At 35.1% G+C, this 48,518-nt stretch carries 59 protein-coding genes, 2 tRNA genes and 1 pseudogene; 40 read left to right on the plus strand and 22 right to left on the minus strand.

The window, feature by feature from the left end; all coding sequences use genetic code 11:
- From FWJ34_RS02145 to FWJ34_RS02155, 3 genes are all read left to right on the plus strand, one after another.
- On the plus strand, positions 1–853 hold an 853-nt coding region (locus FWJ34_RS02145; RefSeq protein WP_308253688.1), incomplete at its 5' end, for a glycosyltransferase family 2 protein.
- Between the two features lie 12 nt (positions 854–865).
- Positions 866–1,219 carry a hypothetical protein gene (locus FWJ34_RS02150; protein ID WP_308253689.1) on the plus strand — a complete coding sequence of 118 codons (354 nt, stop codon included), beginning with the start codon at positions 866–868 and terminating at the stop codon, positions 1,217–1,219.
- 57 nt (positions 1,220–1,276) lie between these two features.
- Entirely contained in the window at positions 1,277–2,068 is a 792-nt protein-coding gene (locus tag FWJ34_RS02155) for a glycosyltransferase family 4 protein (protein ID WP_308253690.1), read from the plus strand.
- Positions 2,069–2,372: 304 nt separating this feature from the next.
- On the opposite strand, the gene FWJ34_RS02160 is transcribed toward FWJ34_RS02155, so the two are convergent.
- Positions 2,373–2,446: transfer RNA gene (locus FWJ34_RS02160), tRNA-Arg, on the minus strand.
- A 487-nt stretch (positions 2,447–2,933) separates the two neighbouring features.
- On the opposite strand from FWJ34_RS02160, the gene rplC reads away from it, so the two are divergent.
- From rplC to rpmE, 30 genes are all read left to right on the plus strand, one after another.
- Positions 2,934–3,617 carry a 50S ribosomal protein L3 gene (gene rplC / locus FWJ34_RS02165; RefSeq protein WP_308253691.1) on the plus strand — a complete coding sequence of 228 codons (684 nt, stop codon included), beginning with the start codon at positions 2,934–2,936 and terminating at the stop codon, positions 3,615–3,617.
- Positions 3,618–3,661: 44 nt separating this feature from the next.
- Positions 3,662–4,300, plus strand: a complete 639-nt coding sequence (gene rplD / locus FWJ34_RS02170) for a 50S ribosomal protein L4 (protein WP_308253692.1) — start codon at positions 3,662–3,664, stop codon at positions 4,298–4,300.
- The gene (locus tag FWJ34_RS02175; RefSeq protein WP_308253693.1) at positions 4,290–4,628 is read left to right on the plus strand and encodes a 50S ribosomal protein L23; all 339 of its coding nucleotides are present in this window, start codon (positions 4,290–4,292) and stop codon (positions 4,626–4,628) included. The genes rplD and FWJ34_RS02175 overlap by 11 nt, the downstream gene beginning before the upstream one ends.
- A 56-nt stretch (positions 4,629–4,684) precedes the next feature.
- Positions 4,685–5,527 (plus strand): 50S ribosomal protein L2, encoded by an 843-nt coding sequence (gene rplB / locus FWJ34_RS02180; RefSeq protein WP_308253694.1) that lies wholly within the window; start codon positions 4,685–4,687, stop codon positions 5,525–5,527.
- A gap of 37 nt (positions 5,528–5,564) precedes the next feature.
- Positions 5,565–5,843: a 30S ribosomal protein S19 gene (rpsS, locus tag FWJ34_RS02185; protein WP_066344209.1), complete on the plus strand. Its 279-nt coding sequence runs from the start codon at positions 5,565–5,567 to the stop codon at positions 5,841–5,843.
- Positions 5,844–5,964: 121 nt separating this feature from the next.
- Positions 5,965–6,339, plus strand: coding sequence for a 50S ribosomal protein L22 (rplV, locus tag FWJ34_RS02190; RefSeq protein WP_308253695.1), 375 nt, complete (start codon positions 5,965–5,967; stop codon positions 6,337–6,339).
- Between the two features lie 31 nt (positions 6,340–6,370).
- Positions 6,371–7,090, plus strand: coding sequence for a 30S ribosomal protein S3 (gene rpsC / locus FWJ34_RS02195; RefSeq protein ID WP_308253696.1), 720 nt, complete (start codon positions 6,371–6,373; stop codon positions 7,088–7,090).
- Between the two features lie 147 nt (positions 7,091–7,237).
- Entirely contained in the window at positions 7,238–7,654 is a 417-nt protein-coding gene (gene rplP / locus FWJ34_RS02200; RefSeq protein ID WP_308253697.1) for a 50S ribosomal protein L16, read from the plus strand.
- Between the two features lie 6 nt (positions 7,655–7,660).
- On the plus strand, positions 7,661–7,879 hold the full coding sequence (gene rpmC / locus FWJ34_RS02205; protein WP_308253698.1) for a 50S ribosomal protein L29: 219 nt from the start codon (positions 7,661–7,663) through the stop codon (positions 7,877–7,879).
- A 13-nt stretch (positions 7,880–7,892) separates the two neighbouring features.
- Positions 7,893–8,147 carry a 30S ribosomal protein S17 gene (gene rpsQ, locus FWJ34_RS02210; protein ID WP_308253699.1) on the plus strand — a complete coding sequence of 85 codons (255 nt, stop codon included), beginning with the start codon at positions 7,893–7,895 and terminating at the stop codon, positions 8,145–8,147.
- A 57-nt stretch (positions 8,148–8,204) separates the two neighbouring features.
- Positions 8,205–8,573: a 50S ribosomal protein L14 gene (rplN, locus tag FWJ34_RS02215; protein ID WP_308253700.1), complete on the plus strand. Its 369-nt coding sequence runs from the start codon at positions 8,205–8,207 to the stop codon at positions 8,571–8,573.
- A gap of 3 nt (positions 8,574–8,576) precedes the next feature.
- Positions 8,577–8,933 carry a 50S ribosomal protein L24 gene (rplX, locus tag FWJ34_RS02220; RefSeq protein ID WP_308253701.1) on the plus strand — a complete coding sequence of 119 codons (357 nt, stop codon included), beginning with the start codon at positions 8,577–8,579 and terminating at the stop codon, positions 8,931–8,933.
- Between the two features lie 61 nt (positions 8,934–8,994).
- On the plus strand, positions 8,995–9,537 hold the full coding sequence (gene rplE / locus FWJ34_RS02225) for a 50S ribosomal protein L5 (RefSeq protein ID WP_308253702.1): 543 nt from the start codon (positions 8,995–8,997) through the stop codon (positions 9,535–9,537).
- Between the two features lie 29 nt (positions 9,538–9,566).
- On the plus strand, positions 9,567–9,968 hold the full coding sequence (gene rpsH / locus FWJ34_RS02230) for a 30S ribosomal protein S8 (protein ID WP_308253703.1): 402 nt from the start codon (positions 9,567–9,569) through the stop codon (positions 9,966–9,968).
- Positions 9,969–10,062: 94 nt separating this feature from the next.
- Positions 10,063–10,602: a 50S ribosomal protein L6 gene (gene rplF, locus FWJ34_RS02235; RefSeq protein WP_308253704.1), complete on the plus strand. Its 540-nt coding sequence runs from the start codon at positions 10,063–10,065 to the stop codon at positions 10,600–10,602.
- Positions 10,603–10,604: 2 nt separating this feature from the next.
- On the plus strand, positions 10,605–10,967 hold the full coding sequence (rplR, locus tag FWJ34_RS02240) for a 50S ribosomal protein L18 (RefSeq protein ID WP_308253705.1): 363 nt from the start codon (positions 10,605–10,607) through the stop codon (positions 10,965–10,967).
- A gap of 12 nt (positions 10,968–10,979) precedes the next feature.
- Positions 10,980–11,531, plus strand: a complete 552-nt coding sequence (rpsE, locus tag FWJ34_RS02245) for a 30S ribosomal protein S5 (RefSeq protein WP_308253706.1) — start codon at positions 10,980–10,982, stop codon at positions 11,529–11,531.
- A gap of 26 nt (positions 11,532–11,557) precedes the next feature.
- Positions 11,558–12,001, plus strand: a complete 444-nt coding sequence (gene rplO, locus FWJ34_RS02250) for a 50S ribosomal protein L15 (protein ID WP_308253707.1) — start codon at positions 11,558–11,560, stop codon at positions 11,999–12,001.
- Positions 12,002–12,235: 234 nt separating this feature from the next.
- Positions 12,236–13,549 (plus strand): preprotein translocase subunit SecY, encoded by a 1,314-nt coding sequence (gene secY, locus FWJ34_RS02255; protein ID WP_308253708.1) that lies wholly within the window; start codon positions 12,236–12,238, stop codon positions 13,547–13,549.
- A 114-nt stretch (positions 13,550–13,663) separates the two neighbouring features.
- A complete protein-coding gene (locus tag FWJ34_RS02260) occupies positions 13,664–14,218 on the plus strand; it encodes an adenylate kinase (RefSeq protein ID WP_308253709.1) in 555 nt (184 codons plus the stop codon).
- An 83-nt stretch (positions 14,219–14,301) separates the two neighbouring features.
- Positions 14,302–14,532, plus strand: coding sequence for a translation initiation factor IF-1 (infA, locus tag FWJ34_RS02265; RefSeq protein ID WP_017296423.1), 231 nt, complete (start codon positions 14,302–14,304; stop codon positions 14,530–14,532).
- A gap of 185 nt (positions 14,533–14,717) precedes the next feature.
- On the plus strand, positions 14,718–14,831 hold the full coding sequence (gene rpmJ / locus FWJ34_RS02270; protein WP_071590996.1) for a 50S ribosomal protein L36: 114 nt from the start codon (positions 14,718–14,720) through the stop codon (positions 14,829–14,831).
- Positions 14,832–14,919: 88 nt separating this feature from the next.
- Complete coding sequence (rpsM, locus tag FWJ34_RS02275; RefSeq protein ID WP_308253710.1) at positions 14,920–15,300, plus strand: 30S ribosomal protein S13; 381 nt, start codon at positions 14,920–14,922, stop codon at positions 15,298–15,300.
- A gap of 173 nt (positions 15,301–15,473) precedes the next feature.
- Positions 15,474–15,866, plus strand: coding sequence for a 30S ribosomal protein S11 (gene rpsK / locus FWJ34_RS02280; RefSeq protein WP_308253711.1), 393 nt, complete (start codon positions 15,474–15,476; stop codon positions 15,864–15,866).
- Between the two features lie 99 nt (positions 15,867–15,965).
- On the plus strand, positions 15,966–16,955 hold the full coding sequence (locus FWJ34_RS02285; RefSeq protein WP_308253712.1) for a DNA-directed RNA polymerase subunit alpha: 990 nt from the start codon (positions 15,966–15,968) through the stop codon (positions 16,953–16,955).
- 124 nt (positions 16,956–17,079) lie between these two features.
- Positions 17,080–17,430 (plus strand): 50S ribosomal protein L17, encoded by a 351-nt coding sequence (gene rplQ / locus FWJ34_RS02290; protein ID WP_308253713.1) that lies wholly within the window; start codon positions 17,080–17,082, stop codon positions 17,428–17,430.
- Between the two features lie 21 nt (positions 17,431–17,451).
- A complete protein-coding gene (gene truA / locus FWJ34_RS02295) occupies positions 17,452–18,270 on the plus strand; it encodes a tRNA pseudouridine(38-40) synthase TruA (protein ID WP_308253714.1) in 819 nt (272 codons plus the stop codon).
- Between the two features lie 15 nt (positions 18,271–18,285).
- Entirely contained in the window at positions 18,286–18,741 is a 456-nt protein-coding gene (gene rplM / locus FWJ34_RS02300; protein WP_308253715.1) for a 50S ribosomal protein L13, read from the plus strand.
- Complete coding sequence (rpsI, locus tag FWJ34_RS02305) at positions 18,741–19,139, plus strand: 30S ribosomal protein S9 (RefSeq protein WP_308253716.1); 399 nt, start codon at positions 18,741–18,743, stop codon at positions 19,137–19,139. The genes rplM and rpsI overlap by 1 nt, the downstream gene beginning before the upstream one ends.
- 338 nt (positions 19,140–19,477) lie before the next feature.
- Entirely contained in the window at positions 19,478–19,720 is a 243-nt protein-coding gene (gene rpmE / locus FWJ34_RS02310) for a 50S ribosomal protein L31 (RefSeq protein WP_308253717.1), read from the plus strand.
- 62 nt (positions 19,721–19,782) lie between these two features.
- On the opposite strand, the pseudogene FWJ34_RS02315 reads toward rpmE, so the two are convergent.
- Positions 19,783–20,064 (minus strand): annotated as a pseudogene (locus FWJ34_RS02315) (zinc ribbon domain-containing protein); the annotation flags it as partial.
- 354 nt (positions 20,065–20,418) lie between these two features.
- Between FWJ34_RS02315 and FWJ34_RS02320 the strand changes: the two are divergent.
- A complete protein-coding gene (locus FWJ34_RS02320; protein WP_396231609.1) occupies positions 20,419–21,204 on the plus strand; it encodes a transposase in 786 nt (261 codons plus the stop codon).
- 188 nt (positions 21,205–21,392) lie between these two features.
- Here FWJ34_RS02320 and FWJ34_RS02325 read toward each other — a convergent pair.
- Together FWJ34_RS02325 and FWJ34_RS02330 are read right to left on the minus strand one after the other, a co-directional pair.
- Positions 21,393–21,464, minus strand: a tRNA-Thr gene (locus FWJ34_RS02325).
- 116 nt (positions 21,465–21,580) lie between these two features.
- Entirely contained in the window at positions 21,581–23,335 is a 1,755-nt protein-coding gene (locus FWJ34_RS02330; protein ID WP_308253718.1) for a protein kinase domain-containing protein, read from the minus strand.
- A 143-nt stretch (positions 23,336–23,478) separates the two neighbouring features.
- On the opposite strand from FWJ34_RS02330, the gene FWJ34_RS02335 reads away from it, so the two are divergent.
- Both FWJ34_RS02335 and rfbB read left to right on the plus strand, forming a co-directional pair.
- Complete coding sequence (locus FWJ34_RS02335) at positions 23,479–23,946, plus strand: YbjN domain-containing protein (RefSeq protein WP_308253741.1); 468 nt, start codon at positions 23,479–23,481, stop codon at positions 23,944–23,946.
- Between the two features lie 8 nt (positions 23,947–23,954).
- Positions 23,955–25,025, plus strand: coding sequence for a dTDP-glucose 4,6-dehydratase (gene rfbB / locus FWJ34_RS02340; protein WP_308253719.1), 1,071 nt, complete (start codon positions 23,955–23,957; stop codon positions 25,023–25,025).
- 15 nt (positions 25,026–25,040) lie between these two features.
- On the opposite strand, the gene FWJ34_RS02345 is transcribed toward rfbB, so the two are convergent.
- Together FWJ34_RS02345 and FWJ34_RS02350 are read right to left on the minus strand one after the other, a co-directional pair.
- The gene (locus tag FWJ34_RS02345; protein WP_308253720.1) at positions 25,041–25,499 is read right to left on the minus strand and encodes a phosphate-starvation-inducible PsiE family protein; all 459 of its coding nucleotides are present in this window, start codon (positions 25,497–25,499) and stop codon (positions 25,041–25,043) included.
- Positions 25,500–25,584: 85 nt separating this feature from the next.
- Positions 25,585–26,217, minus strand: a complete 633-nt coding sequence (locus FWJ34_RS02350; protein WP_308253721.1) for a nitroreductase family protein — start codon at positions 26,215–26,217, stop codon at positions 25,585–25,587.
- Positions 26,218–26,601: 384 nt separating this feature from the next.
- Between FWJ34_RS02350 and FWJ34_RS02355 the strand changes: the two genes are divergently transcribed.
- Both FWJ34_RS02355 and nth read left to right on the plus strand, forming a co-directional pair.
- Complete coding sequence (locus FWJ34_RS02355) at positions 26,602–26,940, plus strand: P-II family nitrogen regulator (RefSeq protein ID WP_308253722.1); 339 nt, start codon at positions 26,602–26,604, stop codon at positions 26,938–26,940.
- A gap of 113 nt (positions 26,941–27,053) precedes the next feature.
- Positions 27,054–27,719 (plus strand): endonuclease III, encoded by a 666-nt coding sequence (gene nth / locus FWJ34_RS02360; protein ID WP_308253723.1) that lies wholly within the window; start codon positions 27,054–27,056, stop codon positions 27,717–27,719.
- Here nth and truB read toward each other — a convergent pair.
- The 4 genes from truB to FWJ34_RS02380 form a co-directional block, all read right to left on the minus strand.
- Positions 27,709–28,593, minus strand: a complete 885-nt coding sequence (truB, locus tag FWJ34_RS02365) for a tRNA pseudouridine(55) synthase TruB (RefSeq protein WP_308253724.1) — start codon at positions 28,591–28,593, stop codon at positions 27,709–27,711. The two genes, nth and truB, sit on opposite strands and share 11 nt — an antisense overlap.
- A gap of 161 nt (positions 28,594–28,754) precedes the next feature.
- Positions 28,755–29,822 carry a magnesium chelatase ATPase subunit I gene (bchI, locus tag FWJ34_RS02370; RefSeq protein ID WP_308253725.1) on the minus strand — a complete coding sequence of 356 codons (1,068 nt, stop codon included), beginning with the start codon at positions 29,820–29,822 and terminating at the stop codon, positions 28,755–28,757.
- 318 nt (positions 29,823–30,140) lie between these two features.
- Positions 30,141–30,341 (minus strand): hypothetical protein, encoded by a 201-nt coding sequence (locus FWJ34_RS02375; RefSeq protein ID WP_308253726.1) that lies wholly within the window; start codon positions 30,339–30,341, stop codon positions 30,141–30,143.
- Positions 30,319–31,473, minus strand: a complete 1,155-nt coding sequence (locus FWJ34_RS02380) for a glycosyltransferase family 4 protein (protein ID WP_308253727.1) — start codon at positions 31,471–31,473, stop codon at positions 30,319–30,321. Before FWJ34_RS02380 ends, FWJ34_RS02375 begins: the two co-directional genes overlap by 23 nt.
- Positions 31,474–31,737: 264 nt before the next feature.
- Between FWJ34_RS02380 and FWJ34_RS02385 the strand changes: the two genes are divergently transcribed.
- A complete protein-coding gene (locus FWJ34_RS02385) occupies positions 31,738–32,583 on the plus strand; it encodes a hypothetical protein (RefSeq protein ID WP_308253728.1) in 846 nt (281 codons plus the stop codon).
- 66 nt (positions 32,584–32,649) lie between these two features.
- Here FWJ34_RS02385 and FWJ34_RS02390 read toward each other — a convergent pair whose 3' ends face one another.
- From FWJ34_RS02390 to sufB, 12 genes are all read right to left on the minus strand, one after another.
- Positions 32,650–33,960, minus strand: coding sequence for a glycosyltransferase family 4 protein (locus FWJ34_RS02390; RefSeq protein ID WP_308253729.1), 1,311 nt, complete (start codon positions 33,958–33,960; stop codon positions 32,650–32,652).
- Positions 33,935–35,773, minus strand: coding sequence for an asparagine synthase (glutamine-hydrolyzing) (gene asnB, locus FWJ34_RS02395; protein WP_308253730.1), 1,839 nt, complete (start codon positions 35,771–35,773; stop codon positions 33,935–33,937). Before asnB ends, FWJ34_RS02390 begins: the two co-directional genes overlap by 26 nt.
- Positions 35,774–35,818: 45 nt before the next feature.
- Positions 35,819–36,670, minus strand: coding sequence for a phytanoyl-CoA dioxygenase family protein (locus FWJ34_RS02400; RefSeq protein WP_308253731.1), 852 nt, complete (start codon positions 36,668–36,670; stop codon positions 35,819–35,821).
- 41 nt (positions 36,671–36,711) lie between these two features.
- Complete coding sequence (locus tag FWJ34_RS02405; protein ID WP_308253732.1) at positions 36,712–37,587, minus strand: class I SAM-dependent methyltransferase; 876 nt, start codon at positions 37,585–37,587, stop codon at positions 36,712–36,714.
- A gap of 88 nt (positions 37,588–37,675) precedes the next feature.
- A complete protein-coding gene (locus tag FWJ34_RS02410) occupies positions 37,676–39,040 on the minus strand; it encodes an ABC transporter ATP-binding protein (RefSeq protein WP_308253733.1) in 1,365 nt (454 codons plus the stop codon).
- A complete protein-coding gene (locus tag FWJ34_RS02415; RefSeq protein WP_308253734.1) occupies positions 39,037–39,777 on the minus strand; it encodes an ABC transporter permease in 741 nt (246 codons plus the stop codon). Before FWJ34_RS02415 ends, FWJ34_RS02410 begins: the two co-directional genes overlap by 4 nt.
- Before the next feature lie 71 nt (positions 39,778–39,848).
- Positions 39,849–41,087 (minus strand): sulfotransferase, encoded by a 1,239-nt coding sequence (locus tag FWJ34_RS02420; RefSeq protein ID WP_308253735.1) that lies wholly within the window; start codon positions 41,085–41,087, stop codon positions 39,849–39,851.
- A 303-nt stretch (positions 41,088–41,390) separates the two neighbouring features.
- A complete protein-coding gene (locus FWJ34_RS02425; protein WP_308253736.1) occupies positions 41,391–42,980 on the minus strand; it encodes a hypothetical protein in 1,590 nt (529 codons plus the stop codon).
- Positions 42,981–42,988: 8 nt separating this feature from the next.
- A complete protein-coding gene (locus tag FWJ34_RS02430) occupies positions 42,989–44,047 on the minus strand; it encodes a prenyltransferase/squalene oxidase repeat-containing protein (RefSeq protein WP_308253737.1) in 1,059 nt (352 codons plus the stop codon).
- Between the two features lie 60 nt (positions 44,048–44,107).
- Positions 44,108–45,205, minus strand: coding sequence for a UbiA family prenyltransferase (locus tag FWJ34_RS02435; RefSeq protein WP_308253738.1), 1,098 nt, complete (start codon positions 45,203–45,205; stop codon positions 44,108–44,110).
- Between the two features lie 280 nt (positions 45,206–45,485).
- A complete protein-coding gene (locus tag FWJ34_RS02440; protein ID WP_308253742.1) occupies positions 45,486–45,638 on the minus strand; it encodes a glycosyltransferase in 153 nt (50 codons plus the stop codon).
- Positions 45,639–45,718: 80 nt separating this feature from the next.
- Positions 45,719–47,158: a Fe-S cluster assembly protein SufB gene (gene sufB, locus FWJ34_RS02445; protein WP_308253739.1), complete on the minus strand. Its 1,440-nt coding sequence runs from the start codon at positions 47,156–47,158 to the stop codon at positions 45,719–45,721.
- A 644-nt stretch (positions 47,159–47,802) separates the two neighbouring features.
- Between sufB and FWJ34_RS02450 the strand changes: the two genes are divergently transcribed.
- Positions 47,803–48,312 (plus strand): inorganic diphosphatase, encoded by a 510-nt coding sequence (locus FWJ34_RS02450; RefSeq protein ID WP_308253740.1) that lies wholly within the window; start codon positions 47,803–47,805, stop codon positions 48,310–48,312.
- Positions 48,313–48,518: the final 206 nt, after the last annotated feature.

Below are 48,518 nucleotides of genomic sequence, written 5' to 3' on the forward strand. Positions count from 1 at the left end.
TTATGCTTTGGATTTTGGATTAACTTATTTAGCAAAAAATCCCCCTGATATTGTTATTTTTATTGATGCTGATTGTGATGTTTCCCCTGAGAGTATTAAAAATTTAACCCAAAAGGCGATCGCTTTTCAAAAGCCAATACAAGGATTATACTTGATGAAACAACCTTCCGAATCATCAGTAAAACAACAAATTTCAAGTTTTGCTTTTAAAGTCAAAAATTTAGTACGTCCCTTGGGCTTATATAATATTAAACAACCCTGTTTATTAATGGGTACAGGAATGGCTTTTCCTTGGCAAGTAATTCAAAAAGCGAATTTAGCTAGTAGTCATATTGTCGAAGATATGAAATTAGGGTTAGATTTAGCTATCGCTGGTTACTCTCCTTTGTTTTGCCTTGATGCTAAAGTCACGGGATATTTGCCTGAAAAAAAAGAAGCCGCTACCTCTCAACGCACTCGCTGGGAACATGGACATTTACAAACAGCATTATCATATATTCCTTTATTAATAAAAGAAAGTATCAGACAAAAAAAATTTAATTTATTGATTATTGCCTTAGATTTATCAATCCCCCCCTTATCCCTTTTCGTTTTTATTTGGTTAACTTTCACCTTAATTTCTTTAGGAATATTACTTTTAAATCTTAGTTATCTTCCTTTTTTACTCTCATTCATTGCCGGATTAATGATTTTTAGTGCAATTTTTCTAGCATGGGCTAAATTTGGCAAAGAAGATTTATCTCTTATAACTTTAATCAAAGTGCCTTTATATATCCTTTGGAAAATACCTTTATATATTAAATTCTTGTTTAAACGAGAAAAACAATGGATACGCACCCAAAGGGATAGTTAAACCTCAAAAACAATGAAAATAGCCTATTTAATTAATCAATATCCCAAAGTAAGTCATAGTTTTATTCGTCGAGAAATACAACAACTAGAAAAACAAGGTTTACAAATTCAAAGATATTCTATCCGTTATAGTGAAGATGAATTAGTCGATAGGGAAGATAAACAGGAGTTAGAAAAAACTCAATTTATTCTTAAGGTTGGTATTGCAGGATTATTAATAAATGTTTTCAAAATGTTTATTGTTAACCCTGTTAACTTTATTCAGGCTTTCATTTTAACCCTTAAAATTGGCTACGGCTCAGATCGAGGTATTGTGCGTAATTTAGCTTATTTAGCTGAGGCTTGTGTTTTATTATTTTTGTTATAAATAGAGCAAATAAAGCATATTCACGCTCATTTTGGGACTAATTCAACTACCGTTGCTATGCTAATAAGTATATTGGATAATTTCACTTATAGTTTTACTATCCATGGCCCCGAAGAATTTGATAAACCAATGGGGATCGCACTACCAGAGAAAATAAAAAGAGCGACATTTGTGGTGACAATTAGTAGTTATGGAAAAAGTCAAGTTTATCGTTGGTGTGACTATCGAGAATGGAGTAAAATTCACATTATTCATTGTGGTTTAGATGAAAAATTTATTCAAGCCGAAATTTCATCGATACCTAAAGAAAATCGTTTAGTGTGTGTAGGCAGACTTTGCCCTGAAAAAGCACAACTATTATTATTACAAGCAATAGGTATATTAAAAGCAAAAGGAATAGATTGTCAGTTAGTTTTAGTAGGAGATGGAGAATTAAGACAAGAAATCAAGAAATTAGCTGAAAAATTAGACATAAAAAACCAAATTGAGATTACTGGTTGGGCGAGTAGCGATGAAGTTATACAACAAATTTCTCAAGCCAAATTAATGGTAATGCCTAGTTTTGCTGAAGGTTTACCAGTAGTTATTATGGAATCTTTAGCATTAGGCACACCAGTTATTAGTACTTATGTTGCAGGAATACCTGAATTAGTAGTAAATGGTGAATCTGGCAGGTTAATTCCGGCCGGAGATATAGAGGCTTTAACAGAAGCCATAGAATCTGCCTTAAATTTACCCATAGAAAAATTAGTACAAATGGGAAAAAAAGGCAAGGAAAAAGTCCAAAAAAATCATGATATAGAAAAAGAAGCCAAAAAATTAGTTAATTTATACCTAGCAATTCTCTAATTTAGTACTTTTGTAAAAACATTATAAAATATAGTAATTTGACGTAAGATAAAAAAATTCATCTAATTAACATCTAACTTAATCTTAAACTCTTATTTTTATATAGTTTTTAATCTGTAATATATTATTATGTTAATTTATACTACATAAATTTTAAGAAAGTTAGATGTCTTCTTACTTATTTTTTTAAATTTGACTTAAAGAACGGCAAAATGTCTTAAAATTCAGCAAAATTTGAGCAAAGATTAACTTGTAAGAAGAGTGAAAGTTGGTGAAACAAATATGATGTAAAGGATTTAGAAAACGAGTACGAAGGGACTTGAACCCCCGACACCCAGAACCGGAATCTGGTGCTCTATCCAACTGAGCTACGCACCCATCATCTTTCACCATAACATAATTTTATGATCTAAGCAAATTTTCCATCAAGTTAATTACTCTTATTACCAAATTACAAATGATGATGATGGATGATGATCACAGAATTATTACTTATGACTTACTCAATTTTGGTTACATCCATCGGTAAATAATTAATTGCCTGTTGCTTTATGCACCATTGATGATCTATAATGGGTGTTGGTGACTAAAAGTACAAAAATTAGCCTCCCAAAGATACTGAAATAATCTGACCACCAGTCGATATTTTAAGTCTGTTCAGGAAAATAAGGCTATTACTAATCTTTAAGTCTAGGTTAGTAGTTATAGTAACTGTCTGCTTAATTAACCAAAAATGACGGAGTTAGTAAATAAGTCTAACTTAAAAACATAACTCCATATTATTGTGCAGACTATTTTCAGTCAGAAAGAACTACCTTTCTCTGAATACAATCGTGTTGTTTAGCAATTTAGAGGGACAGATCCCGTGAGCTTAGGCGTACTCGGTACAAAACTAGGCATGACCACTATTTTTGATCCAGCCACAGGTAACGCAATTCCTGTTACTGTAGTTCAAGCAGGTCCATGTCGAGTAACTCAAATCAAAACCAAAGAAATTGACGGTTATATAGCCGTTCAACTCGGATACGGTGAAATTCCAGATCGCAAACGTACTTTAAATACTAAAGAGCCTAAAGAAGTTAATAAATACTTATCTAGTCCTGAATATGGACATTTAAGTACGAAAGGACTTCCAGCTTTACGCCACTTAAAAGAATATCGTCTCGAAGATGTTAGTTCCTTTGAAATTGGACAAACCATCGGGGCAGATTTATTTGAAGAAGGTGCATTAGTGGATGTAGGTGGGAAAACCATCGGAAGAGGCTTTGCTGGTTATCAAAAACGTCATAACTTCAAAAGAGGTAATATGACTCACGGTTCTAAAAACCATCGTTTACCTGGTTCTACAGGTGCTGGGACAACTCCCGGACGTGTTTACCCAGGAAAAAGAATGGCAGGACGTTATGGTAACAGTAATGTTAAAATCCGTAAACTAACTATCGTTAAAGTTGATGCTGAACGTAATTTGTTACTTATTAAAGGAGCAATTCCGGGTAAATCTGGTAATTTAGTTAGTATTACTCCCGCCTTAATCGTAGGTCAAAAGTAAGTTAGCTAACAGTTAGGAAAAACGAAATTTCATTTTTTAAAATTATGGTTAATTGTGTAGTCAAAAATTGGCAAGGGGAACAAATCGGAGAAACTACTTTAGAACTACCTGTTGCTAAAGAAGAAAATGCCGAACATATTGTTCATCGTGCCTTAGTTCGTCAACTACATAATCAGCGTCAAGGTACAGCGTCCACAAAAACCAGAGCCGAGGTTCGTGGTGGAGGTCGTAAACCTTGGAGGCAAAAAGGTACAGGTAGAGCTAGAGCCGGTTCTATTCGTTCTCCTTTATGGCGTGGCGGTGGTGTTATTTTTGGACCAAAACCCAAGGATTACAACATCAAAATGAATCGTAAAGAGAGAAGATTAGCTTTAAGAACCGCTTTTATTAGTCGTGTTGAAGATCTTATTGTCGTCGAAAACTTTGGAGATCAACTTACTACCCCTAAAACAAAGGAAGTGGTAAGCGCATTAACTCGTTGGGGTGTAACTCCTGAGCAAAAAGTTCTCTTAATTGTAACTGATCCCATTGCTGAAAATCTCTATTTATCTGTTCGTAATTTGCCTTATGTCAAACTTCTTAAACATGATTGTTTAAATATTTATGACATTTTAAACGCTGATCAAATTGTAGCTACCTCTGAAGCTATTACCAAAATACAGGAGGTTTATTGTGGCGAATAGTAGATACGGAAAAACAACTAAAGTCAGAAAAACTACAGCAGAATTAGCAGATCTTGTTATTCGTCCTATTGTTACCGAAAAGGCAACTTATTTAATGGAAGATAACAAATATACTTTTGAAGTAGTAAAACCTGCGACTAAGCCCGAAATTAGAGCGGCCATAGAAAGTTTATTTGAAGTAAAAGTGGTTAAAGTAAATACTATGAATCAACCCCGTAAAAAACGTCGTGTTGGTCAAAGTATCGGTTATAAACCTCAATACAAAAAAGCAATCGTAACCCTAGCTCCAGGAGATTCTCTCCAAAGTACATTTTTCCCTGATTTATAATCTTTCAAGATTCACAGGAAATTACTCACAGAAAACTGATAGTTATTAACTAAATTATGGGTGTTCGTACATATAGACCATATACACCAGGCAGAAGACAAGCGGTAAGTGCAGATTTTGCAGAAATCACAAAAAGCACTCCAGAAAAGTCTCTGACAAAATACGTTCATCGTAAAAAAGGACGTAATAACAGAGGTGTAATTACCAGTCGTCACCGTGGCGGCGGACACAAAAAACTTTATCGGATTATCGACTTCAAAAGAGATAAAAGAGATATTAAAGCTGAAGTAATTGCCATCGAATACGATCCTAACCGTAACGCTCGTATTGCCCTCGTGCAGTATGAAGACGGCGAAAAAAGGTATATTCTAGCCCCAGCCGGTCTTCAAGTAGGTGCTACTATTATTGCAAGTGCGGAAGCTCCTTACGAAATTGGGAATGCTTTACCTTTAGAAAAAATCCCTCTTGGTACTGAAATTCATAATATCGAACTCACGAAAGGAAAAGGCGGTCAAATTGTTCGTGCTGCTGGTGGTTTTGCTCAATTAATGGCAAAAGACGGTAATTATGTAACTCTGAAGCTACCTTCAAAAGAGGTACGGATGATTCGTAAAGAATGTTATGCTACCATCGGTCGAGTAGGAAATATCGAAGCCAGAAATCTCAAACTCGGAAAAGCTGGTAAGACTCGCCATTTAGGTATCAGACCTCATGTTAGAGGAAGTGCTATGAACCCTGTAGATCACCCCCATGGTGGTGGTGAAGGTCGCGCTCCTATAGGTCGTTCTGGACCTGTTTCTCCTTGGGGTCAACCAGCTCTAGGTAAGAAAACTCGTAAGAAGAAAAAACTCAGTAGCAAATACATCGTTCGTCGTCGTAATGCCAATAAAGGTAAATAAGGCAACGAGATTTTAACCGCATTAATAAGGAAAATTTATGAGTCGTTCACTGAAAAAAGGACCATTTATAGCGGATAGCCTTCTCACCAAAATTGAAAAATTAAACAATAAAGGTGAGAAACAAGTGGTTAAAACTTGGTCTCGTGCTTCCACTATCATCCCCCAAATGATCGGTCATACTATCGCCGTTCATAATGGTCGTCAACACGTTCCTATCTTTGTCACTGAGCAAATGGTAGGTCATAAGTTAGGGGAATTTGCTCCCACTCGTACCTTCCGAGGTCATGCTAAAAGTGATAAAAAGGCAAGAAGGTAACTTCTGGTAGTCGAAATTTTCGGTTTTATTTCTCGCCTCGCTGTGCAAAGACGCAAAGAGAACGCAAAAAAACCAAATACTATATTTTCTCTACCCGTTATTAATTATCCAATAACATATCATGCCTAAAACAAAAGAAAAACCAGAGGTTGATACCTCTCAAGAAGTAAAAGCGATCGCTCGTTATATCAGAATGTCACCCTCAAAAGTGAGACGGGTTTTAGATCAAATTCGGGGGCGTAGTTACAGAGAAGCATTAATTATTCTCGAATTTATGCCCTATCGTGCTTGTGAACCCATCATCAAGGTTCTCCGTTCTGCTGTCGCTAATGCTGAACATAACCAAGGTTTAGCTCCCTCTAGTTTAGTGATTAGTACAGCCTTTGCTGATGGTGGACCTACTTTAAAGCGCTTCCGCCCCAGAGCTCAAGGTCGTGCTTATCAAATTCGTAAACGCACTTGTCATATTACAGTGGCAGTCGCTCCCACGGTATAGTTAACCATGAAAAAGGAACAACAAAAATAACATGGGACAAAAAGTACATCCAATTGGTTTTCGTTTAGGTATCACTAAGGAACACTCTTCTTGTTGGTATGCTGATCCAAAATTTTATCCCCAACTTCTTCAAGAAGATCGCAAGATTCGTCAATACATTGAGAAAAATCTCGGTAATGCTAGTATTGCTGAAATTAAAATTGATCGTAAAGCAGATCAAATTGACCTCTCTATCCATACCGCTAGACCAGGTGTAGTGGTGGGTAAAGGTGGTCAAGGTATTGAAAAATTACGCACCGATTTACAAGCTCTGCTCAAAAATCAACGTCAATTTAGAGTCAATGTTATTGAAGTAGCTAATGTTGATGCTAATGCCGCTCTGATGGCTGAATTTATTACCTCTCAATTAGAAAGACGAGTATCTTTTCGTAGAGTTGTTAGACAAGCCATTCAAAGAGCACAAAAAGCTGAAGTGTTAGGCATCAAAATTCAAGTTAGTGGTCGCCTCAATGGTGCAGAAATTGCCCGTACTGAGTGGATTCGTGAAGGTCGTGTACCTCTCCATACTCTTAGAGCCGATATTGATTATTCCTACAAAACCGCTAGTACTATTTACGGTATTTTAGGTATTAAAGTTTGGATCTTCAAGGGTGAAATTATCCCCGGAGAAGAAGATTTGAGAGCCAATACTAAGGCTAAACAAGGACGTAAAAAACCTCGTCGTCAAAAATTTGAAGATCGCTCTGAGTAGTGAACAAAGGATTAAATGAAGAGGTAAACAAAGGAATAGACACAAGATAATCTTATTTCTAACAAGGAATTTAAACCTCTTGCTAATTCCCAATTCCTAATTCCTAATTCCTAATTCACTATTAACTATTAACTATTACTAGAAACTATGTTAAGTCCAAGAAGAACGAAATTCCGCAAACAACATCGGGGAAGAATGACTGGTAACGCCTACCGAGGTAACTCTATTAATTTCGGAGATTTTGGTCTTCAAGCCATTGAACCTTGTTGGATTACCGCTCGTCAAATTGAAGCGGCTAGACGGGCAATCACTCGTTATGTCCGTAGAGGTGGAAAAATCTGGATTCGCATTTTCCCTGATAAACCCGTTACCCAGCGTCCAGCTGAAACCCGTATGGGATCTGGTAAAGGTAATCCTGAATTTTGGGTAGCAGTAGTTAAACCTGGCAGAATTATGTTTGAAATTGCCGGGATTCCTGAAGCTACCGCCCGAGAGGCTATGCGTTTAGCGGCTCAAAAACTCCCCATCAAAACCAAATTTATCACTAGATCGGAGGAATATTAAGTCTCTATGGCACTCACGAAAGTTGCAGAAGCAAGAAAATTAAACGATGAAGAATTAGCTGCAGAAATTGTCACTGCAAAACAAAAGCTATTTCAACTTAGATTGCAAAAAACTACTGGACGTTTAGAAAAACCCCACCAGTTTAAGCACACAAAACACTGGATCGCTCAATTATTAACCGTACAAGGCGAAAGAGCAAGATCCGCTACCACTACTCAACCATAAGGAGTATTAATTCATGGCAGTTAAAGAAAGAGTAGGCGTAGTCGTTAGCAATAAAATGGATAAAACCGCCGTTGTTGCTGTCGAAAATCGCTCTCCTCACCCCAAATACGGCAAAATTGTCGTTAAAACCAAAAAATATAAAGCACACGATCCCGAAAATCAATGTAAAGAAGGCGATCGCGTCAGAATCAGAGAAACTCGCCCTTTAAGCAAAACTAAACGTTGGGAATTAGCAGAAATTCTGATTACCAAAGTAGTTGCTATTTAAGAAGGAACTCGATGTATGGTTTCCTTTATACCACAATCAACTAATTAATTAACTAGAATGATTCAACAACAAAGTTACCTAAATGTAGCCGATAACAGTGGTGCTCGTAAAATTATGTGCCTACGGGTTTTATCTACTGGTAACTGTACTTACGGAGGCATCGGAGACGTAATTATTGCTGTAGTTAAAGATGCAATTCCTAACATGACAGTAAAAAAATCCGACATCGTAAGAGCAGTAATCGTACGCACGAAGCAATCTTTACGCCGAGATAGTGGCATGACAATTCGTTTTGATGATAACGCCGCCGTCATTATCAATAAAGATAACAACCCCAGAGGCACTCGTGTTTTTGGTCCTGTGGCTCGTGAATTACGAGATAGAAACTTTACTAAAATTATCTCTCTCGCACCGGAGGTACTCTAAACCATGAGATCATTAAAAAAGAAAAAGCCTATTATTGGAAGATCTAAAATGCACGTCAAAAAAGGTGACACTGTGCAAATTATTTCTGGCAAAGATAAGGGTAAAGTCGGAGAAATTCTCCAAGCTATTCCTAAAGACAGCACCGTGATTGTCAAAGGTGTTAACATCAGAACTAAACACATTAAGCCTAGGCAAGAAGGTGAAAGTGGCCAGATTAGTACCTTTGAAGCTCCTATTCATAGCTGTAAAGTTATGCTCTACTCAGAAAAAGAAAAAGTAGCTAGTCGTATTAACTATGTACTAACTGAGGAAGGCAAAAAGGTTAGAAAACTCAAAAAAACTGGCGAGATTATTGATTAACTGACGGTGGTAATTTTCACTGTACAACGGTTAATTTCATACCCATTAGTAAACACTTCCTATGTCAAGACTAAAAACTTATTACCAAGAAACTATTACGGCTAAACTTAAAGAGCAATTTGGTTACACTAACGTTCATCAGATACCCAAAGTAGTCAAAATTGTAATTAATAGAGGTTTAGGAGAAGCATCACAGAATGCTAAAGCACTGGAGTCATCTCTGAGTGAACTAGCTGTGATTACCGGACAAAAACCTGTTGTTACCCGTGCAAAAAAAGCCATCGCTGGTTTTAAAATTCGTCAAGGAATGCCTGTCGGAGCAATGGTGACTTTGAGATCTGATAAAATGTATTCCTTTTTAGAGCGTCTCATTAGCCTTGCTTTGCCCCGCATTCGTGACTTTCGTGGCGTTAGCCCTAAAAGTTTTGATGGCAGAGGCAACTATAGCTTGGGAGTACGGGAACAGTTAATTTTCCCTGAAATCAGCTATGAAAGTATCGATCAACTTCGTGGCTTTGATATTTCTATCATTACCAGTGCTAACACTGACGAAGAAGGACGAGCTTTGCTCAAAGAAATGGGAATGCCCTTTCGTGACAAATAAATTAAGGTAACAGAGGAAAAGAAGAAAGAATGCCAGCACACGACACTATTTCAGATATGCTGACTCGTATTCGCAACGCTTGTGCAGTACGTCACTCCACAGTGAATATTCCTAGCACTCGGATGACTCGCAGTATTGCTGAGGTACTCAAAAGCGAAGGTTTTATCACTGGTTATGAAGAAATCGGCGAAGGAGTTAAAAAAAATATCGTAGTTTCCCTTAAGTATAAAGGTAGAAACCGTCAACCTATTATCCAAAATATCCGCCGAGTTAGTACCCCCGGTTTGAGGGTATATAGTAAGAAAAAAGACTTACCTAGAGTATTAGGTGGCATCGGCGTTGCTATTGTTTCTACTTCCCACGGCATTATGACTGATCGAGAAGCCCGAAAACAAAACATCGGTGGTGAAGTTCTTTGTTACATCTGGTAAGAATTGAGAATTGAGAGTTTCAGAAGTATTAATAATTCTACATTCTAAATTTCCTACCTCCTTCACTATTAATTATCCATTATCAATTAAAATCATGTCTCGTATTGGAAAACTTCCTATAACTATACCTGCAAAGGTAGATATAAAAATTGATGGACAACAAGTAATTGTTACAGGTCCAAAAGGTAACTTATCTCGAGACTTGCCTTCTTTAATTACCATAGTTCAAGAAGGACAAGAACTTCTCGTCACCCGGGAGAATGATTCTCGTAAAGCCAAAGAAAGACACGGCTTATGTCGTACTTTAGTCGCCAATATGGTTAATGGTGTTAATCAAGGCTTTGAGAAAAAATTAGAAATTCAAGGAGTTGGTTATCGAGCCCAAGCTCAAGGTTCAAAATTAACTCTTAACGTTGGTTATAGTAAACCAGTAGAAATAGAAATGCCCCAAGGAATTAACGTAGTAACTAATACTAATACCGAAGTGATAATTTCTGGTATAGACAAAGAATTAGTCGGTAACGTTGCTGCAAAAATTCGTGCTGTTCGTCCTCCTGAAGTCTATAAAGGAAAAGGTATTCGCTATGCTGGGGAATTTGTCAGACGTAAAGTAGGTAAATCAGGGAAGAAATAATTATGACCATTAATCGTAAAGATCTCGTACAACGTCGTCATTTGCGCATTCGGAAAAAAGTAGCTGGAACGGCTGATCGCCCTCGTTTAGCCGTGTTTCGCTCTAATTTTCATATCTACGCTCAAATCATTGATGATGTAGCTCAACATACTTTAGTATCTGCCTCCACTGTGGATAAAGAACTAAAACAAAAATTGACTACTACTTCTAATTGTGATGCTTCTGCGGAAGTTGGCAAATTAGTGGCTCAAAGAGCATTGTCTAAAGGTATTGAAAAAGTAGTATTCGATCGTGGTGGCAATCTCTATCACGGACGAGTTAAAGCTTTAGCTGATGCCGCTCGTGAAACTGGTCTTAACTTCTAAGAGGAACATATTATGGCAAAAGAACGAGAACAACAAGAACGCAAAGGCGGGAAACAAAGAAAGCAACGTAAAGAGAAAAAAGATAACACTTGGCAAGAAAGAGTTGTCCAAATCCGCCGAGTTAGCAAAGTAGTTAAAGGTGGTAAAAAACTTAGTTTCAGAGCTATCGTTGTGGTAGGGAATGAAAAAGGACAGGTTGGTGTTGGAGTAGGTAAAGCAGGGGATGTTATTAACGCTGTGCGTAAAGCTGTTACAGACGCTAAAAAACATCTCATTTCTATCAACATTAACAAAGCTAATTCTATTACCCATGTCAGTAGTGGTACAGCAGGTGGTGCAAAAGTATTTATGCGTCCTGCTGCTCAAGGTACTGGGGTAATTGCTGGGGGTGCAGTGCGTACCGTCTTAGAATTAGCCGGAATTAAAAATATCTTAGCGAAGCAACAAGGCTCTAATAATCCTTTAAATAACGCCAGAGCAGCCGTTAATGCCCTAGGGCAGATTCGTAGTTTCTCTCAAGTTGCAAAAGACAGAGATATTCCTTTAGAACAAATTTATTCATAAGAGATCAAATTAATTCCATCATCACTATGAAACTTCATCAATTAGCCCCTAAACCTACATCTAAAAAACGTCGTCGCCGTATCGGTAGAGGTATTTCTGCCGGTCAAGGTGCTAGTGGCGGTTTTGGGATGAGAGGACAGAAATCTCGTTCCGGTACTGGTACAAAACCGGGTTTTGAAGGTGGACAAATGCCCCTTTACCGACGTGTCCCGAAGTTAAAACACTTTACACTCATCAATCACAAAGAATTTACAATCATCAATGTTGAGAAACTAGCTACTTTAGCTCCTAATACTGAAGTAACTTTAGAATCTTTGATGGCGGTAGGTATTGTTACTGCTAATGATGGCCCTTTAAAAATTCTTGGTAACGGTGAGTTAGGTGTTCCTCTTCACATTAAAGCCGCTGGTTGGAGTAAATCTGCCCAAGGCAAAATTGAAGCAGTTGGCGGTACGATCGTCAGTACTTAACGACAAAATGATCAAGACAATAACGGTTAATTAGTGTCAAGATATTACTAATTAGAGTTTTTGTTAGAGATAGGATTCAGGAAAGATGAGGAAATGAACAGATAAAAAACTAAGGAAATGATCAATCTTATTTTCATTCCTAATTCTTAATTTCTCATTCCTAATTCTTAATTCCTAATTCCTAATTTCTCATTCCTCATTATTTATTCACCATTTATATAAATAAATTAGATCATGGTTGTTAGTAAAGAAAAAACTCCAACCGCTCAAGAAACCTTTATGCAAATGGCTCAGGCCGCTGGGCTTCGTAGTCGTTTGCTTATAACCCTCGGACTTTTAATCTTGATCCGTTTGGGGATTTATATACCGGTACCCGGAATTGATCGTCAAGCCTTTGAAGCAGCTGTACAAAATCTACCCTTTTTAGGATTTTTGAACATATTTACAGGAGGTGGTTTAACCACTGTCGGTATTTTTGCGTTGGGGATCTTGCCTTATATCAATGCTTCTATTATCTTACAGTTACTAACTTCTGCTGTACCAGCTTTGGAAGACTTACAAAAAAATGAAGGGGAAATAGGACGACGCAAAATAGCTCAAATTACCCGATATGTTGCTCTGGGGTGGGCAATTATTCAAAGTACCGGCATTACCGTTGGCTTACTTCGTCCTTATGCGATTAATGATACTCCTTGGTTTATTGTACAAACTGTATTGGCAATTACTGCAGGATCAATGTTCGTTATGTGGGTATCGGAGTTAATCACTGAAAGAGGTTTAGGAAATGGTGCTTCTTTATTGATTTTTGCCAATATCGTCGCTGTTTTACCAAAAACCCTCGGTGATACCATTGATTATGCCCAAACCGGAGGCAGACAGGCTATCGCCCAAGTAGTCATCTTGATCTTAGTATTCTTAGTGATGATCGTGGGTATCGTATTTGTCCAAGAAGGCACTCGCCGAATTCCGATTATTTCTGCTCGTCGTCAAGTAGGGCGCAGATTATACAGGGAAAGAACCAGTTACTTACCTTTACGACTAAATCAAGGGGGGGTAATGCCTATCATTTTTGCGTCAGCAGTGTTAGTTTTACCTTCATCTGTAGCCGGTTTTGCGGAAAAAAGTCCTTTTAATGCCATCTTAAATCAAGTGGCTTTAGCATTACGTCCGGGTACAGTCTGGTATGTAGTCACCTATTCTTTACTCATCATCTTCTTTAGTTATTTTTATGCTTCTTTGGTTTCTAATCCTGAAGATATAGCTCAAAACTTGAAGAAAATGGGAACAAGTATTCCGGGTATTCGTCCGGGTAAAGCGACGATCGCCTATTTAGAAGGAGTTTTAAACCGTCTTACCCTTTTAGGGGCGATATTTTTAACCATTGTAGCCACGGTACCAACTTTTGTGGAGAGTGCCACTGGGGTAACAACCTTTCAAGGTTTTGGTGCAACATCTTTATTAATTCTTGTAGGGGTTGCCATTGATACCGCAAAACAGGTTCAAACCTACGTCATCTCTCAACGTTATGAGGGCATGGTGAAACAATAATTTCAGAAGGCAGAGGGCAGAAGGCAGAGGGCAGGAGCTATAAATAATGAATAATTAGCTGTCAACTGTCAACTGTCAACTATTAAATGTCAACTGTTTATCGTCAATAAAAAAATGACAAAACTGATCTTTTTAGGTGCACCGGGTGCGGGTAAAGGTACTCAAGCTCAAATTCTTTCAGAAAATCTGGGTATTCCTCATATTTCTACTGGAGAAATTCTTAGAAATGCCATCGCCGTTGAAACTCCTTTAGGAATCAAGGCCAAAAGTTATGTTGATAACGGTGATTTAGTCCCAGATGAGCTAATTTTAGACTTAATCAAAGAAAGATTAGGACAAGAAGATGCTCTAGGGGGATGGATTCTCGACGGTTTTCCCCGGAATGTTCCTCAAGCAGATTTTTTAAGTAATCTTCTTCAGGAATTAAATCAAGTCTGTAACGGTGTTATTAATTTTGATGTACCTGATCATGTCTTATTAGAACGTCTCTTAAGTAGAGGCAGAAAAGACGATAACGAAGCGACTATTAGTAATCGTTTACAAGTTTATCATCAACAAACTGCACCCTTAATAGATTATTATGAAAAACATCAGTTATTAATCAATGTTAATGGCGATCGGGAACTTTCCCAAATCAGTGAAGAATTAGAAACCATAGTTAAATCCTAAAATGATCTACTTTGATTTTGAAGGGAAAATAGATTTGATAAAATCAACAAGGATTACATCAAACCAATAAAAGGATTATTACTATGTCCAAAAAAGATCTCATTGAAATGGAAGGAACTGTAACTGAATCACTACCAAACGCAATGTTTAGAGTAGATTTAGATAACGGTTTTAATGTATTGGCTCACATCGCTGGAAAAATTAGACGCAATTACATCAAAATTTTACCCGGTGATCGAGTAAAAGTCGAGTTAACTCCTTATGACTTAAGCAAAGGAAGAATCACTTATCGACTTAAAGGCAAAAAAGGATAATTTCATTGTAATGACTGAAAATATTTTTGAGCCCAAGTAATAATTCAATTCAATCACAATTAAGAGACAAAAAATCTCGAAAAATGAAAAAAAAAGAAAAATTACTTGACTTATATAACCAACCTATGTTTGACACAGGTGTCGAATCCTGTTATAATTAAAAGCTTGCAGTGTAAACTACTACTATGAAAGTAAGAGCATCAGTCAAAAAGATTTGCGACAAATGTCGAGTTATTCGTCGAAAAGGACGAGTGATGGTGATCTGTTCCAACCCCAAACATAAACAACGTCAGGGATAAATTATTAACCATCAGTGTAACTCATAAACACTGAAAATTGACTAAATTTATTGGCAATAATAGTGAGATAAACAAAGGAAACTAAAACATGGCAAGGATATCCGGTATTGACTTACCTCGTGATAAACGAGTAGAAATAGGACTTACCTACTTGTACGGCATTGGTTTAACAACATCTCAGAAAATTCTGGCAGCAACAGGGGTTAACCCAGATACGAGAGTCAGAGATTTAAACGATGAAGATATTGCTAAATTAAGAGCCTACATTGATGAAAATTTCCAAATTGAAGGGGATTTACGTCGTTTAGAAGCGATGAATATTAAGCGCTTAGGAGACATCGGTACTTATAGAGGTCGTCGTCACCGTCAGGGACTACCCTTGAGAGGACAAAGAACTCGTACTAACGCTAGAACTCGCAGAGGTCGTAAAGCTACCATCGCCGGGAAGAAAAAAGCGCCTAAGAAATAAATAAAAAGATAGTATTTTAGTATAAGTCATCTTGAATAAGGTTTTTGTTCAGGTTACTCAAAACCTAAGATCACCTTTTTATATATAGTTCGGTGATAACCCATCACCACTAAAAAAATTATTAATTCATCAAAAACTCCATAAACATAATCAGTTAAAGAGGTAAATTCGGCATGGCAAGACCCACCAAAAGGGGAGGACCAAAAAAACAAAAGAAAAACATTCCCAGTGGAGTAGCTTACATAAAATCTACTTTTAACAACACTATTGTTACCATTACAGATGCTACCGGTAATGTAATTTCATGGGCAACAGCGGGTTCAAGCGGTTTTAAAGGAGCAAAAAAAGGAACACCTTTTGCGGCTCAAACTGCGGCGGATAGTGCTGCTCGTGTGGCAATGGATAACGGAATGAAACAAGTAGATGTTATGGTGAGCGGTCCGGGTGCAGGTAGAGAAACCGCTATCAGAGCCTTACAAGGAGCAGGGTTAGAAATAACATTAATTCGGGATATTACCCCCATTCCTCATAACGGCTGTCGCCCCCCAAAAAGACGCAGAGTCTAAAATTATTCCATAGTCATGAATTCAAATTATCACTTGAGTTATTGATTATTAAAACCTTTGTATCTAAAACTGACATCATAAATCGAGGAAATAACCACTGTGGCTGTGTTTAAAATAGACTGCTTAGTAAATAAAACTCAAAAAAATCAAGGGCAATATGGCAAGTTTGTACTAGATCCTCTTGAAAGAGGTCAGGGTATCACTCTTGGTAACTCCTTGAGAAGAGTTCTGTTATCTAACTTAGAAGGAGCAGCAGTAACTGCCGTCAGAATTGCGGGGGTAAACCACGAGTTTGCGGTTGTCGAAGGGGTAAGAGAAGATGTGTTAGAAATAATGCTAAACATGAAAGGAGTGATTTTCAAAAGCTATACTCATACGCCCCAAATAGGTCGTTTAGTAGCTATTGGTCCTTGTACTGTTACCGCCGCACAGTTTGATCTGCCTTCAGAAATAGAAATAGTCGAACCTAGTCAGTATATTTGTACCTTGGGGAAAGGGGCAAAATTGGAAATGGAATTTCGAGTTGAGAAGGGTAAAGGTTATCGTGCTATTCAAAAGGGCAAGGATGAAACCAGTTCTCTCGACTTTTTGCAGATCGATTCTGTGTTTATGCCTGTCAATAAAGTTAACTTCACTGTTGATGAAATTCGCTCTGAAGGAGATTTAGCCGATCGCCTAATTTTGGAGATCTGGACTAATGGCAGTATTAAACCGGAAGAAGCTCTTTCTAATGCTTCAAGAATTTTAGTGGATCTATTTTCACCTTTAACTGATACAACCGGTATCACTGGTAAACTAGAAGAACCTGAAGAGCCTGAAGATCCAGCAAGTCAAATTCCTATCGAAGAATTAAATCTCTCAGTTCGAGCTTATAACTGTCTCAAACGAGCTCAAATTAATACCGTAGCTGATTTATTAGAGTATTCTCAGGATGATCTCTTAGAAATTAAGAATTTTGGTCAAAAATCGGCGGAAGAAGTAATAGAAGCTCTCCAACAGCGTTTAGGCATTACTTTAGCGGAGGGGAAAATCAAAGATCCACCTTCAGGAGATTTAATTGAAAGTGCTGATCCCGTTGCAACACCTTAGTATTCATGGCTAAGAGACTGGGAGACTGGGAGATTAGGAGACTAGGAGACTAGAAAGCTAGGAGACTAGAAGATTAAAAAACTAAAAAATTAGTGAATTAATTAATGATTTAAGGAGGAAATTAATGCGTCACCGTTGTAAAGTGCCTTTATTAGGCTTACCAGCAGATCAAAGAAAAGCCCTTCTTCGTGCGTTGACAACTCAACTATTGCGTGAAGGGGAAATTACAACTACTAAAGCTCGTGCTAAAGCGGTTCGTAGTACTACCGATAAAATGATCACTTTGGCTAAAGATGGTTCTCTATCTGCTAGACGTAGAGCATTGGGTTATGTCTATGATAAAGATTTAGTTAATGATATTTTTGCTAAAGCTCAAGAGCGTTATGCTAGTCGCAATGGTGGTTATACTCGTTTAGTCCGCACCAAAAATCGTCGTGGGGATAACTCTGAAATGGCTATTTTACAGTTAATCTAAATTTTGGTTAAGTCTTCTTTCATGAATAATAGCACCCTAGAAAAAACCAGAATTGCTCTTGTAATTCAATATTTAGGAGCTAATTATCATGGTTGGCAAAGACAGCCAAAATATAATAGTGTTCAGGCAGAAATAGAAAAAGCGATCGCCTCAGTGGTAGATCACCCCGTAATAATTCACGGTGCAGGTAGAACGGATAGCGGAGTCCATGCAGCGGCACAAGTAGCTCATTTTGATGTGAAATCTCGTGTACCACCTGATCGTTGGTCAAAAATCCTCAATGGATGTTTACCTGATGATATTGTTATTAGGGCATCGGCACAGGTAGCTTATAACTGGCACGCTTGTTTTGGAGCTTCCTATCGACGTTATCGTTATACTATATATACTGGTAAAATTCCTAATCTCTTTTTACAACCTTTTACTTGGCACTACTATCATCACTCTTTAGATGAATCTTTGATTCAAGAAGCTCTCAATCCTTTGCTAGGGGTTCATGATTTAAGTGCTTTTCGTCGGGCAGGTTCTAAACGTTTACACTCTATTTTAGAAGTGCAAGAAGTTAGTTGTCAGCGAAAAGAAGACTTGATACATATAGAAATACAAGCTAGTGGTTTTTTGTATGGCATGGTAAGACTATTAGTGGGGATGTTAGTAGAAGTGGGTGCAAAAACAAGGTCTTTGTCAGAGTTTCATGATATTTGGCGAAATCATCGCCGAGACTTAGTGAAATATTCTGCTCCTGCAAAAGGATTATGTTTATTAAGAGTAGGTTATCCGAATTTTCCGATATCTGAACCGATTTGGTTTAATACTCAACCTATTTTTACTTTTAGTTAAAAAGTTTTTATTAAAATGAATAAAACACCAGTTCCTAAATTAGAAGATTTAGAAAAAAAATGGTTTATTGTTGATGCCCAAGATCAACGCCTCGGTAGATTAGCTACGGAAATTGCTAACGTTTTAAGAGGTAAAAATAAACCTACTTTCACCCCTCACTTAGATACAGGGGATTTTGTCATCGTAGTTAATGCTGAAAAAGTTGTTGTTACAGGTAAAAAAGGAGAACAAAAACTCTATCGTCGTCATTCAGGGCGACCAGGTGGTATGAAAATCGAAACTTTCGATAAATTACAAAAACGTATTCCTGAAAGAATTATTGAAACTGCCGTTAAAGGTATGTTACCGAAAAATAGCTTAGGTAGAACTTTGTTCACCAAACTTAAAGTTTATAGTGGCTCTGCTCATCCTCATACTGCACAACAACCCGAAGTATTAACCATTAACACTATTCCAGGGGGCGATAAATAATGTCAGACAAAGTAGTTTATCTTGGTACAGGTCGTCGTAAATCTTCTGTTGCTAGAGTTCGCCTCGTACCGGGTACAGGTGCTGTTAAAGTTAATAACAGAGAAGGTTCTGAATATTTCCAACAAATTCAAGATTATATTCAAGCCTTAAAAGCTCCTTTAGAAACTTTAGGGTTAGAAAACGAGTATGATATTTTGGTTAATTCCCATGGGGGAGGCTTAACCGGTCAATCTGATGCCGTTAAATTAGGGGTTGCCCGAGCATTATGTCAACTTGATCCTGAAAATCGTCAACCTCTGAAAGTCGAAGGTTACTTAACTCGTGATCCTCGTGCTAAAGAACGGAAGAAATACGGTTTACATAAAGCTCGTAAAGCTCCTCAATACTCGAAACGTTAATTTTTTCGGGTATCTCGCCCTACTGACAGAGATAAGTTTTTTACACTTTGGTGTTGGTGAAGACTTGGGTAGAACTGGGATAGAAAAATGAACAAGGGAGAAAAACCTACAAAACAAGTTGGGTTAAGTATATTACAAAAATCCCTAAAAAGACTATTTTTTGTGTATAACATCTTCCTTGTTTCCTTGTATTGCCCTAACCCAATTATTAAAAACCTGCCCTTTGTGAGATCTCCCTTTAACTTCCTTGAGTAAGGGGGAATTATCCGTTAACCCTTGTTCGTAAGGGTAGAAATTATTTTTTTGTAGATTATTTATATTAGAAGGAAATTAAAATTATGCCAAAAGAAGGAATTCACCCCCAATGGTATCCCGATGCCAGAGTTATTTGTAATGGGGAAGAAATTATGCGTGTTGGTTCAACTCAACCGGAAATCAATGTAGAGGTTTGGTCTGGTAATCATCCTTTTTACACAGGCACTCAAAAAATTATTGATACTGAAGGTAGAGTCGATCGTTTCTTGCGTAAATACGGTATGCTCAGTGGTAAACAACAAAATACTGAAGCAGAAACAAAATAAAAATCAATCTTGTTTAATTAAGATAAAAACCCTAGCAGTTGACAACTCCCCGCCTATCACGGCTAGGATTCTTCCTTCACTGAGTGATGCCTTGTAAAAGCAGTACCTTTACTCGGTCTTACTCTCTCTCCAGAAGCTATAGCGATGTGTCCCACCATTTTTAAAATACGCAAACCTTCATCCCTGATATTGATAGCGGCATTAATATCCCTGTCATGTATCGTTCCACAGTTCGGACATTGCCACACTCTAATATCTAAACTTAAATTATCTATTTGATGTAAGCAGTTATTACAGATTTTAGAACTAGGGTAAAATCTATCTACTTCAAGGTAAATTTTACCTGTATTAAACGTGCTGGAGGTTGGCTTAAAACAGCAATAGAGCTGGGATGGAAGCCAAATGGCTCTATAACCAACACCACAAAAGCCGAGAAAGATACTTTTAAGGAATGGTTTACCGAAGCTCGTAAAAAAGGATTAGTTACAGCAAGTCAGAATAGTAAGAATGGTATCTTAGTTTACACAAAGGATATTGATAAATTATATAAACCATTAAAAGGAAAACGAGAAAAAAAACCAAGAACAGACAGAAAAAAAGCAAGAAAATTATATTTAGCAGTGGCGAAAAAGAAAAAAACGACGAGAAAAGAAAGATGAAAGATAATCAAACAACAATTAAAATATGTCGAGAAAAACTTGGGGTACATAGAAGACTTACAACAGAAAGTAAATGAAGAAGAAATATTAAGTAAAAAAGAAAGAGAAAAAAAAGAAATAATCAAGGAATTATATCGACAGCAAAAGGAAATGTACGAAGAAAATAAACAAAAAATAGAAAATAGAATAGTTAGTATAGAACAACCTCAAATCAGACCAATAGTAAGGGGTAAAACAAGAATGCCAGTGGAATTTGGAGCAAAAATATCCAGATCTTATGTAGGATTTGTATTTTTAGACTATTTAGAATGGTCAAATTTTGCGGAATCAAAATATTTAAAAGAACAGGGAGAAAAATATTATCAAATGTGGGGATATTATCCAGAATCGATACATGTAGATAAAATATATAGAACGAGAGAAAATCGAAAATATTGCCAAGAAAAAGGAATAAGAATGAGTGGACCAAAATTAGGAAGACCAAGTAAAAATATAAGTCCAGAGGAGAAAAAACAAAGCCAAATAGATGAAAGAATCAGAAATAGAGTAGAAGGAAAATTTGGAGAAGGAAAAAGAAGATATGGACTGAATTTAATCAAAACAAAATTAAAAGAAACATCAGAAACAAAGATAGCAATGGGAATATTTGTAATGAATTTAATGACCCTTGTAAGAAGGGTATTAAGGGAATTTTTGTGTCCTTTTTTGCAAAAACAATTAAAAATGAGGCTAAATAATCAGAATAAATTATGTATATGGAATATAGAGCCAAGATCAAATTATGTTTTAGCGAAGTTATATGTATATAATGTTGAGATGGTGTGATTTTTTCGACTTTTTCAGCAGACTCTAGTTAAACGTTATATACATTGTAAACGAGATAATAGAAGGACAGGGTTTTAAACCCAAAATTTTGATAAATTTGGGGGAAATCTGACTATTACCGCAGTATTACCCGAAGCCAAAATTTGAATGATTGTTCTAACCATGATGAACTTTAGTAAGATTGCCTAAGCCATCTATCGGATTTGAACCGATGACCTACTGATTACAAATCAGTTGCTCTACCACTGAGCCAAGATGGCAATAATCTTTACAGTAACTTAAAAAATCAATTTGATCTCATTTTTGACTGCCTTTATTATTATAACAAATCATCTTGGGTAATTGTCAAGGTAATATTGTTTAATTTTTTCTTTCTTTAGATTTTTATTTGATAAATTTCTTTTTTTTGTTGATTATTCTCTTGAGTAATTACAATTATTTTATCTTTATTTAAAGGGGCGATCGCTTTGATAGTTTTTTTGATATTTGTTTCTCCTAAATAATTACCATTAAAGTCTAATAAAGCAATATTACCTGATAAATTAGCACAGAGAAAACCCCAGGGACTAGGTAGCCAAAAACTAGCCTTAAAACCTAGGGGAATACGATGAACGGCAAAAGGCTCAAATTTAATGAAAACTAAATTATCTGTCTGTTTTTCTTTGGTTAAAAATGTTTTTAATTGCCCTTGATGATGGACTATCTTATCTAAAGATAAAGAGACGTTATAACTATCTTGCCAACTACCACGACGATTAAAAAAACGAAAAAATGTCTGGTTTTTATTTATTTCTCTTTGATGGTAAATAACTAAACCATGACGAGAATCAATAGCAATAATTTGTTGAGGAAAAAAGTCTTTAATTAAAGGTGTAATAGGAATTAATGTTTTGGTTTTAATGACTTGAAAACTTTGTTCATCTTTCCACCGTTTACTAATGGCAAACCAATTATTATTATGAGCTACTCCATAGGTTAAATATTCACTTTCAATATTGATTAAAATTTTGAGATCACCATTAAAGACATTACAATACAATAAAGAATATTTATTATAATCTGATAAATTACGAGTATTAACGATACAGCCTGAGTCAATAGTTTGTATATCAATAAGTTTATTATTTAATTGATGTTTAACAATAGATTTTAAACTAATTTTATCATGATTATCTTCTTGATAATTTTCGATCATTAAGGTTTGTGAGTTGCTCTGGTAAATAAAGTTATCTTTAACGGTTAAAAAATTAATATATTCTTCTAGAAATTCTTGATAAACTAAATCGAAACTAATAATTTTTTGAGGTATTTGATCATATAAAGATAAATTTTGACTCTGTAATTCTAAGGTGGCGTTAAGAATTGTTGTTTTCATTTCTTGGGCTGTACGAAAACGATGTTGCGGTAATTTTTGCAACGCTTTTTTTAAAATTAATTCTAAAGAGGATGGTAAATTTTCAGGAAATTGAGGAGTATGATTAAGATGTCCTACCATAATTTCATGAGGACTACCGCTAAAAGGGCGATTACCAATGAGTAATTCATATAACATAATCCCCATACTATAAATATCTGAACTATAAGAGTATTTACCATAAAATTGTTCTGGTGCCATATAAGCTGGTGAGCCAGTGTCACCCATTGTACTTATATTAAGTTCTTTATCTTCTAATTCAATTTTAGCCACACCAAAATCGGATATTTTCGCTCTCCAACCTTGAGGAATTACAGATAATAAGATATTTTCGGGCTTTAAATCTCGATGAATAATGCCTTGGGTATGGGCATAATTTAACCCGTCTAAAATATCGGTAATCAATTTTAACTTTTGCTCAATAGTAAGATTTACTTCAGTTTCTAATAAGTCTCTTAAAGTGCCACCTTCACAGTATTCTATTACTAAATGTCTTCCACGAGAATTGTGTTCAATTCCTTGACAACAAACTATGTTAGGATGTTCTAAACTCAAAAGAATGCGCATTTCTCGTAAAAATTTTTTGGTGGAGAATTTCTCTGGATTAAATTCTTTTAGGGCAACTAATTCCCCCGTTTGACGATGAATGGCAGTATATACTTTTCCAAATTGCCCTTCACCCACTAAGTTTAATGATCTATAGTGAGAATTTTTCACAATCTTTATCTTTATATAAATGATAATAATTTGCTAGATCATATCATTACTATAAGTAAGCCTATATCCGTGAAAATTCGGAAATTATTTCAGTGACATTTAGTATATGATTGTATTGATAACATCAAAAATTAATGATTATTATGGCTACTCCTGAATTAACCTCTGAAGATTTACAAACAGATTTTGATAGTTTAAATTTACCCCAAAATACTTATAAGGATCAAATTGAAACTGTTATCTATAGCTTAGAAGAAAATGATAGTGCTATGGTACAAGCCACAGAAGATGGTTATATTTGGAAGTTTCAATATGGTACGATAGAGGTTTTTGTACAGTTAACGGGTGAAACTGATGAAGATTTATTCACGGTATGGGCGAAGGTTTTATCTTTACCTGCTAAAAATGAGCTTCAATTATTCCGTAAGTTAATGGAATTGAATTGGAGTGGTACTTTTGAAACTTGTTTCTCCCTATTTAATGATCAAATTGTAGTTTCTACTCAACGCACTGTAGATGATCTTTCTCCGGCAGAAATTTCCCGTGCTATAACTTTAGTGGCTACTATTGCTGATGAATATGATGAACCATTACAGGCAGAATATTTATAATCTTCAATATGCACAAACATCTTTTAGTTACGGGCGGTGCTGGGTTTATCGGCTCTAATTTTGTTAATTATTGGCACGAAAAACATCCTCAAGATAAAATTATTGTCTTGGATGCCCTAACTTATGCGGGAAATCGTCAAAATTTAATTAACCTTGAAAATAGCCCCAATTTTTTCTTTATTCACGGTGATATTTGCGATCGCCCATTAGTTGATAATTTATTGGAAGCAGAAAAAATCACGACTATCGCCCATTTTGCGGCAGAATCTCATGTTGATCGTTCAATTTTAACTCCTTCTACCTTTATTCAAACTAATATTATCGGCACTTTTACTTTACTAGAGAGTTTCCGTCATTATTGGCAAAAACAAAATCAACCCTCAGCATATCGTTTTCTTCACGTCTCTACTGATGAAGTTTATGGTAGTTTAAAAGCCCATGAATCAGCTTTTAAGGAAAATACACCCTATGCCCCTAATAGCCCTTATTCTGCTTCAAAAGCCGGAAGTGATCACTTAGTACGAGCTTATTATCATACCTATAATTTACCGACAATAATCACCAATTGCTCCAATAATTATGGTGCTTATCATTTTCCTGAAAAACTTATTCCTTTAATGTGTATTAACATTTTATTAGGTAAATCTTTACCTGTCTATGGTGATGGGCAAAATATCCGTGATTGGTTATACGTTAAAGATCATTGTAGTGCATTAGATGTAGTCTTAAATAAAGGAAAAGAGGGAGAAACCTATAATATTGGTGGTAATAACGAAGTAAAAAATATTGATTTGGTGGAGTTAATCTGTCAAATTATGGATGAGATTGCTCCGAATTTACCCGTAAAACCTGCTAATCAATTAATAACTTATGTGAAAGATAGAGCAGGACACGATCGCCGTTATGCCATTGATAGTAGTAAGTTACAAAAAGAATTAGGTTGGAAACCTAAAGCAACCTTAGAATCAGGTTTAAGAAGTACTTTACAATGGTATATCAATAATCAACAATGGTGGCAACCGCTTTTATCCACTGATTATCAAAAATATTATCAACAGGTTTATGGAACTTTTAAATAAAATAAAAAGGAATTATTAAAATTTTTTGTCAAGATGACTATAGCGAATTAAAGCATAACTGATAGCCAGACAAAGAATAGCAAATCCAAGAGCAATTAAGTCAAATTTATCGTATTTACTAGGATCAAAAATTATAATTTTTCTGGCAACGGCAATCAAAGCGGTGGTTAAAACTAATTCTAATTGAACAATATGTTTTCTTAGATAAACTGTTATATTTTCTAATAATTCAAGGGCTATTAATATGTTTAAAAAAAAGCCAAAAAGTTCTATTAAGGTTCTGTTAAAAAAGCCGATGGGCTCTATAAATAAATCTGTTATTAAGATGATGACTAAATCATATAAAGAAACAAGAATAACAATTATAAGAGCAAGAGAAAGAACTTTAGAAACTACATTTTCTGTGACATGAATTAATTTTAAAAAATTTCTGTCTTTAAAAAAATCCTGAAACCAAGACCAAAATTTAGCCATACTTTATATAAATAATAAGTAATAAATAATAAGTAATAAGTAATAGGTAATAGGTAATGAACAATCAGGAATGAAAAATTAAAAATTAAAAATGATCAAAAAATACTACTTCTGATATATCTAATTGCCCTGCCCTATCTCTAGCTGGTTTAAGAGCTTTACCGACAACAATCATAAAACCAAGTACATAATCATCTGGCAAATTAATGATTTGTGCTACTTTTGTGCTATCAAAACCAATCATTGGACAAGTATCATAACCCATAGCCTTTGCTGTTAACATAATAGTTTGTCCTGCAATACCTGCCGATCGCATAGCTTCATCTCGCTGTAATTGAGGATTATTTTGATAAAATCCGCCAATCATTGGCACAATTTGGGCTTGTACTTGCTCAGGAGCATTTTTCCAGTATCTTTGAGGCTCTTTTGCCCAAGCATTCAAATCACCACAAACTAAGATGACAATAGAAGCATCAGAAACTTGAGCTTGATTAAAGGAAGCTGCTTTTAATTCTTCTTTAACAGCTGGATCTTTTACTACGACAAAACGCCAATTTTGAATATTAAAAGAAGTAGGAGAGAGTAAAGTATATTCCAATAAAGTATTAATTTCTTCTGTCGTCATCTCATGATGGGGGTCATAATGTTTAACAGATCTTCTTTCTTTGATAGCATCTAAGGTATTCATGAATAATTCTCCGATTAAAATTATTGACATTCTACCTTTTTCTGTTCTATTTTGTATATAGCAATCCTAAATTATTGGTGAAGAATTAAAGATTAAAAAATAAATCTGTAAATCTTACTATACTTTAAAGCTGACCACTGAAATCTGATAGCTAACACCTCTTTAAATCTCACAACTCCCATAGGATTGCTATAGAAACTTTACCATATTACTTTTGTGCAACATTTAATCAAAATTTTTAGGTACAATTTCCTGAAAATTGATCTAACTATCATTAATTCTATTAGGAAAAATATATATTACAAATAAAATGTAATGACTTTTACAAAAATTGATTGAGTAACAGTGTTAGAAAATAACAGGAAAATTGTATAAGCTATATAGATAAATAATAAAAATAGAGGAGTTATCAATTTGAAAAAGATAGAAGCTATTATTCGTCCTTTTAAATTAGATGAAGTTAAAATCGCTTTAGTTAACGCTGGAATAGTCGGTATGACGGTTTCTGAAGTGCGTGGTTTTGGTCGTCAAAAAGGACAAACTGAGCGTTATCGTGGTTCAGAATATACTGTTGAGTTTTTACAGAAGCTCAAAATTGAAATTGTAGTTGAAGACAATCAAGTTGACATGGTGGTAGATAAAGTTGTCCAAGCATCCCGCACTGGGGAAATCGGCGACGGCAAAATCTTTATTTCTCCCATTGAAGAAACTATCCGTATTAGAACGGGTGAGAAAAACTTAGAAGCTATTTAATTGTAATCAATTTTTAGTACGGTGGGGTAGATTTGGCACAAAAATTGTTGCTGATTCTACCCTCAATTTTAAGAGTATTATTTTTATCAACTGCTATCGCCATTAATCATTGAATGAATCTGAGAATCAGTAAAAAAAAAAGAGCCTTTGAAATATTAACTATCCTAAAACAACTTTATCCGGATGCTACTTGTAGTCTTGATTATCAAACCCCATTACAACTTTTAGTCGCTACAATTTTATCGGCTCAATGTACTGATGAAAGAGTAAACAAAGTTACTCCTGCTTTATTTTCAAGATTTCCTGATGCCCAAAGTTTTGCAAAAGCTGATAGAAAAGAAATTGAGATATTAATTCATTCCACAGGTTTTTATCGTAACAAAGCCAAAAATATTCAAAATGCTTGTATTAAAATAGTTAATGATTTTAACGGTAATGTACCTCAAACTATGACAGAATTGTTAACTTTAGCTGGAGTTGCCCGAAAAACCGCTAATGTGGTCTTGGCTCACGCTTTTGGTATCATTGAAGGGGTGACGGTGGATACTCACGTTAAAAGACTCAGTAACCGTCTAGGATTGACGAAAAAACAGAATCCTGTACAAATTGAGCAAGATTTAATCAAGTTATTACCACAACCTGAGTGGGAAAATTTTTCTATAAGTATTATTTATCATGGTAGGGCGATATGTAACGCTCGGAAACCTTTATGTCATCAATGTTCGTTAGCCCATTTATGCACATTTTTTCAAACAGAACAAAACAAAATTAAAGAATAACTACTTTTGGTTTAATTAATTTTACATCTTCATTTATTCTTAATTCACTGATACCGATAAATTCAGAAATATAATTATAAGTACGATAAAATTGCTCATTATTTTTTTCATTGCTCATTATTTTTTGTCCTTGACACCATCGTTGACTCTCATCTTCATTGAGGTTAATTATGGGTAAATTCTGTAGGGGATAATCAAGATTAATTAAGGATAACTTATTCTCTTCTTGTTGTTTAATTATTTCCTCAAAATTTAAGCTATTTTCTATGTCCATTCCACAGCTAAGAGTTCTATTTAAAGATGATAAAGTCGCCCCTGTTCCTAATTTTTCTCCCAAATCACGAGCTAGAGATCTAATATAAGTTCCACTACCACAAAACACCTGTAAATCTAACTCTGGAAATTCGCCACTGTGCCAATGTAAAATATCAATTTTAGTTATTTCTACTTCTCGTTTTGGTATATCTATTATTTGTCCTTTTCTGGCTAATTCATATAATTTTTTCCCCCCTTGTTTTATGGCACTATAAGCGGGAGGAATCTGCTCAATTTTACCGATAAAATCTTTTAAATAAGGAGTAATTTTTTCTAAAGTTAAATCAAAAGCTGAAGTTTTTTTGATAATATCTCCTTCTAAATCATCAGTAGTGGTAACAATTCCAAATCTAATTTTAGCTTGATAAGCCTTCGCTGTTGGTAAAAATTGTAATAATCTAGTCGCTTTACCAATGGCTATAGGTAAAACACCGGTAGCTAAAGGATCTAAAGTACCACCATGACCGATTTTTTTCGTTTTTAAGATCTTTCTCAATTTAGCAACACAATCATGAGAAGTGAAATTTTGGGGTTTATTTAAGTTTAGAAAACCATCCATTGATTAATTGGAAATGAGGAATGAGGAATGAGGAATAAAGAATGAAGAATCAGCAAGGGGTTTAAACCCTTTGTTAAGAATCAAGAATGAGTAATAATTGTGGAATAGACAAGATGTGCTAATTGTTAATTTTTAATTGCTAATTGCTAATTGCTAATTTTTTATTCAGTTAATCCAAAAACACGATTAATGGATTTTTCGACTTTGTAGCCCGAATCAATGGATTCTAAAGGATCTTTTCTTAAACGATGACGCAAACACAAAGGCATCACACGACGAATATCATCTGCTGTAACTTCTGTACGAGATTCAAAGGCAGCTAAGGCTTTAGCGGCACGATTAGTAACAATATCTCCTCTTAAACCGTCAATATCTAATTCTGAACAAATTTCCGATACTTTCACTCGAATATCATAATCCATCGTTACTTTTGGTAATAATTCTTGAGCTTGTACTAATTTTTTTTGTAATTCTTGTTGTTGTGATTCATATTGAGTCAAGAAACCTTGAGGATCACGATCAAATTCTCCTCTTTGTTCAACTATTTGGACTCTTAAATCAGGCTCTTTGACTGTGCGTATCTCTGCGTGCATTCCAAAACGATCGAGTAATTGAGGGCGTAATTCACCTTCTTCAGGATTGCCTGAACCTACCAAGACAAAACGGGCAGGGTGACGAATAGAAATTCCTTCTCTTTCTACCGTATTCCACCCACTAGCGGCGGAGTCTAGTAGTACATCAACTAAGTGATCATCAAGTAAGTTAACTTCGTCAACATAGAGAATACCACGATTAGCTTTAGCTAGTAATCCGGGTTCAAAGGCTTTTACTCCTTCAGAAAGTGCTTTTTCAATGTCTATCGTACCACATACTCGATCTTCCGTTGCACCTAAAGGTAAATCAACCATTGGCACTTTTTTTTGAATAATTGTTAATTCTTCTTGACGATCAATTTTGTCTCGAATATCATCAGCCATCATTTCGACATCGATAGGAGAGGAGTTAAAAGGATCACCTGCTACTACGTCAATCTCTGGTAATAAGTCCGCTAAAGCCCTAATAGTTGTAGATTTTCCCGTACCTCGATCGCCCATAATCATCACTCCGCCAATTTTAGGATCAATGACGTTAAGTAATAAAGCAAGTTTCATTTGTTCTTGTCCGACAATAGCGGTAAAAGGAAAAACGACACGACGATTTTTAGGAGGGGCTTGTAAAGTTGCGGTCATAATTTTTTATAAAAAGATTTACTTAGAATTAAATTTAATCAGTGCATTATAAGCATAACCTTTTTATCATATTCGTTTGTTCAAAACCCGTCAACTAAGCTGAAAATTTAATTTACTGATTTTATTCTTAGAATGTTACAAGCATACATTTATTTTCGTAATATAGCATTCCTAAATCATTGGTGAGAATATAATTTTCATAACAGCTTGATAGTATTTCTGTAACTCATGCTCAGTGGGAACTTTTGGCAATTTCTTTTCCGAATGAGTTAGCTCAATATTTAATATCAGGTTCGATTAAATAGTTATAGTAAAATTTCACGCAAAGGCGCCAAGACGCAAAGAAGTTCGCAAATTTTTATTATAAGTAATCATCCGAACTTGATATAACTTAGTACGCAGATGCTGAAAAACACTTTTAAGATAATTGTAATCAGGATGTTCATCCCTTAATAACTTAGCGATCGCCCTAGCTTCTAGCTTTACGCCGATATGACTAACTAGAAAAAAATTTGCCATATTTTATCCATAATCGATGTCTAAATGATTTTGGTAAAACTTTCCTACCAATCTCAAAGCAAGTGCTTATTATAGTTGGTCTTAGATTTGCCATAAATAATCTAAATATATGCGGTTTTCGTCCCTGAGTGCGTCCTACTAAGTCTGGGAGTATTGGTGGTAAGGAAATTTTTCTGGGAATTTTAATAGGATAAGTAATTGTAGAGCGATCGCTAAGTTCAGAAATGACATTCAGCCAACGTTGGTAACAAATTTCTTCACTATAATTCTCAGCTACTAATAATTTAGAAGCATTAGAATATTCTAACCAAGTTTCAGGATGATTGACTAGGTGAACAATAGCTGTGGCTGCTTGTTCAGGCGTATCATCTACCAATAGTCCAGATTCATTGTGTTTAACCAGTTCAGGAATACCACTGGAAATTGAGCGGACGATAGGAACAACCCCTATCGCCATTGCCTCAAGTAATGCAATTGGTAAACCTTCGTAATCGGACATTAATAATATCACCTGACATAGAGCCAGCTTGGCTGGAACTTGAGATGATTCTACTCTACCTAAAAAAATAATGCGATCGGCTAAACCACGATCATTGATAAAATCACGAGATATCGTCATTTCATCGCCATCACCAATTATCCAACATTCAATCCGTGGATCAAGGCGACAAGCTTGACACATTACCTCTAAAACTAAAGAAATTCTTTTTTGTTCTTCGACAACTCTCCCACTAAAGACAACTCGAAATGGAGAATCAGAAAATGAAGCAGTATTTTCAAAAATAGATACTCCGTAGGGAATGGTTATAGGTTGATGAGCTAACTCTTTCTGTACAGCCTTTTTGCTTATGTAATCTGATACGCCTATCATCAAACCATTATTGGCTTCTGGTGCAACTGTTTCGGCAAATGCCCAGTAAACTGGATCGTCAGAATGAATGGCCATTGACCAAGGCAATCCGTAGGAATCTGCAATACCTGCTGTATGATATGTTGACTCAAGACATTGAGGCAAGAATACTCGGGGTTGATAACGGTTAATAAAAGCTAACATACTGGATATATCATCTTCTATATAAGGTGATTGGATAGCAATTTCAACAGATATTCCGGCTTCTCTTAAAATAGGCAACAGAGAGGATTCCTCGACATCTGAACCACTATGTATTAAAAATACTACAATTGGGATACTGTCACTATGCATACGTAATAATAATCTTTGCAACCAAGTTGTAACTCCACCAATATCGTCCTTTTTACTATAGTGGGCAAATGCAATGAGGGGGGGCTTATGGTAACTTGCAATAGTCATCTTTCAAAGATTGTAAAAAAACAAAGTTTATTGTACTATAATTATCTGTAATATTTTTATAGTTTAATACTATTTTATAGGACAATGGCTGAATTTATAAATAAAGGCTTATATAATTTTTTGGAACTTTCTCTCGATCAGTTTCCCCGCCTTGAAAATTTTTTGAAAGATATGCAGCAAGGAAGGCTTGATGGAGTAATCATTTCAGGGATATTCAATCAACAAGAACTAAAAACATTCCAGACTCAGTTTCAAAAATTTTCAGAACAAATCAAGGGAACTGACCTATTCGCAGAAACAGATTTTGGCTCAGTAATTGGTTCTTCATTGATGGAAAATAATCTAGAAGCCTATTTAGATAGATCATGTCGTTCATTAGATTTTTTTGAGTCGGTTTTTCAAGGCAATTTTTGTTCCTTTGTCACAGGACTGCTTTCTAAATTAGCTGGGAAACAAATGATTTTGAAAGCTCGATTTTCAAACACTGATAAGTCTGCTAGTCCAGCTTCAATTAGAATTTGTAAGCCCGAACATCAAGCTTTAAATGCACATATTCATCGTGAATTCGAGCTGTACTTTCCTTTGTATCAAAAAATTGCTTCCATCAGTCGTTTAGAGACCGAGTTAAGTTACTATCTAATGTTGCAAAAGCCTAATAGCGGGGGAGCTCTTACATTGTACGATTTACAATGGCACAACACACCCCAAGAATATATCCGTCCAGAACTATTTATGGCTGAACAACGTAATGACTTTTTGGACAACCTTGATAAAATGCATATAAGGTTATCAGAGGGTGAGATAATTATCTTTGCTGCCAATAGCATATGGCATAAAATTGATGCAGTTCAGGGGAATACTAACAGGATAACCATTGGTGGTTTTATAACTGAATCCTTCGATTCTCGGTATCAATATTATTGGATATGATAATCTTTTCCCGGAAAATAAGTGCTAATTTGTCTTGCACCACTTGTTTTTTGCAAAGAGCAAAACCTATCTTTTTGTATGAAAATCATTGATCGTTTGTCTATAAAAGTCAACAAGTTGATTAATAACTTTTTCTGGTTGTAATTGCTGTGTTCTCTGATATGCTTTTTTGCCTATTTCCAATCTTTTCTCTTCGGTTAAACTCAGCACTTCTTTAATTATCCTTAGCAGATCTTGAGAGTTATCTTTTTCGCACAAAAAACCACTTACTCCATGTTCAATTAGTTGTTCAAAACTTGTGCTATTTGTACCAATAACAATTCGCTTATGTCCCATCGCTTCTATACAGGTATTTGGAAAATTATCTATTATAGATGGTAAAACCACAGCATAAGCATTAGAAACAATTGGATAAAGATAGTCGTGAGTTAATCTATCAAAATGAATTACTCTCTCCTTGTTTTCTACGGCATTTTCTCTGATTTTATCCATCATACTTTTTCCCTGAAATCCCAGATAGTCTTTATCCCTACCGACAAAAACAAAGAATAAATTTTTCCTAAAAGTCAACAAGGAATAAATTATTTCTGCAATTAATCCACATCCTTTCATTAATCCAATTGTTCCAAAAAATAGTAGATACTCTTTACCTTTCAAATTCTTTTCGTAAATACTATTATTTAGTGTTTCAGTCTCAATCATAAAGGGTGATTCGATAACTTTAACATCTTTTTTAACAATTTTTTCTATTGTTTTTGCATTGAGTTCGCTAGGACAAAATAGAGCATCTGATAGTTTATTGGCCCAATCTTCTTGCTTTTCCATTAACCAAACATCTAGTGTTCTTTTTACTTTATAGGCATCATTCCATTGAGGTAAATATCCAGAAATACGAGTTACTTTAGGTATATTGTTCAGAGGAAACAACCCAAGTGCTGCACAATTTGGATATTGAACAACAGATATGGGATGTTCAATTTGTTTGAGTTTTTCTCTCAATTGCCAACTCATTAAAACCTGTATGGTAGAGTGATACATTTTCCCGAAAGTTATCCAATTCCAAAACCTAAATAGCCAATCATTATACTTGTTGGTCTGAAATATTTTTAAATACGTCCCAGTGTAAACTCTAAATCTATGCACTTCAATGCCTTTATGGATAAATACATCCTCATTTTCGTGAGAAAGGACAAAAACAATCGGTCTATGTCCAAGCTCTTTCAAACCTAAGCCAACTCTATGAACATAGTTAGATAATCCAGCGTCAAAAAAATCTTCAGTAACATACTCAGTTGTTACTAGAATAATCGTTAAATGCGATCGTGTCTCTTCCATAACTACCTCATAAATATCAGATATTTTGATTAAGCCATTCATCTAAAACAAGAAGTAACCAAAGGGAATTAGTTTGTTCTTGTTTAATCATTTTTTGAACTATTTCTGGGCGAAAGTATTGATATAGTTTACACCCAGAATCGAGGAAACGCTCCTCCAATATTTTTCTATAATTGCCTTGAGCAGACAAACATTTTTCAATGGGAGGACTAAATCCCATCTTCCGACGATGTAAAAAATCATGAGGATAATAACGACTCAGTAATTTTTTAAAAAGTAGCTTTCCTTCCCAAATTCCTTGATAGTTTCTGCCAATGTTAAAGGACTCAGGAATACTTACCGCAAATTCAAATACCTTGGTATCAACAATTGGTGTTCTTACTTCTAGTCCATTCATCATACTCGCTATATCTACTTTTGTCAAAATACAAGAAGGCATATAGGTTTTGATGTCTAAATATTGAGCTTTTTGATTCCAATTATAATTACTAACTTTCTTGTATTCTTCTTCAAAAATATTTATCGGTTGATTAACTATAGAATCATATTCCCTCCTCCATAATTCAAGGCGATCGCCAGAGGATATTTGAGTGATATGCCTAAACCAAGTTTGTAAATCAGGAATACGATACGGACAGTGATCTCGTTTCCAAAAACGACTAAAAGGATCGGTTATTCTTTCCCATCTAGGCTTTTCTTCTTGATATTTATGTAACCAATACATCCAATCAAGATAATTATTATAGCCAGCAAACAATTCATCGCCCCCATCACCAGATAACACCATTGTCACTTGTTCGCGTGCCATTTTACTGAGGTAATAGGTTGGGATTGCTGAACTATCTCCAAAGGGTTCGCCATAATGTTTAACTAACTTAGGTAAAAGATTCTCTATGGACTCTAGTTTAACAGTTTCTGTATGGTGATCTGTTTTCCATCTCTTGGCTGCAATTTCTGCATATCCGGGTTCATTAAAGTCAGCTTCATCAAAACCAATACTGAAAGTTTTAACTGGTTCTTCGAGCAATTGACTCATATAGGCAACTATTGCGCTTGAATCAACACCCCCTGAGAGAAATGCTCCGAAGGAAACATCAGATACCAAATGGGTTTTGACTGATTCCTTGAAAACAAAGTCAAATTCTTCTAACCAATGTGCTTCGTTTTTAGTTTTATTAGGCTTGAAATTCAAATGCCAATATTGTTTGCTTTCAAAAATAGTACCGCCAAAGGTGACACTAATATAATGAGCAGGAAGTAACTTTTTTATCTGTTGGAAAATGGTTTTTGGAGCAGGAATATACTTTAACCAAAGATATTGATCAATTGCTTGTAAATCTATATCTAAGTTAATTGAAAGTTGACGTAAAGCTTGAATTTCTGAAGCGAAGGCAAAAAAAGTATCGGTAAAAATATAGTATAAAGGCTTAATTCCTAACTGATCACGAGCAATAAAAACCTTTTGACGATTCAAGTCAACAATGCCAAAAGCAAACATTCCGCGAAATTTTTGGACACAAGAATCTCCCCATTCTTCATAACCATGTACAATTACTTCTGTATCAGAGTTGGTTTTAAATCTATGACCTTTACTAATTAATTGCTGTCTTAGTTCTCGATAGTTATAAATTTCTCCATTAAATGTTATCCATATAGTTTCATCTTTATTGCAAAGGGGTTGCTGTCCTGTCTCTAAATCAATAATAACTAATCGCCGATGACCAATAGCCACTTGTCCATTGATCCAGATCCCATCGCCATCTGGTCCACGATGACTAAGAGAATTTGTCATTAATTGAATGTCTTGGCGATTAGCTTTTTCTTGGAATTGAAGAATGCCAGTGATACCACACATAAGGCTGATTATTTTCTCTCAAAATAAATATTGACCATATCAAAACTAGATTTTACTTCTAATTTCATCACCATTCTTGAGAAGTTCCGCAAACTCTTCTTCTGTAATCATACGATTTTGATTTTCGACAAAACCTTCACTTTTCCATTCAGGTTTGCGACTACCATATAATTCACTGACATGAGTGGTGAGAAAAAATTCACTGTCCGCATGAATCAACTCAAATCTTTCGTCATTTTCTTTAAAAAAGAAGGTTGGGGTAGCATCACTTGGAATACAGAGTATTTGAATCGCAATGCGAGACTGATCAGAGTCATTTTTTCGAGACCAGTGAATGAGTGCATCATCAAAAATGATTGCTTCTCCGGCTTTCATTGGGAATGGTTTGAGATATTTCTCAATAAGAGCTTTTTGGAAGTTGGCAAAATAGGGGGGACTATTTGGTGCTTCAATATGGGGCAGAATTTTGTGACTGCCCTCAACAATCTGAATAGCGCCGTTAGACTCAATAACATCCACTAGTGGACACCAAATAGTCACTGTAGTGTCACTAATATCAGCGATCGCTGGCCAGTTTTGATGAATTTGAAACTCTCCTGTATGAGGTGGTTTAACATAAAAATTACAGTTAAGAATTTCGTATCCTACAAGGTATTCATTTACAAAAGGAGTAAATACCCCTTTAATTAGATTGTAAGTTTGGCATTTATATTCAAGATTTGGATCTAGAAATGAACAATGGTAAGAGTTTTTCGGAGCAAAGTTGTCGTCTGGACGCAATTTACCTATTTCCTGTAGAAGATACATAACTTGCTTCGAAGACAACATAGGAACTTGTGCATAGCCTTTTTTCAAAAAGCTTTTCTGTAAATTATCGTCTTGAAATACTTGTCGCATAGTATTATTTCAGGCTCAAAGAATTTAGTTCAGAGACATTATCAATTAGAAACTTTAGTCGCATGAACTATCATATAGTGTCTGACATCATTAATCAAGGTAGGTAAGGAATCTTTCCATTTTTGCCATTCTTGATATTCTACCTTACCGAGGGAATATTCTGCATCAACCCATGTCTCTAAATTATTGCAAAAACTTTTCCAGCACAAATCTGTGGCATCCTCTAAATATCTATTTTCAAACCCTGCTTCAGTAAGGAGTATTTCATAATCTCTGATGTTGTCTATCTGATTACATTGTGGGACTAACCATGATTCTGATAAATTAGTGGGATTAAATATCATATCAGTAAGTATAAGATTCCCATTAGGTTTCAAAATGCGAGAAGCTTCTAAGATAAAATCTTGACGACTGTTAAAATGAAAAACGGCTTCGATGCTCATTAACAAATCAAATTGTGAATCTGGAAAGGCTAGTTCTGTCGCATCCATTACTTTGAAAGAACATAAAGGAGCATTCTGGCGACAACGCTGAATTTGCTTTTCAGAGAAATTTATACCAATTACTTGTGCTTCTATCCACCTATTTTTTGCTTTTTGGGTAGTTGCTCCTAAACCGCAGGCAACATCTAAAATAGTGCTTGGTTTTTTGATAACAAATGAGAATAATTTGTCCACTAGATTATGGCAAGCAAGATTCTGTGTATGTATGTGTTTCTCCCAATATCCAACGTTATAGAATTCACTATCAAAATACTTACGAATTAGTGGATCAAAAATTAACTTATCATAGCTTTGTAAAGATTGATCAGTAGATTTATCCTCCGTTTCAACAGTAGAAATAGCTGTTGTTGAAGAATATAAAAATTTTTCAATTCTTTTATTTATGCTTGAAAAGATTTGTTTAAGTAAAGGCATAATGTGTTTGGTAAATTAAGTATTTAAGTAATAAATCAGGATCATAATTCACTATACAGGAGTCTATAGAGATTCATTTTTCGGAGGACTAAGAAGAAGTAACGCTCATTTGACAATTACCAAGTAAATTACAAATTCCAAAATGCGAATATTCATCACAACTGTAACGAGGAAGAACTTTAAATGCCCCTAGCTTATCATAAATATCACAGACCTGTAAGTGACTAATAAATTCATCTTTTGAAACTAAGTCTAAGGAGGCATAATGATCACTGTGCATATTACCAAATGAAATATTAAAAACATAATCGTTTGGCTCTACACTTAAAGTAATATTGCGACAGAAGCGCAAGCGATCGCCTTGATTAACTCGACTAGGAACATTAACTTTATGCTGAAATGAAATTTTGCTATGAATTATTACATTGTATTTATTTGTTATAATTAGACCGACAATTGGCACAGCTATATTTTGCTTAATCTGAAATTCGCAATATATATAGGATTCTTCGCCTTGCAAAAAATTTAAGGTGGGCTCACCTTTAGAATTACAAATAGCATAGCGGGTTAGTTGGGCATAATTAGCATCGGGAAAATCAACAGGAATGAAAACTTCATCACTTGGCCAAGAGAAATCATCTGAAGTATCTGATGATAGTAGAGATGATTTTTGACTGGAAATATCTGTTTCTATGTCCATGTACTTGTTCTGAATAAACCCATGCTTAAGCTGATGAAACTGCCAAATACCTTCTTTGGGAGGACCTTGATAGATTTTTTTACCCTGATGTAATAACAATACTTCTTGACAATATTGCTGCACAGCACCTAACTCGTGGGTAACTAAAATAATCGTTGTTTTTTTAGCAATAAGCTCTTCGAGAAGCTTATAACATTTCTGTTTGAAAAAAATATCGCCGACGGCTAAAACCTCATCTAATATTAAGATATCGCTCTCCAAGAAAGCGAAGAGGGAGAAAGCTAGTCTTATTTTCATTCCTGAAGAATATAATTTTATCGGTCGATCGAAAAATTCTCCTAACTCAGAAAATTGAGCAATTTGTTCCAATCGTTCCTGAACATAACCCTCTGGAAAGCCTAATAATTCACTACTATAAATAGCATTGGCTCTACCACTAAGTTCTGGGTTGAAATCAGTGCCTAATTCCAATAGTGAAAGAACTTTACCATTTAATTCATATTTTCCTTCCGTTGGTTGCAATACTCCTGTAATAACTTTAAGGAGTGTACTTTTACCTGCACCATTTTCGCCAATAATACCAATAAAATCACCTCGATGCACTTCAAAGGAAATATCTTTAATTGACCAATAAGGTTGATGATAGCTACGCTGCCTAACACTCAGCCATTCTCTAGCCCTATGCCAAGGATTGTCATAAATCTTAAAACATTTGCCTAGGTTTTCTACGCGCAAAATAATGTCATCATTCATATTTTATCTCTAACCTCACTCTGGAGTTTTTCATTTATGGTGGCCCCAAACCATACAAAAAAAGCAATCCAGCCTATAATTATCAACCAAATATTTAGCTCTGGAATTTTATCTTCCAAAACTAAATCACGAAATGATTTAAGGAAAGCATAAGGAGGATTAGCATACAGCCAAGGCAAGAAGCGATCGGGAATGATTGAGGATGGATAATAAATAGGCATTGTCCAAGACCATAGAGGGATAATAAATTGTAAAATTTGTTTAATGTCAGGAAAGAGGATTTGCAAATTTGCTAAAGCTAAACTCATACCAAAAGACAATCCTTGAAAAAGTAGCCCTATAACGGGTAAAAGCAAAATATTCCAGCCTAATCCTTTCCCAAATAGAGGAGTGATCAGTATTATCAAGCCCAAATAAATATAGACAAGAAATAATGAAGCTAATGTAACTTTACCGACAAAAATTTCTGAAGGTATGGCTAAACGTCTTAAATAGATCGCATTTTTTGAAAAAGCATCACTGCCCTGCACAATAGTTTCAGTAAAACCCCGCCATGGTAATAAAGCAATCACAAGATATAACGGATAATAATTACCCTCCATTTTGTTAGGAATCAAAAGTGAAAAAACAACAGTGTAAATGATAATTTCTAATAGGGGACTAATCACATTCCAAAATATGCCAATTCCTGTACCAGCATAGCGATAACGCAATTCGTACCAAGCGTTGTAAAACATATACCGCCTGTACTTATAAAAATTCATAAAAAGGCTATTTTTTTTATTATTGCTAATATATTTCATTAATCTCACTCCCAGTTAAATTTCATGCCTAAATATTCTTCTAGCTGCTGATTATAAGGACGATAAAATTCTTTAAGCTGGGAGCGTAAATTATCAGAAATAGGCGAGTAAGAACCAACGTTGCTATTTCTATAAAAACTAAGTTGATGATGAGGTAAACCCAAGAAGTCGTAAACTTGTTTCATTGTAGCTGGCGGATTGCTGAATAAATCTTCACTCTTAAGGATGAGAAACTGATCTCTAGGAAAAACAGATAACCATTCTTTAAGGTAAAAGACATATAGACCAAAAAAAAGATGATGTAGTGACAAACAAGGATTATACATATAACCATCGATTGAAGTTGATGCTTCAAGTGGAAATAACAAATCTAACGGGTTATCTACTATCCGGTTTTTGATTGTCTCTATTGCTGTCGGAATCATTAATTTTAGTTCATCATTAATTAATTCTAATTTTTGATATTTATGTTCGTGATGATAGCTAGAAATTGCACGTTCTATGGGGTTTCTTAATAGAATTATTAATTTTATATTTGGGAAAAAATTAAATACCTTCTTAGCTATATCAGTAAAATTAATATAACAAGGAGTAGCTTCACCAGTGAGATAGTTTGTTTTTTCAGAAATAGCAGGAAAATGTGCCAGATAGAAATCAAGACCATGATCAAAAAATTGTGGCGTGAAGAACCAAAGTTCTTTGTCAACAGCAGACAGAATGTGAGGATCTTTAACTAGATAGGAATAAAGTGAACTAGTGCCACATTTCATAAAACCAGTTATTATAAAGTCTGGCGGACGTTTTTGATTAATGCTCCAACAACTTTCAACCAGTTGAGGATGGGACAAAAATGTTTGTTTATAGCTGGCAGTCTGGAAGCAATCTATCGCTTCTTGTCTTTTATTTTGCTCAGTTAATAAAATACCTAAAACCACATGAGAAAAATAGAAATCTGGGTGATTTTCAATCACCTGAAGTAAAATACTGACCCCTTGCTCTAACAGATCGGGATCAATTTTTTCTGACACCCAATGTAGACTTAGGATTGAAAATTTCAAATTCCAATAATTTTTGGAATCCCTGGGATTAAATTTAATAGCATTTATCAAATCGTATATTTTCTTTTGTGATTCTGATTTACAAACATACGATTGCTCTACTCGCGTCTGAACAGTCTTATTCTCAGACTTAATCTTCACGGTATTTTTATAATAAGCGATTATCTTTGCTAACAAGTTTGACATAGTTAAATTCTAAGTGGGGGAAAAGATTATTTGAAAACTTGATTTTAAGATATCCAAGTCCTGAGCAACAAAGTTGGATTACTATTTTGGCTCTCTTAGAAAGGGGATACTGGTTAAGGTGACAACTTGAGTTTTTAAACTGATTAAATTTAGATTCTGTAGTAAAAAAAAACTAAAATAATACATTAAAAATGTAACATAAAAAAGAGCAATTTATGCCCTTGCTAAATAGATGATAATTTAATGAGAAATAGTGCTTGTCATCAATTGCAATTTATATTGTTTAATTCTTGTTGGGAATGACTATAATAGTTGCTTGAAAAACTTGCCAAAGTTAGCTAGAACTTTAGAGAAAGAAACGCTTTTAGTTAATGGTTCTGCCGAAATTACGGTGGATTTACTACTTAAATTCCACAATCGCCTTTGCCAGTCGGCAACCTCCTCATAGCTAAGGTGAAGCGTGTCAGAAGAAGACATTATTACATTTCCAAAAATAGCTGGATCTTCAAAGCGCAAAAGATTTTTCTCACGTATCGAATAGTCTTGAGGGGTACCAGGTAAAGGTGCTATGCACATTACTCCACAGCCAAGAATAAGTTTAGGATTGATAGTTTTTAATTCTTGAAATAGCTCCGATACAGCCTCTTCTAAATACAATAGACTTTCATTATTATCATCTGGAAAACCAATAATTACACCGTAATCAATATTGGGAACACCAGACCTGACGATCGCTTTCATCATCTCACAGTGGTGATTCCAGGGTAAAAGCTTTTTGTAGGATTCTCGCCCCACGATAGGCCGTTCGGCAGGAATATAAGCATGAATACATCCAACCTTACCATCCCATCCCCAGACAGCTTCCACAATCTCTTCATCAGGAGTAAGATCGGCATCATATTTATTATTTCCACCACCTCGTGTTGCTTTTCTTAACTCTATACCATTGAGCCAGCTAATAGGCATCTCCAATTCTCTCAATCCATTTAGTATGTCCAAAACCTCCTGTTTTCCCTCAGGAAAAAGCACTCGACCGAGAAATTGATCGGAACCAGAAATAATTGAACGTGCTCCTGCTTCTTTAAGGGCTGCTGCCCACACAAGTGCAGTTTTAGGCGTCATTCTCTTGTATCCGGTTCCATAGGTCGGCGTTTGACAAAAATCGCAAGTGCGATCGCACCCAATATCAAATAAAATTGAACCAACTGGGGAAAAATCTTCATTATTAATTGGTACAGTCCAGCAATGATATTGACCAAAGCACTGTTTAATTACTTCCAAAGAGGGAATCGGCCAATCTTCTGGACTTAAAACATTGGTGCTTTTTGGATATTTGGTTCCATCGGCTTTAATAACACCGGTCAGTTTTTCTCTGGGTTCTCGTCCTAAGACATGATCAAAAATAGCCCAATTAGCTGCTCCGGATTTGTCTTGGACAACCGCAGTTGCACCTGCTTCTAAATAAAGACTGGGTACTGCTAAAGCATCAGATCCCCCGACTACAATCGGTGAATTTCCCCTAGCAAGATGTGCGATCGCTAGTAGAGCTAACTCACGATATTCTGAAAAATTATTAGTCACGCCCCAAGCATCATAAGAGTTAGGATCGAGAGTTGATATTTTTGTTCCTACATATCCCTTAGATAGATTCATTCCCCTCCATTCAACTACTCCAAACTCTTCAGAGTCATTTCCAAGTTTCAGATTAACCAGTTGGGGATCAAAACCTCCAGATTGAAGTTGAGAAAGTAAAATCTGCTTACTAATGAGGGGAAGACCAATCTGACTAATATTCAAGCGGTTGCCAGTCGAGTCAAGCAACCGAAAATCAGGTAATTCTAACAGTCCTAACATTTCTTTTCTCCTTTGTGAAATTCTTTGACTAGATGACATATCTTTAGCTAAATTTGAATCTTCTGTGACAGAAAATATCTAGTTAAAGCCTCTATCGCAAAAGCAGTGCTTAAGGCTGCTGATCCAAAGATTGCTTTATAGTATCCTCCATAGAAAGGGATAAACTGCCACGAACCATCTACTTGCTGAGTTTTTAATAAATAGTCAACTGCTGTATCTAAACGTGGAGATTGGTAGTTAAAATTTAGCAATGTAGATATTGCTAAACCAGTCAGTAATTCATCACCAAAAGAGCCGTCGGATTTTTGTAAATTCAAAACTTTATTAACCAAAGAAACTTTTACAAATCTTAAGGATGTTACGCCATTGAAATATGCTCTTGAAAGCATATAGTAGAAGCCTAGCTTGTGATTGTAAAAGGAGATATCTTTATCCTCGGTATCGTTAATAACAATACCCGTCAGATAAGTAATTAACTTCTGAGTTTGTGGAATTTCGCCAAGATATAAGGCGACATTGGCATTAACGGCACAACAAATATCGTCTTTATTTGTTAAGTTCCAGATTTTATCGACATGAGCAAAAGATTTACCCCATGTTAAAATTGATGAAATTAGTCTTCTCGGAGAGTTGTTGAGTAGCCATGTATAGAATAAGCCTCGATCATTTCTATTTTCAAGAATTATTTTAGTGTTATTTGGAAACGCAATGTTGTTCATTTTTACAACATAGGAGATGCAACAGATGTCATCTAGATCTGGTGGGATGGTCATGTGTAATTTATTCTTCGATGACCAATATCGCCATAAACCACCTTTTTCCATTTGACTTAAAAGAAAACTCAGCCCCTTATTTATTAAATCTTTTACTTTATCTTCATGTCTTAAAAAACTTAATGAATACAAAATTAATGAAGTGACAAATGGGGAGCTATCAAAAACTAGATTTTCGGTTAGCTCATCATTAATGCCAAAATTTTGATAAGTTAGCTTCAACATTTCTTTAGGCAAGACAGTTGGAAATTCACCATCATCCAGTTGGTTTTGTTCTAAGAAATTTATAGCTTTGGATATACTAATTTCTAATTCAGTTGGTGGTGATTGCATAAATGATTCTCTATCTATAGTTTGTAATTCATTGCTCGTATTTGTAGTTAGGGGATAATTTCACCTCCAGAAATTTTTGTTTCTTTGAATATAACTTATGGCGGAAACAAAAATTGGACTTAACGAACTCCATCTACCGATTATTCCGGGATAAAACAACAGTATATGTAGTGCTAACAAGACAACAAAGGTAGGTTCTTGTAATGACAAAAAACACAGTAAAGATAAAGGCAACCATGCTTCATATAAATCGTGAGGAAATATATAATAACCTTCAAGATAAGTTAAATTGATTGTATTAAAAAACCACCATTTAAAGTTGATAATACTCAAAATTGCATAAAAGATAAAGAAAACTATCAGCAAAGGTTGAAATTGAGAAATAATGCTTAACATTGCCACCAGAAAAATGATTTCGGCAGGTAAGACGAAGCGAGTAACCCAGAGTCTAATTTGATTAACCCCCGCTAATTCCAAATTTGTTATTAATGTTTTAACCCCAGATTTTAAATCGTTTTCTTGATCTGAAATTTGATGGGATATAATTCCCCGAATCCCCATCAAAAAGAAGCAAGCGCTTGATACAACAGCGAAGATATTACTTTCTAGTCTAGTAGTATCGTTTAGGTGTGAAAATATAGTAGCCACTAATAGAGTTGGTACTAGATGTACAGAGAAAGAATCGCTAAATACACCCCAAGCAGCCCTTTCTTTAAGTCTTAAAGGCGGTACAGCATAAATGGTTAAGGATAGATATAAAGTAGTAAGTAAAAATACTGAAAATGGCATAAATCCAATCCATATCCAAGGAATTATCCCAGCAGTTGCCAATCCTATGATTAGGAAAGTACGTTTTAATTTAGAGAGGTAAGCTATTCTATTGGGCTTGTTTGCTCGTAGATCAGATTCTATGTCAAAAGTATCATTAACTACATGTCCATAAGCAGCCACAAAGAACATAGAAGTTATAAGGGGAATAACTGTAGTAATTGATTTTTGTGGCGATATTCCTTCCAGTAAAATTTCAGCATACCCAACAGCAAGTAATTTTGGAGTTTGGCATAACCACCAATCACTACCACGAAATAAATTAAAAACAGATAGCAATTTTTCTTTGATAAAAGTTAATTTATTAGTTTTTATCTGTGAATAAATCATAAAATATTGATTAATGAAGTAACTTTTATTCCTTCAAATGTAACTAAGATCTTCAATAAGGAAAATAACTAAAGAAAAAAATAGAATCAGGGTTAAAACCCTTACTACGAACAGATACGCTATCACTCGGAATGATATTTTTTTCGTTAAGTGTTTTCACATAATTTAATTAAACGCTCTGCTAAATCTTTTTCAGGATGGGGTGAAATAAAATTTCTGGCGGCAATGGAAGCCATTTTTCCCATATATGCCCACTCATAACGACGTTGCCATGCTCTTTCTAAGGCAGAGTCAACCGCTTCGATGGAACTCCTTGGGCAATAAAACCCGTAATCTCATCTTCTAAAAGTTCAGGAATCCCTCCGACGGAAGTTGCGATCGCAACTCTACCACACATCATTGCTTCCACAAGTGCTAAAGGGCTTGATTCAATATTTTTCTTTTTAAAAGAACCACACCCAAATTAATTGTATATAGGCAAGGCAAGGGGTTTAAACCCCTTATTACTCCTTGTTACCCAACACTACCTTCTAACTTGAGACTCAAAAGTTTATCAGCTTCGGCGGCAAATTCCATAGGTAACTCGTTTAACACATCTTTACAGAAGCCACTTACTAACATTGATACTGCGTCTTCTTCGGATATACCCCGTTGAGCAAAATAGAACAATTGATCCTCACCGATTTTAGAAGTAGAGGCTTCATGTTCAACCTTAGCACCATTATTATCCACTTGAATATAAGGAAAAGTGTTCGCTTCGGCGTTGTCACCAATTAACATGGAATCGCATTGAGAGTAATTTCTGGCACCGGTGGCTTTATTTCCTATTTTCACTAACCCACGATAGCTATTTTTCGAGTTTCCTGCCGAAATTCCCTTAGAAATAATTGTACTGCGGGTATTTTTGCCAATATGCACCATCTTAGTACCTGTATCGGCTTGTTGCATATTATTAGTCAAAGCGATGGAATAAAATTCACCGATGGAGTTATCACCCACTAAGACACAACTAGGATATTTCCATGTTATAGCAGATCCAGTTTCAACTTGAGTCCAAGAAATTTTCGAGTTAACACCCTTACATAAACCGCGCTTGGTAACAAAATTATAAATACCGCCTTTACCTTTTTCGTCCCCTGCATACCAGTTTTGCACTGTAGAATATTTTATATCTGCGTTATCTAAAGCCACTAATTCTACTACTGCCGCATGAAGTTGGTTACTATCGTACATAGGAGCAGTACAACCTTCAAGATAACTCACAGATGCCCCTTCTTCAGCTACGATTAAAGTTCGTTCAAATTGTCCAGTATCACCGTTATTAATCCGAAAATAAGTAGATAATTCCATCGGACATTTTACCCCTTTGGGAATAAATACAAATGAACCATCACTAAAGACAGCACCGTTAAGGGCGGCAAAATAGTTATCAGCAACTGGCACAACACTGCCTAGATATTTTTGTACTAAGTCAGGATGTTCTTGTAAGGCTTCGGAAATTGAGCAGAAAATAACGCCATCTTTCGCTAATTTTTCTTTAAAAGTTGTACCGATAGAAACACTATCAAAAATGGCATCAACGGCAACATTACTTAATCTTTTTTGTTCAGATAATGAGATACCTAATTTTTCAAAGGTTTCTAGTAAAGTGGGATCAACTTCATCTAAACTATCAAGTTTCTTTTTTTGTTGTTTAGGAGCAGAATAATAGATAATATCTTGATAATTAATTTGAGGATAACCGACGTGCGCCCATTGTGGTTCAATCATTTTGAGCCATTGACGATAAGCCTTGAGGCGAAATTCTAACATAAATTCAGGCTCATTTTTTTTTGCAGAAATCAATCTAACCACATCTTCACTTAACCCTTTAGGAATGGTATCTGATTCAATATCTGTAATAAATCCGTATTTATAAGGCTGATTAACTAACGTTTTAACGGAAGCGCTCATATTAATTTTTAAATATAGTAGTTATTCAATAGTTTAACAACATTTTTGTTGCTAAAGTCAATTTTATAATGAAGAATGAATAATTAACATTAGATTTTTTGCAGAATTGAGAGAAGCGGTAGTAAAAATAAATAGTACAAGGTAAACTATTGATTAGAGATAATCAAGTAGAAAAATAATAAATAAGTACAATTATTGAAACGGATTTAAAAGAAATTTTAACCCAAGTAAATAACAAACTAGATAAAATTACCGATAACATTACGGAAATCAAAATAAAAGTAGCAAAATTAGAACAAAATCAAGAAAATTTCAATATACGTCTTGATGCTGTAGATAAACGTTTTGATGCTGTAGATAAGCGTTTTGATAATGTAGATAAACGTTTTGATGCTGTAGATAAGCGTTTTGAGGAAGTGAATAGTCGTCTCAACACCTTAACATTAAGTTTTTTAAGCATTGTGGGAGTATTAGTAGCCGGTTTATTAACTATTGTGAGTAAAGCAAGTTTTTTTCCTAATCCTTAACTCTAAAAAATCTTTGCGCACCAAAAAATCATCACCAAGAAAACCCGATATTATCCTTCTCTTTTTATGGTTAAATATTAACCGTCTTTGTAAATTTAAGTTAAGGAAGTATTAAAAATGGATTTATCAAAAATTCCCGCTCAACCTAAAGCTGGTATTATTAACGTTTTAATCGAAATACCCGGCGGTGGCAAAAATAAATATGAGTTTGATAAAGAGATGAATGCTTTTATTTTGGATAGAGTATTGTTTTCTTCTGTTAAATATCCCTATGATTACGGTTTTGTGCCTAATACTTTAGCCGATGATGGTGATCCTCTTGATGGTATGGTGATGATGGATGAGCCTACTTTCCCCGGTTGTGTTATTGCTTCTCGTCCTATTTGTATGTTAGAAATGATTGATGGGGGCGATCGAGATGAGAAAATATTATGTGTACCGGCAGAAGATCCACGTTATGATCATGTTAAGTCTATGAAAGATGTTGCTCCTCATATTTTAGGGGAGATTGCCGAATTTTTCCGTAGCTATAAAAATTTAGAAAAAAAAGAAACTAATATTTTAGGTTGGAAAGATATTGATCAAGTTGCACCTTTAGTGGAACAATGCGTCAAAGCATATAAATAAATTATTTCGATTTTGAAAATACCCTGCTTAATAAAGTGGGGAATTAAATCAAAAAATTTTGACAATTTAGATAAGATTACTATAGAACCCATTTGGTATCTTTTTTAGAATGGTTACATAATAATGATTTCAGAAGAAATACTTTAATCTCGTCAAAGCCTTTTGTTATTTGGGTTACAGGCGTAAATATCAAATAGGTTCTATAG

The sequence above is a fragment of the Geminocystis sp. GBBB08 genome, assembly GCF_016743215.1.
In the GTDB taxonomy this organism is placed as follows: domain Bacteria; phylum Cyanobacteriota; class Cyanobacteriia; order Cyanobacteriales; family Cyanobacteriaceae; genus Geminocystis.

What these genes read in the sequence shown, in the direction of transcription:
- FWJ34_RS02150 (WP_308253689.1), top strand. Translation starts at nt 866, where the DNA reads ATGAAAATAGCCTATTTAATTAATCAATATCCCAAAGTAAGTCATAGT.
- FWJ34_RS02155 (WP_308253690.1), top strand. Translation starts at nt 1,277, where the DNA reads ATGCTAATAAGTATATTGGATAATTTCACTTATAGTTTTACTATCCAT.
- rplD (WP_308253692.1), top strand. Translation starts at nt 3,662, where the DNA reads ATGGTTAATTGTGTAGTCAAAAATTGGCAAGGGGAACAAATCGGAGAA.
- rplB (WP_308253694.1), top strand. Translation starts at nt 4,685, where the DNA reads ATGGGTGTTCGTACATATAGACCATATACACCAGGCAGAAGACAAGCG.
- rpsS (WP_066344209.1), top strand. Translation starts at nt 5,565, where the DNA reads ATGAGTCGTTCACTGAAAAAAGGACCATTTATAGCGGATAGCCTTCTC.
- rplV (WP_308253695.1), top strand. Translation starts at nt 5,965, where the DNA reads ATGCCTAAAACAAAAGAAAAACCAGAGGTTGATACCTCTCAAGAAGTA.
- rpsC (WP_308253696.1), top strand. Translation starts at nt 6,371, where the DNA reads ATGGGACAAAAAGTACATCCAATTGGTTTTCGTTTAGGTATCACTAAG.
- rplP (WP_308253697.1), top strand. Translation starts at nt 7,238, where the DNA reads ATGTTAAGTCCAAGAAGAACGAAATTCCGCAAACAACATCGGGGAAGA.
- rpmC (WP_308253698.1), top strand. Translation starts at nt 7,661, where the DNA reads ATGGCACTCACGAAAGTTGCAGAAGCAAGAAAATTAAACGATGAAGAA.
- rpsQ (WP_308253699.1), top strand. Translation starts at nt 7,893, where the DNA reads ATGGCAGTTAAAGAAAGAGTAGGCGTAGTCGTTAGCAATAAAATGGAT.
- rplN (WP_308253700.1), top strand. Translation starts at nt 8,205, where the DNA reads ATGATTCAACAACAAAGTTACCTAAATGTAGCCGATAACAGTGGTGCT.
- rplX (WP_308253701.1), top strand. Translation starts at nt 8,577, where the DNA reads ATGAGATCATTAAAAAAGAAAAAGCCTATTATTGGAAGATCTAAAATG.
- rplE (WP_308253702.1), top strand. Translation starts at nt 8,995, where the DNA reads ATGTCAAGACTAAAAACTTATTACCAAGAAACTATTACGGCTAAACTT.
- rpsH (WP_308253703.1), top strand. Translation starts at nt 9,567, where the DNA reads ATGCCAGCACACGACACTATTTCAGATATGCTGACTCGTATTCGCAAC.
- rplF (WP_308253704.1), top strand. Translation starts at nt 10,063, where the DNA reads ATGTCTCGTATTGGAAAACTTCCTATAACTATACCTGCAAAGGTAGAT.
- rplR (WP_308253705.1), top strand. Translation starts at nt 10,605, where the DNA reads ATGACCATTAATCGTAAAGATCTCGTACAACGTCGTCATTTGCGCATT.
- rpsE (WP_308253706.1), top strand. Translation starts at nt 10,980, where the DNA reads ATGGCAAAAGAACGAGAACAACAAGAACGCAAAGGCGGGAAACAAAGA.
- rplO (WP_308253707.1), top strand. Translation starts at nt 11,558, where the DNA reads ATGAAACTTCATCAATTAGCCCCTAAACCTACATCTAAAAAACGTCGT.
- secY (WP_308253708.1), top strand. Translation starts at nt 12,236, where the DNA reads ATGGTTGTTAGTAAAGAAAAAACTCCAACCGCTCAAGAAACCTTTATG.
- FWJ34_RS02260 (WP_308253709.1), top strand. Translation starts at nt 13,664, where the DNA reads ATGACAAAACTGATCTTTTTAGGTGCACCGGGTGCGGGTAAAGGTACT.
- infA (WP_017296423.1), top strand. Translation starts at nt 14,302, where the DNA reads ATGTCCAAAAAAGATCTCATTGAAATGGAAGGAACTGTAACTGAATCA.
- rpmJ (WP_071590996.1), top strand. Translation starts at nt 14,718, where the DNA reads ATGAAAGTAAGAGCATCAGTCAAAAAGATTTGCGACAAATGTCGAGTT.
- rpsM (WP_308253710.1), top strand. Translation starts at nt 14,920, where the DNA reads ATGGCAAGGATATCCGGTATTGACTTACCTCGTGATAAACGAGTAGAA.
- rpsK (WP_308253711.1), top strand. Translation starts at nt 15,474, where the DNA reads ATGGCAAGACCCACCAAAAGGGGAGGACCAAAAAAACAAAAGAAAAAC.
- rplQ (WP_308253713.1), top strand. Translation starts at nt 17,080, where the DNA reads ATGCGTCACCGTTGTAAAGTGCCTTTATTAGGCTTACCAGCAGATCAA.
- truA (WP_308253714.1), top strand. Translation starts at nt 17,452, where the DNA reads ATGAATAATAGCACCCTAGAAAAAACCAGAATTGCTCTTGTAATTCAA.
- rplM (WP_308253715.1), top strand. Translation starts at nt 18,286, where the DNA reads ATGAATAAAACACCAGTTCCTAAATTAGAAGATTTAGAAAAAAAATGG.
- rpsI (WP_308253716.1), top strand. Translation starts at nt 18,741, where the DNA reads ATGTCAGACAAAGTAGTTTATCTTGGTACAGGTCGTCGTAAATCTTCT.
- rpmE (WP_308253717.1), top strand. Translation starts at nt 19,478, where the DNA reads ATGCCAAAAGAAGGAATTCACCCCCAATGGTATCCCGATGCCAGAGTT.
- FWJ34_RS02335 (WP_308253741.1), top strand. Translation starts at nt 23,479, where the DNA reads ATGGCTACTCCTGAATTAACCTCTGAAGATTTACAAACAGATTTTGAT.
- rfbB (WP_308253719.1), top strand. Translation starts at nt 23,955, where the DNA reads ATGCACAAACATCTTTTAGTTACGGGCGGTGCTGGGTTTATCGGCTCT.
- FWJ34_RS02345 (WP_308253720.1), bottom strand. Translation starts at nt 25,499, where the DNA reads ATGGCTAAATTTTGGTCTTGGTTTCAGGATTTTTTTAAAGACAGAAAT.
- FWJ34_RS02350 (WP_308253721.1), bottom strand. Translation starts at nt 26,217, where the DNA reads ATGTCAATAATTTTAATCGGAGAATTATTCATGAATACCTTAGATGCT.
- nth (WP_308253723.1), top strand. Translation starts at nt 27,054, where the DNA reads ATGAATCTGAGAATCAGTAAAAAAAAAAGAGCCTTTGAAATATTAACT.
- truB (WP_308253724.1), bottom strand. Translation starts at nt 28,593, where the DNA reads ATGGATGGTTTTCTAAACTTAAATAAACCCCAAAATTTCACTTCTCAT.
- bchI (WP_308253725.1), bottom strand. Translation starts at nt 29,822, where the DNA reads ATGACCGCAACTTTACAAGCCCCTCCTAAAAATCGTCGTGTCGTTTTT.
- FWJ34_RS02375 (WP_308253726.1), bottom strand. Translation starts at nt 30,341, where the DNA reads ATGGCAAATTTTTTTCTAGTTAGTCATATCGGCGTAAAGCTAGAAGCT.
- FWJ34_RS02385 (WP_308253728.1), top strand. Translation starts at nt 31,738, where the DNA reads ATGGCTGAATTTATAAATAAAGGCTTATATAATTTTTTGGAACTTTCT.
- FWJ34_RS02390 (WP_308253729.1), bottom strand. Translation starts at nt 33,960, where the DNA reads ATGAATGGCTTAATCAAAATATCTGATATTTATGAGGTAGTTATGGAA.
- asnB (WP_308253730.1), bottom strand. Translation starts at nt 35,773, where the DNA reads ATGTGTGGTATCACTGGCATTCTTCAATTCCAAGAAAAAGCTAATCGC.
- FWJ34_RS02400 (WP_308253731.1), bottom strand. Translation starts at nt 36,670, where the DNA reads ATGCGACAAGTATTTCAAGACGATAATTTACAGAAAAGCTTTTTGAAA.
- FWJ34_RS02405 (WP_308253732.1), bottom strand. Translation starts at nt 37,587, where the DNA reads ATGCCTTTACTTAAACAAATCTTTTCAAGCATAAATAAAAGAATTGAA.
- FWJ34_RS02410 (WP_308253733.1), bottom strand. Translation starts at nt 39,040, where the DNA reads ATGAATGATGACATTATTTTGCGCGTAGAAAACCTAGGCAAATGTTTT.
- FWJ34_RS02415 (WP_308253734.1), bottom strand. Translation starts at nt 39,777, where the DNA reads ATGTTTTACAACGCTTGGTACGAATTGCGTTATCGCTATGCTGGTACA.
- FWJ34_RS02420 (WP_308253735.1), bottom strand. Translation starts at nt 41,087, where the DNA reads ATGTCAAACTTGTTAGCAAAGATAATCGCTTATTATAAAAATACCGTG.
- FWJ34_RS02425 (WP_308253736.1), bottom strand. Translation starts at nt 42,980, where the DNA reads ATGTCATCTAGTCAAAGAATTTCACAAAGGAGAAAAGAAATGTTAGGA.
- FWJ34_RS02430 (WP_308253737.1), bottom strand. Translation starts at nt 44,047, where the DNA reads ATGCAATCACCACCAACTGAATTAGAAATTAGTATATCCAAAGCTATA.
- FWJ34_RS02435 (WP_308253738.1), bottom strand. Translation starts at nt 45,205, where the DNA reads ATGATTTATTCACAGATAAAAACTAATAAATTAACTTTTATCAAAGAA.
- sufB (WP_308253739.1), bottom strand. Translation starts at nt 47,158, where the DNA reads ATGAGCGCTTCCGTTAAAACGTTAGTTAATCAGCCTTATAAATACGGA.
- FWJ34_RS02450 (WP_308253740.1), top strand. Translation starts at nt 47,803, where the DNA reads ATGGATTTATCAAAAATTCCCGCTCAACCTAAAGCTGGTATTATTAAC.